We start from the raw sequence: 52,640 nt of genomic DNA on the forward strand, positions 1-52,640 counted from the left end.
GTCGCTAAAACTTGAGTAACTGATTAAGAAGGGCTGTCTTCTCAAATATAAATGAAAAGACAGCCTTTTCGAATACGGTCGATTATTTACTGCTTACGTTTGATAGTTTACGCTGCTTATTTAGTGATAAATGACATCACTGGAAGAGTCGAAAAGGTTGATCAAGCTAAAAATAAATGGAATATTGGTTTAGATCTTTACTGTAGCGTTAATAGTAAACGACTAAAGCTTTAATGAGATATTTTTAATTCTAAATGACTTTACAAATGCATAGAATACTGTATAATTATTAGTGTTGTTACAGTATGGCCCGTTGGTCAAGTGGTTAAGACACCGCCCTTTCACGGCGGTAACATGAGTTCAAATCTCGTACGGGTCATGTATTAATGCCGTCTTAGCTCAGTTGGTAGAGCATCGGTATCGTAAACCGAGGGTCACAGGTTCGACTCCTGCAGACGGCATAAACAAAATAGTTCTTATTTGCAAAAGCCTACAATAGCGCGTTTATTGTGGGTTTTTGTTTGTCTAAAAATAGCTACATCACCCCAGTATGCAGTTAGAATATGTACCATCATCAAACAGCTAATTTTTATTGGAATTATCTGTTTTTGTATAGCTTTTACATTCTGCAAGACACCAGGGTCAACAGCGTTGCGTTGTTTGGCTGATTTCCGGAAAATCGAAACCGCTTTAGTAGCTATTCTAGAAAAACGCGTTATACTTTGAATCAAATTAGTTAGCAGCGTGTTTAGTTATTGATTAAAGGAGGCGTTTGAAATGTTTGATTGGGAAACAATGGAGCAAACAGAATATAGTCGTCGGGCACAAGTGAGTTTTGTGAAGCTGACAAAACGAAGTTATCTAACTACAAGTGGTACTGCACCGAAACGCGCTGAGGATCCAGCCTTTTTGGAAGGGGCTGAAGCAGTAGTCGAGCTGGCAAAATTAATCAGCGAGGGATCTGCGGCTGGTATTGTGATTTCAGGGTTTAAGGCTTATCGACCTTACCCAGTGCAAGCTGTTTGGCAAGGTGATGAATTTAAGATTTGGCTCAAACAGCCATTATTCATTAATAAAGCTATTTACGAACAAGCTTTGAAACAGATTGATTTGGCTCAGTCAGTTGATTTTGAGCAGTTAGCAGAAGACACAGAAATTCAAATCATTACTAATGGCACTGTGACTCAAGCTGTAATTGATGATTTACAACGGAGTGTCACTGGAGCGGGCTATCAATTGGCTACTCCGGATAGCCATCGTGAGCTTTATTTGGATGGCTTGCCACTGACGTCTGACAAACAAGTCTTAGTGAGATTAGCGCTAAATACTGCTGGAAAACAACCGCCACTTGCGACTATGAATTAACGTATTTGAAAAGAAAGGCGTGCTGACGACTATGAAAATATCAGTCGTGATCCCAACCTATAATCTAGGTTCATATGTAAAAGCGTTGCTGCAAAATTTGACCAAGCAAACGGTTGATTTTGAATTATGGTTGATCGATGATGGTTCAACGGATAAAACGGCAACGCAGCTTAGCCAATTTGTTAAAGGTATTTCTGATTTTCATGCAATTCAATTAGAACATCGTGGCGTTTCGGTGGCGCGAAATTATGGATTGAGCCATGCAACTGGCGCAGGCATTGTCTTTATTGATGGTGATGACTTGATTGCACCTACTTTTATTGAAAGTTTAAGTCAAGGTATGGATCAAGGGGCTGTCATGGCCGCTGTTGGTTACGAGTGGTATCGGCGGCCAGCGACGCAAGCCACTTCTTTCATTGAATTGGATCAAGTGTCAATGTTTGATCAGGTTTCACAGCATGGTTCTGAAGTCGGTGGGTATGTTTGGAATAAAGCATTTCGTGCTACTGCGATAAAGACTGCAAATTTAACTTTTGACGAGTCCTTACATTTAGCGGAGGATTACCTGTTTACTGCATCCTTTGTGGCGCACACTCCCGGCAAGTACGTTTATTTACCACGTGTTTTGTATACCAAGCGCAATCGGCCGAATAGCACCTTGCACATGACTGATCGTAGTGATAGACGGAAAGAGGATCAGGTTTTTGACCACATCTACGACTTACGCCGCTTTATCGAATGATGACTATAAATTGCATGCTGAATCATTGGCAACAGCTGATATTTGGTAAGATAAAGTGGCTACCTTGAGAAAATGACGATGCCTACTTTTGTAATCACTGGCTACGCCAACACATTCGCAATGAGGACTTTCCGTTCATGGTGGACATTAGACTCTAAATGCTAAAGTTACTGTTCACTATGTCTGAAGACTTGTCCAAGGTTTCGTTTGGCGAGGGCTTAGCCTGCTTATATTCAGAGCTGACCGCTGGTACCTTGGCTGAAAAGTATCATATCAAAATCACAGACTTGGCAGATAGCAGCTATGATCAAAATAGGGTTAGTGTAATTAATAAAAATAATGATGAGCAGTCACTGCATGACAATGGTGTACCGGCGGCAGTGAACAAACGGTTCAAGTAAGCAATAATTACTTGAGCCGTTTGTTATTTTTATGTTAATTCGGTATAGTTGATCAATTCAGCTTTTAGGTGGTACTTTGTTAGTGACAATCAATTTTTTAGGTTGAAAAATTATTGTGCTAAATTGATCCAATGAAATTGCTAGTGTGGAGATGATCTTAACAAATGATATCACGCGGCCTGTATCTGAATAAATATAATTAGTTGGATTGAAATCATGGTGACAATTGCCAATAGAAGTGAAACAATTCCGGTCATTGTCCAAAAAGAAAACAGACGATCTGTAATCCGTTGTAATTCAGTTATACATGTATACTCTGCATTTTACCCCTTTTCTTTTGTATGGCTCTATACTACCATCTAGAAGTTATCACCGGCTTCATCAGTCGGGGAACACTCTTTTCTTGGCCTAAACAAAGGTCACGACAAAACGATGCTGTCAAAAGAAATTAGTTTGAAGGGTTTAGTCTCGCTGTTTTTGTATTTAGATAGATTTGGATTAAAATAGTCGATTTCCAAATTATCAGAACTCTTATTTTCGTTTAACACCAGCACTTTGTATAGTTAATTTATTCAAAAATATTTGAATAAAAAAACGAAAATGAGGATAAGTCATGATAACAAAGTTTGATAATGTAATTACAATTTGCGCGTCACCAGAAAGAATTAAATTCATTCTCAGCAATATCGATAATCTAAAACAATGGGATCTTGAAATAGCCGCAATCATAAAAAGATCAGAAAACACTGCGACCATAATCAGACGGGGCCCGGCACTTAATGATTCAGAGTCGGTAACTGTTGGAGAGACAGATCGTGGTGTGATTTATCATAGTGCTGACGGCACAATTGAATATAATATTGATTTTAGAATTCAAGGTGAGGCAGATACAAGCACTTTAAATCAAACTGTGACCATTACGAAGCTTCCAAACATTCTGCAGATCGATAAGCTGGTTGATCTTGCTCAAGTGGCATTTAAAGAAAATTTGCAACGCTTGAAGCGCCTTTGTGAAAGTAGCAAGTATAGTCAAGCTGATACGATGAACGGCAGGGTGTCTAAATGAAAAGAATCGTTCAGCAAAATTTCAACGGTGTTGACGGTCTCCAAATAGTGGAAGTGACTGCGAGTAAATTAACGCCGCTATCAGTGCTTGTGAAAAATAAATACATTCCCGTGCTGCCTTACGATTGGCTGACCGAGTATGGACTTTTGAAAGCCATCCGACCAGTTAAGTTACCAATGGTGATCGGTTATGGCTTCGGCGGAATAGTTGAACAGGTCGGCATGTTGCGCGATAAAAATTTAATTGGTAAAAAAGTAATCGGAATGCAGCCAACTGGATCAGCACAAGAAGTGATTAATTCGCAGCTACCGCCGTTACTTTTTACGGTACCAGATAATGTCGCGCTAAGTGATGCGGTAACCTTGATTGGGGGTGCGGATGCTGCACTACATGCAATCAATTCAGTTAATGTTGGCCCTACCGATACGGTCTTAGTGACTGGCGCATCAGGTGGTGTCGGTGTTTATCTGATTCAGTTGTTGAAGCTAGCTGGTGCTAAAGTGATTGCCCTAGCCAGTTCTGGCAACAGCGATTTTATAAAAGCGGTTGGGGCTGATGTGGTGCTCGACTATACGGATGCGCTGGATATGCAATTAAGGCACATTAATGCACCAAATAAGATCATCGATACGGTTGGTCGTATCGATTTGTTACAAATAATTGCAACTAACTATGATGAATTAGCCATTTTTTCGTTGTCGTTAACTAATTTTGATCCACCTAAAAAACAGCAAACTTTCCAATTTAGCAATGGTTCTATCGGTATTAGTGGCTACAAGCGACTATTGAAATTAATGGCTGATCAGCAAATCGTTGCCTATATTCAGCATAAATATAAATTTACTGACGTAAAAAAAGCCCATTTAGCCTCTAAAAATGGGCATGCACAAGGTAGAATTTTGCTGACGTTTTAAGTCACCAGTGTTGCTGTGCTTTATAATTTGTAGGTTTCTATTTTAAAAATATCGGCGATTGTTTGACTCTTATTTAGGGCTGATTCGGCTGCTACTGGCTCATTGAGTGCTGCGTGTGTCTTTGCCAAAAGTAAAAATAAATCAGCCAGCATGTAGTACGATGCGTGCGCAGTCGTCCAATCGATGCCCTTGGTGATGATTGTGACTGCTGCAGCATATTGTTTCGCTTCTAATAGCCGCAAGCCGAATTGGTAATACAAAATATTAGAATTTTCATCGTATTTAGTCATTTGGTCGTTTTCAACATGGGCAAGGGCAAAATTGAAGTCAGAAAATCCGTTAGTCAGGTCAGTTTTATGTTGAGAAAATTTGGTTTCTAAGTAAGCGATGCCCGCTAAGATCAGGATTTCATTTGGGGTCATGATCTTTTTTTGTGGGGTGAAAGTATAATTATAGGCTAAGCGCAGATAACGTAAACTGTTTTGGGTGTCGTTTAGCTGCTGCTCCGTGGCGACACCATAATAATAGTAAGTTTGTAGATCTTCATTTTTAAAAAGCTGATCAACTAGGTTATCTGTGTTTAGGTAGCTTAGCATGCCAGCATAATCGTGCTGATTACAAAGCTTTTTTATTGTGACGTTAAATTGATCTAATCCCGCTATTTCTGGATAGTTACTCAGCATTGTATGATCCATAGAGAGATTAAGTTTGGTGCAAATTCTTGATAGGAGGACGGCGTTAGGAATATAAATGCCTTTTTCAATACTACTGATCATCGATTGTGAACAAATATCTTCAGCTAATTGCTGTTGGGAAAGATGCTTTAATTTCCGTTCGCGCGCAAGCTTTTTACCTAGCGTTACGGCAATCACATTATCTGGTTCATCTACCAAGCTCACCACACTCCTATATTGAGAATCTTTCCAAGAATTATTATAAATTTACCATTTGTGGTAAAAAAATGAAAGTAGGTTGGACTGATGCCGCTATTAATAATCGCAATCGGGTTAGCGCTAGTTTTTAACACTTCTATTTACGGGATGACCACAGCTATTTTCGGCGTATTTCTTAGTTTGTGGGTAATCAGAAAGGTAAAATTGAGCGTTGGTTTGGGGTAATGAAGCAGCATGGCTGGTGGACATTGATTATGATCAATTCAAGTCACTGGGCGAGTTGCGTGAGTTCTTCGCAAACTACGTGCGTGATAAGAATAATCAGCCCCACAGCAGCTTACCAAACAAAATCAGTCTGATCGACCGCTTGAATAGTGAGCCGGATATGATCCAGCAAGTCTATCAGAAACGATTAGATATTGCCTTTCTTCATCGTGAAGAACGTTGTGTTGCCAATGATGGGACAATCAAACTACATGGTCGGCAGTTTGAAACTGGCCAGACGACAATTGGTGAACGGGTTACATTCAGGTATCAACTAGATTTATCGGCAATCTATACCGAATGGAACGAACAACTGATGCCAATCCAAAGATAAATTATAAAAAAATAGTTGATCAAGTTGCAGAATCAAAACAGCTTGTGCTTTTGACTTACACAATTGACCAGCTATAGGAAGGAATACTCTCATTCATGATATAATCCAACTAGGTAGGTGAAACAAATGAATAACACAGCTTTAGCAAGGTTCATTACGTCTTTAGGTAGTTTGAATGATTATGGTAGTACCTTAGCACAAACCAAGGAAGCTTTAGACAAAAATTCCACTAAACCCTTGAATCAATCAAAAGATGATATTGCAATCTTTAAAGACGCTTTAAAGGGGATTAAAGCAATCAAAAAGATTGGCTTTAATACAGACGGGATTATTGCCATCAATAAGGAATTTGATTCGCCCTCAGGTGAACAACCAAATTGGCCGGGCCACTTACGCAATGCAAATTACAATGAAGATGATAATATTGCAGTAACTGTTGATAAAAATGCTAGAATTCATCATATTCCACCGCAAGTTATAACGCGAAGTGATATTGATCAGATTATTAACACCTATAATAAATCAGATAAGCACGAAAAAGATGCTTGGCGAGTCTTTGCTGATCTCTCTAAATTGCAGCCATTTCAGGACGGCAACAAAAGGACCGCATTAATTGCCGCAAATGCGGCATATGGTACCTTTCAAAAAGAAAACTACTTGGTTTTACCATTCAATGATTTGGACCACGCTGAATTTATGATCAACTTGATGCGCTATTATGTCGCTAAGACGCCAGAAGAGCAGCATAAAACGTTTTCGCGTATGATGGAATTGTTACCATCTAAACGTGAAGTCTTGCTGCATAAGCCAATTGAAATGCAAGAAAACCAGGCACAAACTAAAAAGTTCAATGTTAAACCGCAGTTTAGAGATTTTAATTCACGAGAACGATGAAAAAGTACTGCTACGTAGCCGAGAAGACATAGCTGAATGGTAGTATAGAACTTGAGACAACTTGGACAAAACTAGCAGCATCACTACCTTGGAGTGGTCGAGACAAATTTAAAATTTGGTATAATACAGCTTACGTGACACAAACAGATGGCTGGTGGACGGCAAAGAGGTTCACCATATCAGGCCAAGAGTTTACGGTGGAACCGACGATAATAATAATTTAATGCCAATTCCCGTTGCTAATCATCGGTTAATAACGACTTGGTTTATCAATTATTAGTAAACTGGAGGCGTGTCACTCATGACACAAGATAAGAGAATAGATAAACTGGTTCAAGAATTAACAAACTTTGAAAATAAAAAGTTTGTTTATTATCGTTGGTCAGGAACACAGTTCACACCAACGCATTTTAGACTTTCTATTGGTATAACAGAGTTACAACAGTCACAATTGCGTGCTATGGCACTACCAAGTGACTATATTGATTTGTTGATGTTAACTAATGGTATAAAATTGTTTGAGGACATAAATAGTAAATCTATATTTGCTGGTAGTCTGTTATCTTTCGATGAAGTGCTAACTAATAATGGGTTTTTTGAAAAGCACCGTGACTTTGTTAAAGAAGGTAATATACCGGTATTTCAGATTCAAGATATTGGTTTAGTACTCATTAATACCAATAAATCTAAAGACGACACGATTGTATTTGTGCTACCAGATGATTCGGAAAAAGAAATGTCTATGTATAGTTTTTTAAACGAGTTTCTTTTATATGCGGGGAATATACCATCTGTTTCGTGGATGGATTAAATAATTTAGAAGCGTAAAGCTAATCAAAAAAGCCTTTAGCTGTGTGAGCAGCTAAAGGCTTTTTGGCTTTTTGAGAAGAAACTCCTAGTCGGGTGGCAAGGAGTTTCTTGTATGGAATTCATCACTGGAAATTAAAGCAACCTAACAATTAAATGATAGCGATTTCCGATAAGCTTTATGGCTGGATTAAAATATATTGGCAAGCATAAAATGATTTTGAATATTGGCTTGCTATCTATTCTTCCATTGATCGTCACACAATTGTTTAATGTTTCAAGCCCTGATTATGTTTCGAGTGTACTTAAGGCTAATAGTGTTGTGTACGGTTTAGCAGATATGGGGTATGGGATTGGCGGCCTTATAGCTGGATTGATCACTGGCACCTTGATTATTAAATTTCACGACCGCTCAATTATTATTTCGCAATTTATCATTAAAAAGGCTGATTAGTTGCAGACTGACAAAGGTGGTTGGGCCAAGCTTGGCGCCACTACTTACATCCTTGTCCATAATCTGAAAATCTTTACTTAGAAATGTTAAATGGAGTAGAGTTATAATAGTAATCTAAAATCGATTATTTATTGATCAAGTTCTAAACTAAATGGTTTCAAAACACGCGCTAAATAAATCATCAAAAAAGAAAGAATGTGGATTAGATTTTTAGAACAATTAGTTTCTTCCTTTTTCTCATGGCGTTTATCATTTTTTTGATTGCCGCAACGCGTTTTGCTAAGGCGAATAAGGTGCGGAATAACAGTACCGCGACGCCGCGTGATCGATTCGTTATTCAATCTAGTCGCCAGTCCTATTTAGCTGATCAATCAGCTGAATATTATTCTTTAACGCGACGGTCAACGACGCTGACATTAATTTTAACTTGGGCGTTAACATTTTTGATATATTTTTTCTGGGTAAATAATAAAGTAGCCGCAATCGCTACCGGTTTAATTTTTTCAGTGGTGGGGTTACTAGTGACTGCAACTTTTTACCAACGGGCTAGGTTAACGGAAGGCTTGTGGCAACAAGCAACTGAAGAGGAGCGGACTTTATTCAAGATCAAGCTGCTTTCTATTCAACAAAGAAAACAGCAGCGCTATGTCTTTTATGCTGCAACCATCATGCTCGTTTTAGCAATTATTTATTTTGCGACGTTTTTTGGCTGAGTGAAAATTGTAAATCAATAGTCGCAGTGCCCTCGGTTCTCGTCAATATAGCGAGAACGGGGGCTTTTTTAGTACTATCATTTTGAAGCATACTAAATGGGTAGCGCTTACTGGTGGTGTTCGGTATAATCGAGGATAAGGTGACACTGTTAGTGGGGTCAAATCAGTAGTGGGAGGATGTTATGTTAGCAATTCAACACTTATCAAAGCATTTTGGGACACTGCAAGCGTTAGATGATGTCAATTTTACCATTCAGCCAGGTGAAATTATGGGGTTGATCGGCCAAAATGGTGCTGGAAAATCGACGACGTTTCATAGTATTTTAGGTTTCTTAAAGTATAGCGGTCAAATTAGTTGGCACGATCAACCAATTACCGAGTCGGTTTTTGACGAAATTGGCTATTTGCCAGAAGAGCGTAGTTTAATGCCTAAGTTGACCGTTGAGCAGCAGATCGTTTATTTGGCGCGCTTGAAAAATAAGTCAGCTAAGGAAATTAAACCGCAGATTTATGATTGGCTGGCCAAGTTTGCGGTCAAAGGCAAACGTACTGATAAAATAAAGGATTTATCTAAGGGTAATCAGCAAAAAATTCAATTGATCTGTACACTGATCCACCGACCTAAATTACTAATTTTAGATGAGCCCTTTAGTGGGTTAGATCCAGTCAATGTGGATTTACTGGAGCAAGCAATTTTTGCTGCTAAAAAAGCAGGGGCGGCGATTATTTTTTCTAGTCATGATATGGGCAACGTTGAAGCGTTGTGTGATCATTTGATTATGCTTAAAGCTGGCCACGTGGTGTTGCGGGGCCGTTTAGACGATGTGCGTAATCAATTTGGTAAAACGCACTTATTTGTGACCACAGCTTGGCCGCAAGCTCAACTAGAACAATTACCACAGGTGGTTAAAGTGACCCAGTTGGCGACGCAACGCTATTTGTTACAGTTAGCCGATCAAGCAGCGGGACCAGAAATATTCCGGCAATTGACGCAGGGCCAATATATTGAAGAATTTAGCCAGCAAGCGCCTACGCTAGACGATATTTTCCGGATGAAAGTTGGTGAAGCCAATGCGTAAATTATGGATTATTACTATGGAAACTTATCTTCGCCAAATCAAGTCATGGAGTTTTTTGATTTTGGTACTGGCGCCATTTGCCATGTTGGGGCTAACGGTTGGTGCTGGCTACATAAGCGGGACCTCTGGGCAAAATAGTCAGCGTATTGCAGTGATTGCGGACCAGCCTAGTTTGCGCAAGCAATTCGTTCAACAAAATAAAAGCGATGTGAAAGCTGACGTTCATTCTGTTAGTGCTGCTAAAAAGGCGGTTAAGGCGAACCAAATCGCTGGTTATTTAGTCCTGAAAAGTGACGCGCAGCAAGTGACAGCAACCTATCGTGGTGGCCAATCAATGGCTAGTGGGCTTAAAGCACAGGTTGAGACACTTTTAGCGCAACAACAGCAACAATTGAACTTGGCTAACGCTAAATTGAGTACGACCCAAGCGGCAGCGTTGCAGCGACAACCGCAGTTTAAGCAAATTGTTCATCAAAAAACGGGTAGTGCCAAATTAGCGCGTTTGATTTCATTTTGGTTGCTGGTTTTACTGATTTACATGATTTTAGTAACTTATTCTTCGATTACGGCAACCGAAATTGCCTCGGAAAAAGGGACCAAAATCATGGAAATCATTTTTTCCAGCACGACTGCCAGTAAATATTTCTTAGGCAAAATTCTTGGCGTTTTGCTAGTGATTTTAACTCAATTAGTGGTTTACGTGGTTGGCGGTTGGGCCAGTTACTTAGTTGCACAACAAACGGCCGTTAGTAAAGCTTTTATCGCTAATAATCAGGACCTGATCAGTCAAGTGTTGGGTAATTTATTTAGTGTAAACTTGCTCTACTTGTTACTGGGTGTGGTTTTATACACGATTTTGGCGGCCTTTAGTGGTGCCTTAGTAGCTAAGGCCGAGGATGCTTCTAAAGCAGCCCAACCTGCGACTTACTTAAGCATGATTGCCTTTTTTGCTACTTTTCCATTTCAAAATAACGCGGATGCCTTGATGGTGAAAATTCTATCCTACGTCCCATTTTTCTCATCTTATTTTATGCCGCTGCGGATCATTGATCAAAGCGTCAGTACGGGGGCAATTATAGCTTCACTGGTGATTTTATTAGGGAGTATTTTATTATTGATTCGTTATATTGGTGGTATTTATGAGGGCCTGATGCTCCAAACTGATGACACCAGCTTCTGGAAACGATTCAAGCGTGGTATCAGTTATCGCTAGGCCACTTTAGCGGTGCATACGGCACCGCTATTTTTGTAAGCAAATTTAGTGCAATTAATGCGACGTTCACTGATAATCGGGGTAAGTGAAGGTGGTGGGGATGATGGAAAAGCAGCAGGTGTTGCTAAATGATATCTACAACTTGATCCTTAATCCAGCAACACGTGATTGGGAGCGCCAGCAGTTAGTGGCACTGAAAAAAGCGGTTGAGGCTGGTACGGCTTTTAAGGCGGAATTGGCGCGACTTGAAGCGAGTTTACGACCGTTGGCGGTGCGCGATAATTTAACGCCAGACGTGACTGATTTTTACCATAAAATCACTGGTGAACCTGAATTGGCGGAGCCGTTTGATCTTACGCGGCACTATGCGGCTGATCAGCCGTATGAAGAACGCGCAATTTTTGCGGGTGGCTGTTTTTGGTGTATGGTTGAGCCGTTTGACGCGCGGCCGGGCATCAGCGCCGTTATTTCTGGTTATACCGGCGGCCACACCGACAAGCCGACTTATGAGCAGGTGATTGGCCAGCATACCGGCCACGTTGAGGCGGTGGAGATCATTTTTGATACTAGAGTGGTTCACTATGCTGATCTGATTGAGTTATTTTGGCAGATCACTGATCCTACCGATGATCAGGGGCAAATGAACGACCGTGGTACGCATTATCGACCAGTGATTTTTGTTCGTAATGCGCAGCAGCGTGCTATTGCCACCGCATCGAAGCAAGAATTAGCCGCGTCGGGTAAATACAGTCGGCCAATCGTCACGGTAATTGAGTCCGCACAGAAATTCTGGCCGGCAGAAAATTTTCATCAGGAATTCTATAAAAAAAATCGCCAACGCTATAAACGTCTAGAACAAACTCGCCGCCAGTTTTTGGCGGTTCAACATTTGCGGAGCAAGCTTCGGCGTTACTTACAGCGGTTCAAACAGAAGTGAATAAATTTTTCAGTCGCTTTGGTTGCTAAATGTAATTATTAGTATTACAGTTAAAACTGTAGCATAACGAAAGGAAGGATATCATGAGTAATGTATTGATTCTAGGGGCAGCTGGTAAAATCGCACGTTTGGCGGAAGCACAATTATTAACGGAAACTGATGCGCAGTTAACCTTATTTTTGCGGCGTCCTGAACGTTTAGGTAATGTTGATGGCAGTCGTGAAAAAGTGATTGATGGCGATACGACGAAGCAGGAACAATTAGTCGCTGCTATGCACGGTCAGGATATTGTGTATGCTAATTTAGCTGGTGCTAACATTGAAGAGCAAGCAACCAAGGTAGTTGCGGCAATGCAACAAACTGGCGTTAAGCGGCTAATCTGGATTTCTACATTAGGTATTTATGATGAAGTTCCTGGTGAGTTTGGTAAATGGAATCACCGCATGCTTGATGGTGGCTATTTGCAGACTTATGCAGCGGCGGCCAAAGTGATCGAAGCGGCTGATATTGATTATACGATTATTCGGCCAGCTTGGTTGTCTAATAAGGATGAGATTGAATATGAGACCACACAAAAGGGTGAACCATTTAAGGGGACTGAAGTTTCACGCAAAACGATTGCGGCTTTTGTAACGAAGTTAGTTCAAGATCCTAGCCAAGAAGTTCGCCATTCAGTTGGTGTTAATAAACCTAATACTGATGGTGACAAACCTGAATGGTATTAAAATTGAGTGAATTAGGTTAAGAATCTGCAGTTTAGGCTGCGGATTCTTTTTTTATGCAAAAATATTCGTTTAAAACTGTACTTATGAGAAGAAAAGCGGTTACTGATTGACGTTATTCACTGTTTTGCATTATAATAGCTACTATGTATCGATTCTATACAAAAGGATGTGAAACGGACGCTTAATTATAAGCAGTTTTAATGCAACGAGATACATATATCAAATTTTAGTTGGGTGACTTGAGTTCAAGTATGTATTGATAGTTAAAAATGTATGAGATAAGTAAATGGTGAAAGGAAGTTTGAATTGAATAACAAAGAGGAAAAAACCTTCTTGGGCCAACCGCGTGGGTTAATGACGCTGTTCTTTACCGAGTTCTGGGAACGATTCAGTTACTACGGCATGCGGGCACTATTGGTCTTCTACTTAATTGATACTGTTAAACGTGGTGGCTTAGGTTTTGATGAAGCTACTGGGGCCTCAATCATGTCGATTTATGGGTCGCTGGTTTATATGTCTAGTGTTATCGGTGGTTTCATCGCCGACCGTCTGCTAGGTAGTCGCCGCACTGTTTTCTGGGGTGGTGTGCTGATCATGATTGGACATATTGTCCTATCGTTACCATTTGGTCAAGGTGCATTATACGGCTCAATTGCGTTGATTGTTTTAGGGACTGGCTTACTCAAGCCGAACGTTTCGGAAATGGTCGGAACGTTGTATACCGAAGACGATGTACGCCGTGATTCTGGCTTCACGATCTTCGTTATGGGGATCAACGCGGGCTCACTTTTGGCGCCGTACGTTGTTGGTTCAATTGGCCAACAAGTTAACTACCATCTCGGTTTCTCCTTAGCTGCGATCGGGATGTTCTTCGGCCTGATTCAATACTGGCGTGGTGGTAAAAACCTCAACGAATCTAGTAATCGTCCCGGTGATCCTGTTTCGGATGACGAAAAAGCTGGCTTAATTCGTAAAATTATTGGGATCTTTGTTGTTGCTATCGTGATTTTTGGCTTAATGGCCTTCGCGGGTGCCTTCAATGTAACCAATGTTATCTTAGTATTCAGTATCGTCGGCATCTTGCTACCAATCGGCTACTTTGTCATGATGCTTTCTAGCCGCAAAACGACTAAGGTTGAACGCTCACGGGTTTGGGCCTATGTACCATTATTCATTGCCAGCGTTTTATTCTGGTCAATTGAAGAACAAGGCTCTGTTGTTTTAGCTTTATTTGCTAAAAATCAAACTATTTTAAATCTTGGCTTTATCAATTTATTGCCATCATGGTTCCAATCATTAAATCCATTGTTCATCATTCTTTACGGACCAATCTTTGCGTGGTTCTGGGTTAAGTTAGGTAAGCATCAACCATCAACACCAGCCAAGTTTGCTTATGGCTTGCTGTTTGCTGGGGCTTCCTTCTTAGTGATGATCATTCCTGTAACCTTATTTGGTCAGGCACGAGTTAGCGCTTTATGGCTAGTCCTTAGCTGGGCAATCGTAGAAATTGGTGAAATGTTGATCTCACCAGTTGGGTTGTCCGCAACGACTAAGCTTGCACCAAAGGCGTTCCAGTCGCAAATGATGAGTATGTGGTTCTTAGGCGATGCAGCCGCACAAGCAATTAACGCACAGATCGTACGCTTGTATACACCAGCTAACCAGGTCACTTACTTTGCCGTTATTGGGATCGTTACGGTTGTCTTTGGTATCCTACTTGGCTTCATGGTACCGAAGATCAAGACCTTAATGGAAGGTATTAACTAGCACGTGGTTTAGATTTTTAAACACATTCTGGCTAATTACATTGCAAAATAGACGTTAAATAGCTTACACTAAAAATGTATTAGGCTTAGCCTGATGCATTTTTATTTTGGTTAAAAGGCGGTGGTGGGAACATGCGCAAAGTGGCAATGACCAGCGATAATCATTTTGATATCAATCATGTGGATCTAGTGGCGGTGTTAGAACAACAAGTCGCCTATTTATTGGCGCATCATTACACGGATTATTTAATTGCCGGTGATTTATTTAATGATTTCAAGCAAAGTGTGGCCTTTGTCGAAAAATTAACGCAACAGTTACAGCCGCAGTGTCGGGTTTTCTTTATTGCTGGTAATCACGATATGATTCGCGGCACGGATTATGTTGAGTTACAAAGCGCGGTCATGCCGCAATACGCCCACCAAAAATTGATTGATTTCCCCGGCACGGACTATGTGCTTGTTGGCAATAACGGCTGGTACGATTACCAATTTGCACAAATCCCTGGTAAAACGGCAGCTGAGTATAGTCGTTGGAAAAAAGCATTTTGGATCGATGGTGTGATTCAGCAACCGGTTAGCGATTTTGAGCGGATGAACCTGGTATTGACAGACACAGCGGCAAAATTACAGCAGGCAACGCAACAACACAAAAAAGTGCTGTACATGACTCATTTTGTACCGCAAGCAGCTTATATTGTGCACCGCTCGCGGGAGATGCTAGAAACGGCCAATGCTTATATGGGCGCGCCGCGGTTAGGCGATTTACTGACCCAATATCAGGTGCCGTACGCTTTATTTGGGCACACCCATTTCAAATACCCACCGCATCAAATAGCTGGGACGACTTATTTTTGTCGGCCAGTGGGTTATGGTACAAAACGACGGCAAGAATGGCGTTTTGGTACAGACTTTATAAGTGAATGGCAGGCGTGTTTGCAGACGCTGGAGTTAGAGTAGCAAGCAGACGCACTAGCTTATGCAAGCGTGTCTAAAAAGTGTCAGAATATTTAGTCTGACCATATTTTGGGGATACTCTGAAAAAAGGCTTGCATTTAGGCTTGATTTTAGATAAAATATTTAATGTTGAAAACATATGGAGGAGTAGCGAAGTGGCTAAACGCGGCGGACTGTAAATCCGCTCCTTCGGGTTCGGTGGTTCGAATCCACTCTCCTCCATTTTATTGGGATATAGCCAAGCGGTAAGGCAACAGACTTTGACTCTGTCATGCGCTGGTTCGAATCCAGCTATCCCAGTTAGTTGGACAATGGGATACTTAGAAGCATCAGCAAATTAGCTGGTGCTTCTTTTTTTAACTATTGACAGCACTATAAAAGTTCGCTAGGCTCAAATTAACTAGGCTGCTAACTGATGAATTTGGCAGTAATTCCAATGACGACCTTATAGCAGCGTTGCAAATGGGGATGAGCTTTTATGGCTAAGCGACCAGTCATGATGACGGATTTATTTAAATTAAAAGCTTTAGCTCAGCCAATCAGTGATGGGCGGCGGGTATTTTTCTTGGAAACGCAAATGAATCAAGTACATAATGATTATCAAACGGCCATCAAAAGTATCGACTTAGATAGCCGCCATTTAACGACTTGGGTAGCGGCCATGCCAGGAACAACTGATTTAGTGCTGTCGCCACAACGAGAGCATTTAGGTTATTTGGCGGTGGTTAACGATAAAACGCAGGTCTTCTGCATGGCGTTAGATAGTGGGGTGACTGAACAGGTTACTCACGCTGCGGCAGGGGTCAGCGCCTTTTTTTGGTCAGCGGATGGTAGCTCGGTTTATTTTCAGACGACAGATCAAAGTGAGACAGCAACATTACCGCAACCAACAGTAGTCACGAAAATGCAGTATAAGTTAAATGGTGTCGGCGTTCTGGCACCAACGCAACATTATTTATATCGTCAGTTAATTGGGGCCACCGCGACCCACTTGATTTGGCGGCAGGTTGCAGATTTTGAAGTGACGGCGCATTCAGCGGACGGTCGCTACGCCACATTTACCAGCAAACGATTGCCTGATGATGAACATGATTTTAGCGCGGGGGCTTATTTACTGGATTTAGCTAGTGGTCAGAGCACATTGATCAACACTGATTTAGCAGCAGGTTCGTTTTACGCGCAGGATTTTAGTGCCGATAGTCAGCGGTTGTTACTGTGGGGCCAGGATAATCACGTACCCAGTGTGGCGCAATTTCATCTATATGGCTATGATTTGGTACGAGAAGAGCTACGTGATCTGACGGCTGATCATGATTTGGAAGTCGGCGATATGTTAGTCGATGATGTGCAACAGCGTCTAAGCGGACAGGTGGTGCAATTTGTCACGGTTAACGACTTTGTGTTCTGCGCTAATCAACGTGGTGCGGTTGAATTGTATCACGGCGATTGGCAAAAAAGGGTTCAGCCACTGATCAGCGGTCAGCGGCACATCACTGATTTTGCGGTCGCAACTGCGGAACGGGGAATTGTCTTTACTGAATCGACGCTGACAACAGTCAGTCGCTTGCTTTATTATGATTTAGTGACTGGGGCGGAAAAATTATTGTACGATCCTAATCAGACTTATCAGCAACGGCATGAATTTAGCGTGGCACAGCAGTTTATCTTTAGTGGTGATCAGGATTGGCCGATTGAAGGCTGGTATTTGCCGCCAATAACTACTGAAAAAAATTATCCGGCCATTTTATACGTTCATGGTGGACCACAAGTTGATTATGGCTATACTTTTTTCCATGAAATGCAGGTGCATGCCGCCCATGGCTACGGCGTGATTTTGCTCAATCCGCGTGGTAGTAACAGTTATGGACAAACGTTTGAGCAGGCGGTAATTCAGCATTATGGCGCTAGCGACTTTATTGACTTGATGCGCGGGGTCGATCACGTGCTACAATTAGATCAACACATAGATCCGCAACAATTGTACGTCACCGGTGGCAGTTACGGTGGGTTCATGACTAACTGGATCGTTACCCAGACTCATCGTTTCAAGGCTGCTGTGACGCAACGCTCGATCAGTAACTGGCTCAGTTTTTTTGGCACCAGTGATATTGGTTATTATTTCACGCCATGGGAACTGAGTGGTGAAATTTGCGGTGATTTGACCCACGCTAAGCGCTTATGGCAATTTTCGCCATTAGCGCATGTGCAAAATGTGACCACACCGACCCTAGTTCTTCATGGGGAAGCAGATTTGCGTTGTCCAATTAGCCAAGGTGAGGAGTTCTACGTGGCACTGAAAAATCATGGTGTGGCGACTGAGCTAGTTCGCTTTCCTCAAGCTAACCATGAACTCTCACGAAGTGGGTTACCCAATTTACGTATCGCGCGCTTGCAACAAATTCAGCGCTGGTTCGATCAATATTAATAGAAGGTAGGCAATATAATGAAAATTGGTTTTATTGGCGCTGGGCATATGGCTCAAGCCATCATGCTCGGTTTATGCCAGCAAAAGTATGTTCCTGCAGCAAGTATTTTAGTACATAGTGCGCACAAAAACAGCTACCAGCCATTCGCAACTGCGCACGGGTTAACCGCAGTTGCCAGTAATGCGGCTTTAGTCAATCAAGCCGATCTTGTGATTCTGGCTGTTCCCGCGGCGCAAACCTTGGCGATAGTCGCTGAATTACAGCCAGAATTTACTGATCAGCCGCCAATTCTAGTTTCCGTTGCTGGCGGTGTTTCACTGGCAGAGCTACAGGAAAACTCAGATAGTACCAACCTAAGTATTGTTCGAGCGATGCCAAACGTAAACGTGGCGATTGGACAAGGGATGACGGCTTTGGTCACTAGTGAAGCCACACCGGCTGCTGATTTTGAACAAGTTGCCCATTTGTTTGAAGCGCTAGGTCAGATCACGCCACTAGCCGAAAAAGATTTCGCCACGTTTAGCGCCTTGGCCGGTAGCTCACCTGCTTATGCGTATTTATTTATCGATGCCTTGTCCCGTGCTGGGGTGAAGTATGGCTTAAATAAGGATGTGGCCACTAAAATCGCTGCGCAAACTGTTTTAGGTAGCGCGGCCAACGTGGCACAAAGCAGTACCAATCCTTGGGGCTTGATCGATCAAGTCTCGTCACCTGGTGGGACAACGGTGGCTGGTTTGTTGGCAATGGAGGAAGCTGGCTTAATGACGGCAGTGGTCAAAGGCATCGATGCAACGATTGCTAAAGAAAATACGGAATAACGTATACCAATGCTTGAACTTTTGGTCTATACCGATTATAATAGAGCTATTCGATTAAAGCTGGCGAGTTGCATTTATTGCGCGTTCAGATTTAAGCAATGGAATTTTTACTGCGGTAAAAGTTACCTTAATTAGGAAAAGGTGGAATAAATCAATGAGTACAAAAGTGTTGAAGCACGCCACAATCTATACTGGTGACGATATCATCGATGATGGTTTTGTTCGTTTTGACGATAAAATTTTAGCAGTTGGGTCAATGGCAGATTTCAAAAATCAGCCTGGCGATGAAGTTATTATGGCAACTGGTAAGACGATCATCCCTGGTTTTATCGATGTGCACAGTCATGGTGGCTATGGTTTTGATGCCATGGACGGCAACGCTGATGAAATCGACACAATGGTCAAAAAGATGACTAAAAATGAAGGTATTACCACTTATTTCGCCACAACAATGACGCAATCTAACGCAAACATTGAAAAAGCAATGCGTGGGGTTAAGGAAGCGGCTGACCGCAACCCAGTCATCAAAGGCGTCCATTTGGAAGGGCCTTTCATTTCCGCTAAATTTAAGGGTGCCCAACCAGAACAGTACATCAAAGATCCTGATCCTAAATTGCTCGACCATTGGAACGAATTAGCTGGTGGTTTGGTTAAATTAATCACCTACGCACCAGAAGATGATCATGCAAAAGAATTCGAAGACTACTGTTTAGCGCATAATATTGTGCCAGCCGTTGGTCATAGTAACGCAACCCGGGAACAATTGTTGACTAGTAAGGCTAGCCACGCAACCCATTTGTACAATGCACAACGCGAATTCAAGCATCGTGAACCTGGTGTTACCGGCCACGTTATGTTGGAAGATAATATGTACGCTGAATTGATCATGGATGGCTTCCATATCGTACCTGATATGTTGGAATTAGCCTTTGATCAAAAAGGCCCAGAACGGATCGAATTGGTAACTGATTCTATGCGTTCAAAAGGGATGCCAGAAGGCGAAAGTGAACTTGGCGGCCAGAAAGTCTTCGTTAAAGACAAGCAAGCTCGCTTAGCTGACGGTACCTTAGCTGGTTCTGTTTTGGAATTCCCCGATGCATTTAAGAACGCAATGAAATTCACTCAAGCTGACTTGTATGATGCTGTTTTGATGAGCTCAGTTAACCAAGCTAACGAATTTGGTTTAGAGAGCAAAGGTGGCATCGCTGTTGGTAAAGACGCCGACATGAACCTTATCGACAACAACGCTAACTTGTTAGAAACTTACAGTTACGGACAACACTTTGTCCGCAATGCTGACTAATAGTGTGTCTTTTCGAAAATTGATTTAGAGCAACTATGATTTAATTTCAAAAATTCAACGCCAGAGTTCACAATTTTGTTGAACTCTGTTTTTATAAGTAAATGGTTGCGTTTTAGCGCAAAACTAAGCTATATTAGACTTAATTAGAATAACCTTTATGGAAGGAGGTATTTCATGGAATCACCAGTTTATATTCAAATTCATAATTCAATCAAACGCGATATCGAGGCTGGAAAATGGAACATTGGCGACCGCATTCCCTCTGAACGCGAGCTTTCCGTTACTTTTGGCGTCAGCCGGATGACGTTACGCCAAGCCATTCAGACCCTGGTTGATGAAGGTATTTTGGAGCGGCGTGTTGGTGCCGGTACTTATGTTGCTAACCAAAAAGTTCAAGAAAAGATGTCGGGCGTAACTAGCTTCACCGATATTATGTTAGCGCAAGGCAAGACACCTTCCAGCAAAACAGTCTCCTACCATGTTGCCAGCCCGTCATTATCGGAAAAAGAAAAGCTACAGCTGACTGACGATGCACAAATTCTGCGGATGGAACGAATTCGTTACGCCGATGACGTGCCGATTAGCTTTGAAGTAGCGACAGTGCCAGAAGAATTAGTCCGTAAGTTTAGTAAGTCAGAGATCACTAGTTCACTGTATCGCACATTGGAGTCTAAGGCAGGGTTAACACTTGGTGGCGCGCAGCAGACCGTGACCGCGCAAACTGCTTCTGAACGAACGGCAGAATTATTGGATATCAAGCGTGGTGACCCAATTTTGCGATTACGCCAGTTGTCGTTTCTTAAAAGTGGGGCACCATTCGAATATGTCCGCACGCAATATGTGGGCAGCCGTTTTGAATTTTATTTGGAACGTTAAAGTGACCGTTTGCTGGTATAGTGCCGGTGAACGGTTTTTTTGTATGGTATTGTTGTCGATAATTGGTGTATACTACGCACAAAAGTAGTTGTGGGGGAAATTATATGTTAACTAGACACTGGACACGGCGTGACTGGCTAATTAGTGGGCTTATTTTACTAGCAATTTTTCTTTACTTAACACACTTTGGGTTTGAGCCAGGGACGGATGATACCTTCTTCAAAGCACAAGCGGCACAGTTTTCTATTGGGGATTACTTACAGTGGCGCTACCAGCACTGGACAGGGCGAATGGTTCCAGAGCTTGTTCTCTATTATATTTTTCATATACCTTTGCCGATTTTTCACTTAATAAATTTGGGCTTTATTATTTTACTAGCCTATGCATTACTGCGAATCACTCGGCAAAAAATAACTTGGGCAACACTGTGTCTAGTGCCGCTGCTAGTGGGCTATGTCAATTATGCGGTGCTGCATGATGGGTTCTTATGGTTAACGGGTGCAGTCAATTATTTATGGCCAGCAGCGTTGGGTGCCTATGCATTAATTCCTTTTGCAGACAGTTATTTTGGCAATGATAAAATTCAGCATGGTTGGGTCTACTTACTGGCTGGTACAGCATTTTCTTTGATCAATGAGCAGTTTTTAGTTTGTGCATTTGGTATTAGCTTAGTTTATTGGTTAGGTATATTGCATCAACGACAACGAATTCAATGGCTTCCCGTGGTTAATTCACTTCTTTTTTTGGCGGGATTATTATTTATGTATTTAGCACCAGGCAATCGCTTACGAACTGCGGCAGAAGTTAAACACTGGTTTCCTACTTTTTATGATTTAACTATTGGGGGACATTTACGGGTTGGTGTTAGCTGGTTATTTACAGCACTTAACCAAAACTTTTTTTGGCTATTATTGCTATTGGCAGTACTTGCACTGATTCTATTAAGTCTACACCGGCTACGGTTTATCTTTTACACAGGTTATCTCTTATTTTTGGCTGGTTATTTAGTACGACCAGAAATCGTTAATAATTTTAATCTAGTCAACACGACAGCTTGGACTGCCTCACTTGGTCAATTTGTGCTTTGTATTATTCCATACTTATTTTGGGGCGGCTTTCTAATCGTGCTACTAACTAACATTATACTTGTTGCATACCGCCCTGTTTTTCTTCTACTGTGTTGTGTGGCAGCGCTTTTGACTAGTATGATCATGTGGTTTTCACCAACAATTTATGGCTCAGGCAATCGTGTCTTTACAGCGACAGCAGTTTTACTTGTTGTTGTAGCGTTAGCGTTATTGAAACAAGTATTGGCCAAATATCCGCGTCAACAGATCAGAGTTTATCAGTTATTGATGCTATTACCACTGGTGAATTATTTAAGTCACTTATTCTAAAAATGAAAAATTAGTTAAAGTTAACGGGTATAACTATTAATGTCACTTAATTCCACATATAATTATTTTAATTAGAGTTTTGAAAGGTAGAAAGTAAATGAATACACAAGTTACCGCAGTAATCGTGACCTATAATCGTCTGTCTTTATTGAAAGAAAGTATTGCTGCGGTGCTCGCGCAAACTTATTCTGTAACCGAGTTATTGGTGATCAACAATCACAGCACTGATGGAACAACTGAATATTTAGCGACGATATCTGATCCGCGGGTACAGATTATAAATGCATCAAAAAATTTAGGTGGTTCTGGCGGTTTTACACTCGGATTGCAGCATGGATTTAACGATACAACCAGTGATTTGGTTTGGTTAATGGATGATGATACTATTCCGGATACGACCTCATTAGCCGAATTAGTGGCGGCAGCTGATTCACTAAATGGGCAATTTGGTTTTCTAAGCTCCAATATCCGATTAATGGACGGCACACCTAATAATGTGCCTGAAACAGTTAAAAGTTGGTCGGCTAAATCGGCTAATGGTCTAATTCAGTTGGCCTCTGGTTCATTTGTTTCTTTGTTGGTACCGCGTGCTGCTATAGCTGCAGTCGGCTTATCGATTCCTGAGTTCTTTATCTGGTTTGATGATATTGAGTTTACTCGGCGTTTAGCCCGCTTTGCACCAGCATACATGGTGTTGTCTGCTAATGTTCTCCACAAAACTAAGGGCGGTCGTGAGCCAGATATTCTAACGGACAATGCTAGCCGTCTGCCGCTTTATTATTATTATTTTCGAAATAAGTATTATTTAGAACGCGTTACTGATGGCCGCAAAGGGACGTTTAAGGAATCTTACCGTAATTTTGTTAAATTATTACAAGTTTTGTTCAGTAAGCAACCACAACGTTGGCGCAAAATCAGTATCATTATTCGTGGTTGGTCGGCTGGAAAACATTTTCAGCCTAAAATTCGACAAATAAAGTCAAAATGAGGTGAATTGGGTGCAATTAACTGCAGTTATCGTTTTTTATCAAACTGAACTACAGACGGCGGCAACGTTACAATCGCTGGCACGCAGTAGTGGACCGGCAACCCAGAAATTATTAGCACAAACTCATTTTGTACTCTATGATAATTCCCCACAACCGCATATAACTAAAGGATTAGACTGGTTGCCAGATTTTGAATATTATCACGATTCGCGTAATTTAGGTATCGCAACGGCTTATAATTTTGGTTTAAAAGAAGCGCGGAAAAATAAAAGTCAGTTTTTGTGGCTATTGGATCAAGATACATCCTTGACCGCAGATTTTATCAGTAAATTATGGCAACGGGTAATTCAATCATCAACAGAGCAAGCAATTGTGCCACAGATTAAGGCTGCTGGGGTTTTGATGTCGCCACGTGATATTCGGTCACCGTTTAAGGTTGTGCCAGTTGCAGCCGGTCAGCAACGGCATGTTTTAGCCATTAATTCTGCGGCGCTGATCCAAGTTGATTTTTTAAATCAACTTGGTGGCTTTAGTCTAGACTTTCAACTCGATTTTTTAGATAATTGGTTATTTTATCAGCTTGAACAACAGCAAGGTAGTGTTCAGGTGTTGCCCAGTGTTTTGCAACATGAATTATCGGTCATGAATACACAACAAATTAAAATGCCGCGCTATCGAAGTATTATTACCGCAGAGTGGCGGTACTATCATAATTATCAAAAAATTAGTGAATGGCATTATCGCGGCCATCTAGTTTTACGCTTTGCTAGTCAGTTATTGTTAAAACGGGATTTGACTAAAGCTAGCTATTTGTTACGCTTTATTCTAGGCTATAAACCCAAATCAAGTAGTTGATTTCTAGCAATCTATTTTGTGGTAAACTATTGAAGGTTAGTTTGCACGAATTTTTTGCACATAAATTAATTTTGAGCTTATTGAGGAGGAACTTTCAATGAAAGGTATCATCTTAGCTGGCGGCTCGGGAACCCGCTTGTACCCAGTTACGCGGGCCATTTCGAAGCAGTTGATTCCCGTATACGACAAACCGATGATCTATTATCCGCTATCCAGCTTAATGTTGGCTGGCATTCAGGATATTTGTATTATTTCGACGCCTAAAGACACGCCACGTTTTGAGGAATTATTCGCTGACGGGCACGAGTTAGGTCTGAATATTTCGTATAAGGTGCAGGAGCATCCAAATGGCTTGGCTGAGGCGTTCCTATTGGCTGAAGATTTTATTGCCGGCGATTCGGTTTGCTTGATTTTAGGCGACAATATTTTCTACGGTGGTGGGCTGTCCAAAATGCTCCAAGAAGCAGCGACCAAAGAAGTTGGTGCCACGGTGTTCGGCTATCACGTGAATGATCCTGAACGCTTTGGGGTAGTTGATTTCGATGAAAATCAACATGCCATTTCTATTGTTGAGAAGCCGGAACATCCAACCAGCAACTATGCAGTCACTGGGTTATATTTCTACGACAACCAAGTGGTGGACATTGCTAAAAATATCAAGCCATCACCACGAGGCGAGCTTGAAATCACCGACGTGAATCAGGAATATTTGCGCCGTGGCCAGTTAGATGTCCAATTAATGGGCCGTGGCTTTGCTTGGTTGGACACTGGCACCCACGCTTCCTTACAGCAGGCATCTAGCTTTATTGAAACTATTCAAACGCGGCAGAACCTAGAGGTTGCTTGTTTGGAAGAAATCGCCTACCGGATGGGCTATATTGGTAAGGATAAATTACTCGAGTTGGCACAGCCGTTGAAGAAAACCGAATACGGCCAGTATATGATTCGGTTAGCCACTGATCAATTGGATTATTTAGGCTAGAGCGTGTTTGAAAAAGCTGCTTTTTCAAGCACGTTTAAGCAAAGATAGGGAGATAACAATGAACGTATTAAAAACAAACTTACAAGATGTCCGCATCGTCGAAACCGATGTTTTCGGCGATCATCGCGGCTTTTTCACAGAAACTTACACCAAGAATAAATTTATTGAAGCTGGCATTGACAATGACTTCAATCAAGATAATCAATCATTATCGGTTGAACCGGGTGTGTTGCGGGGGATGCATTATCAATTAGCCCCTTATGCGCAAACTAAGTTACTTCGCGCGATTACTGGCGTGATCTATGATGTATTGGTGGATGTCCGTAAAGGTTCACCCACATACGGCCAGTGGGAAGGCTACATTCTCAGCGAATATAACCATCGCCAATTGCTCGTACCAAAAGGTTTCGCTCACGGTTTCGTCACGTTGACGCCCAACGTGAATGTGGCGTACAAAGTTGACGGCTACTATGAACCCAAAGCTGATCGCGGTATCGCTTATGATGATCCTGATATTGGCATTGTTTGGCCAATGCCATTGGATCATTTGGTCTTGTCCGAAAAGGATCAACACCATCCACAGTTGAAAGACGCAGAACTGAACTTTACTTGGGAGGCCAAATAAATGAACTTGTTAGTTACTGGTGGTGCTGGTTTTATCGGCGCTAACTTTGTCCATTATATGTTGGACGCGCATCCGGAAGATACCATCGTCAACTTGGATTTACTGACCTATGCGGGGAATAGCCATAATTTAGACGATTTAAAGGACGAACCACGGCATCATTTTGTCCACGGTAATATTACTAATCGTGAATTGGTGACCCATTTAGTTCATGAATTTAACATTGATGGCATCATTAATTTCGCCGCTGAATCCCATGTGGATCGTTCAATCTTGCATCCCGAAGTCTTCATCGAAACTAATGTCCAAGGGACGCTGGCCTTATTAGACGTGGCTAAAAAAGAAAACGTCACTAAATATTTGCAAGTTTCAACCGATGAAGTTTACGGTACGTTAGGCGCTGAAGGCTATTTTGAAGAAACATCGCCATTGCAGCCCAATTCGCCATACTCCGCCAGTAAAGCTTCCGCGGACATGATTGTTCGGGCTTACTACGAAACTTACGGGTTGAACGTGAACATCACCCGTTGCTCTAACAACTATGGTCCTTACCAATTCCCAGAAAAATTGATTCCGTTAATGGTTTCAAACGGGATGGAAGGCAAAGACTTGCCGATTTATGGTGATGGCAAAAATATCCGCGACTGGTTATACGTCACGGATCATTGCCGCGCCATCGACCTAGTTTTCCGTGAAGGTAAAAAAGGTGAAGTCTACAACGTTGGCGGTCATAATGAACGGACGAATAACCAAATCGTCCACCGTATCGTTGCCGCTTTGGACTTGCCTGATTCACGGATCAAGTATGTGGCGGATCGGTTAGGTCATGATCGCCGTTACGCTATCGATCCCAAGAAAATCGAAACGGAACTTGGGTGGGCACCTGAGTACACCTTTGATACAGGAATCGTGAAGACGATTAAATGGTTTGAAGATAATGAAGCTTGGTGGCAACCATTGAAGGCGCGCGCTGGGTTGAAGTAAATAAAATGTGAAGTAGTACAAGCGTATTGAAGCAATAGGCACGTTTGCCCTGCTTTTTCGTACATATAATTGAATAAAATAAGGAGAGCTTACTATGCGAATTTTAATTACTGGCGCCAATGGCCAACTAGGTACGGAATTACGCCATTTATTGGACGCTCGGGATACCAGTTATCGGGCAACTGATAGTAAAGAATTAGACATTACGGATGCAGCAGCAGTTGATGCTTATTTTACTGATTTTAAGCCCCAGGTTGTCTATCATTGTGCTGCTTACACTGCCGTTGATGCCGCTGAAGAAATGCCAGGTAAGGCAATCAACCAAACCGTTAACGTGGATGGGACGGCAAATATTGCGGCAGCAGCTAATAAAGTTGGCGCAATCGTTGTTTATATCAGCACGGATTACGTTTTTGATGGTGACAAAGATACTGAATACGCGGTTGACGCACAACCAGCGCCACGCAATGAATATGGCCGCGCTAAATATGAAGGTGAGCAAGCGGTACAACGGTTGGCTGACAAATATTATATTATCCGCACCTCATGGGTTTATGGTGAATATGGTAAAAACTTTGTCTACACAATGTTAAATTTGGCCAAAACGCATGACCATTTGACGGTGGTTAACGACCAATTTGGCCGTCCATCATGGACACGGACATTAGCTGAATTCATGACCTTTGTTTTGGATCATCATATTGATTACGGGATTTACCACTTGTCTAACGATAATAGTTGTAACTGGTATGAATTTGCCCAGGCGATCCTTAAAGGCAAAGACGTCACTATTAGTCCAGTAACTTCCGCTGAGTATCCGCAGAAGGCTTGGCGGCCGCGGCATTCGATCTTGGATTTAAGCAAAACTAAAGCGACTGGCTTTAAGCTAGCAACTTGGCAAGAGGCGTTAGCGGCATTCATGCAAGAAATCAATGCCTAATAGCGGCAATAATACTGCGAAAAAGGTGAACCTATGTTAGAAAACAAGAAAATTAATTGGCGTGAGATCAGTGATGTGCTAAAACGGCGGCTATTGATTGAGATTTTAGTGGCCGTGATCATCTTAGTTGGCGGCTTTTTTGCCTTGCATCTAGGACGTAAGGCACCGAACACACCAGCTAAGTACAATGCAACTAGTCAAGTTTTATTGACGTTACCGGAAAATAAGCAACAAGTTGTGCTGGATCAGACGGTCAATTTCCAGTATGTCAATACGTTTGCCGATGCGATCGGCACGGATCTGGTGGCGCGGCCAGTCCAGAAAAAGTTAGCGACACAAGGTGTTAAAATCTCATTGCGTAAGTTAGAGCGTCAGGTGAATGCACATACAAACAACAATAGTTCACTGGTGGAAATCAATGTTACTGATGCTAAAAAGAAGCGCGCTAAGCAGATTGCTACCGTCTATGCCAATATCGCCAGTAAACAGGTGAAAAGTATTATGGGCTTAGGCGCAGGAAAAGTAACGGCTAAGCCACGGGTTGCGCAAGAAACGATGGCTTTGCAACGGTTACCAGTAAAACGAATCGTCGTTTTAATTGCAGCTGCGGTCGTTTTAGGCTTAGCTAGCGGTTGTGGCGTTGAAATTTTTGATCGGCGGATTCGTAGTCGTTATTTTGTAGAATCGACTTTGGCCGCCACGCCATTTATTTTGAGCCAGCAACCCAGTGCCGTACAATTAGCGGCTGTGCGCAACGCCGTAGATATTGCTGTACCTAATGCGCAAATTTTAGTGGCCCAACTACCGGTGAGCAGTCCTGAAATGCAGACAGCCGTGCAAGCTTTGGCAGCTCATTATGCCGCTGATGGCGAACGCGTACTATTGCTGGATCTAGCGACTGATGCGGCGCTGCTAAAGCAATTAGCAGTCGCTGATTTACCGTTAGACTACCAACAAGGCGCAGTCACAACCTTGCCTAAGGCAGCGCAAAACACTGCCGCTTTGTTGACGTTAGCCGAATTTGAACAGTGCATGGCACGCTTCAAGACTGACTTTCAGCGAATTATTATACTGGCTAATTCAGCGCAGATTGCCGGCAATCAACAGTTGGCACTACATGTGGCTGATGCACGGTTGTTATTCTTGCAACAAGGTGTGACCACAAAAAAGGCTGCTTTTGCGTTACAGCAGGAGTCGCAAGCATTGGTGCCTTTTAATGCCGTTTTATATTTTGGCAATTGAGGTGTGTAGATGAAGCAGCCAAGTGTCAGTTTAAACCGTTTATTTTATTTGCTTAAAGGTGTCTTACTAAGTGGCTTGATTTTCGGCGTTATTGGTTTTATTTTTAGTATCGTTGTCCCACCAAAGGCAACGACAATCTATCATAGTCGAGCGTTGATCAGTTTAACGCAGGTACGGAGCCAAAAAATTGGCCAAACGCAGTATCTGCGCTATTCAAATGGTAGCGAATTAAGTCAAGTTTTTATCAATAATTTCAAGTCGCCAACAACTAACAAAGCCGTCAGCCGTGCCTTGAAAAAAGCTGACTTGGCGGCGACGTTTACACGGCCAAACGATATTGCGGCGATAACGCTAAAAAATTCAGGTTTGATTGAAATTAAAGTGACTACTGGTAAACCGCGTGCTGCCGTAAAAGCTGCTAATATTGCTGCTAAAGTAGCCGTGCAACAATTTGAAAAGCAATATCAACTACACAATAGCCGGGTATTAGCACGAGCGACTAGCGCAGACCGCCAGATAACGACGATCTCAAGGAGTGAATTGATGATAAAATTTATATTTGCGGGCATTTTGCTTGGTTTCCTCTGGATTTTTGTGCGCGAGCTATGGCAGCGCCACGTAACGTCAAGGTAAGGTTGGGATAGCGTGTATTTATTAGCAGCGACAACGCTCACTTACATTTTAAATTTAGCCGCAAGTCTGCGCCATTTTAAAAAGCGCTGGCTTGAGTGGCTATTTGTGTTATGCTTAATCATCTTGATGGGCGCCAACACAAATAATGCTGATTTTTTCACGTATCAATGGCTTTACAATGCCCATATTGCATATGGTGAGCCAGGATATCGGGTTTTGACTTGGCTCGGGCCTCATTTTGGCTTAGATTATCAGCATTTCCGGCTTGTATTAGCCGCTGTTTTCTTGATCATCTTGTATCGCGGTGTCAAAAAGCTGACCCAGCACTCGGCGGCATTTATGGCCTTTTATTTTTGCTACCCGTTTTTCTTGGATTTAATTCAATTACGTAATTTCATGATGATGGCGCTACTAGTCTACGCTAGTCATTTTCTGTTAGAAAAAACGTACCGTAATTTAGCTTTATTCACCTTTTTTGTTTTATTAGGTGCCAGCTTTCAGGTTTTAGGCGTATTGTATTTATTGGTGATTCCGTTGTACTATTTCGATTCACGGAATTTATGGAAAATTGGACTGTTAAGTGTCGTTTTTCTGTTTTCAGTTGTCGTGATGGTGCCGGCGTTTAGCCAATTACTGTTAAGTTTATTGGATCAGCTGCACCTCAGTCATTTATCGCTTTATTTTGTACAAAAGGTACGGCTTGGTTATTTGCCGTTTTGGTTATTTAGTATTTTTGATCTAGTGTTTACCTATTATAGCTATCAGTATTTGACCGAGCGCCAGCTTCTAACGCCACGGCAACGACAGATCATTTGGTTGGCATTTACCTTTACGGTGGTTGGTGTCTTGACCATGCCACTGTATACCTATGAATTTTCTTTTGCACGGGCATTGCGTGATGTCATTCCATTTATGATCGTGGCTTTTTTAACTGCTTTGGATGCATTACCGTGCAAATATTATTTACGTTGGTTATATATTGGCATCTTCATGGCGTATGTGGCCGCGGTGGTTTATTTTGAAATTGTCCCGTTGCTGCACGACACCGTGATTCCAGCCTTTAGTAACAATTGGCTGTTAGGTGGCTAAAGTAGGTTCAATTATGCTAAAATACTTGTTGTTTGCGTGAAACGACGCAATTTCCAGGATGTAGCGCTAGGCGATTACGGCCACTTATGCAAGTGGCCCCGCTTATACATAGTGGCTTATTAGCTTTTTAGGCTAATGAAAATCCTTGATCACGGAGTAGAAAGGAATTTAACATGAAAGATTATGATTATTTAGTTGTTGGTGCTGGCTTATTTGGTGCCGTTTTTGCCTATGAAGCAGCCAAGCGCGGCAAGCGGGTCAAAATCATTGAAAAAGACGACCACATTTCTGGGCATATCTATACGGAAGAAAAAGCTGGTATCCAAGTTCATAAATTTGGTGCACATATTTTCCATACAAGTATCAAGAAAACTTGGGATTTCGTTCAACAATTTGCCGAATTTAATCGTTACACTAATGAACCAGTAGCCAATTATAAGGGTGAACTGTATAATTTACCATTTAACATGAACACGTTTAACAAAATGTGGGGCGTGGTCACACCAGCTGAGGCCAAAGCTAAAATCGAAGAACAACGTAAAGTTCTTGGGGACAAGCGGCCAGAAAACTTGGAAGAACAGGCTATTTCATTAATTGGTACTGATGTTTATGAAAAGCTGATTAAAGGGTATACTGAAAAGCAGTGGGGCCGCAAAGCAACTGAATTACCAGCATTTATTATTCGGCGCTTACCAGTCCGCTACATTTACGATAACAACTACTTTAATGACACGTATCAAGGAATTCCAATTGGCGGTTATACGCAGATCGTTGAGAAAATGCTGGCTGATCCGTTGATCGACGTTGAATTAAATCAAGATTTCTTTGCTAATAAAGATCAATATTTAGCTGATTACCCTCATGTTGTCTTTACTGGGATGATCGATCAATTCTTCAATTACCAATTAGGCGAGTTAGAATATCGGGGCTTGCGTTTTGAAGAAGAAGAACTTGATGTGGATAACTATCAAGGTAACGCGGTTATCAACTATACCGATGCTGAAACACCATATACGCGAATCATTGAGCATAAGCATTTTGAATTCGGTAAAGGTGATAAAAATAAAACCATCATTACACGCGAGTATCCAGAAAATTGGCAGCGCGGGGACGAACCTTATTACCCAGTTAACGATAAACGCAACAATAGCTTGTTCAAGCAATATCGTGAACTAGCCGCAAGCCAACCAAACGTGATTTTTGGTGGTCGTTTAGGACAATACAAATATTACAATATGGATCAAGTCATCGAGGCAGCACAAAAAGTTGTCACGCGAGAATTCGGCGCTGACGCAGAATAATTAGCTGCGCTTTGAAAATAAAGGGCTAAAAGGCGTGATTGCTTTTGGCCCTTTATTTTTTGAAATTGACGAGATAGAAACAGGTGAAAGCATGGCACGAGTAACGGTTAGTATCGTGACTTATAATAGTGAACACATCTTTGAAGCGGTGGCGCATTTTCAAACGGAGGTTCTACCGTATTATCCGGTGACTTTACGTATTTTTGACAATCACTCGACACCAGCATACGTGCAAAAATTACGTAGCTTGGCCAGCAAACAAATTCATATTACCGCGGCACAGGATAATCGTGGTTTTGGATATGGGCATAATGTTAATTTAGCGCAAAGTCATGATGACTACTTTATTTGTTGTAATCCGGATATTTTGATCACGCAAGCCAGTTTTGCAACCATGTACAATTTTATTGCCGCACATCCTAAAGTAAGCATGATTGCGCCCAAAATCACTAACCCAGATGGTCAAGTACAACATCTGATTCGTTACAAATTGGATGTGTTTGATTATATGTTGCGTTTTACTCGGGGCAAATTTATTAAGCGCCTATTTGCTAAACGAATCGCGCGTTACGAATGCCGTGATCTTAGTGAAGAGCGACAGCAGATCAAATTTGGCTCTGGTGCTTTCATGTTCTTGCGTGCTAGTATGATGCGCCAGATCGGTGGTTTTGATGAGCGGTTCTTTATGTATTTTGAAGACAACGATCTGTGCATGCGCATCAATCAAGCTGGCGGCCAGATTTTCTACTTGCCGGATGCACCAGTGATCCATTATTACGCGCGGGCTTCGCATAAAAGTACTCGCGGGTTTAAACAATTTCTGCGCTCAATGGTGCACTATTTCAACAAATGGGGTTGGCGCTTTTTCTAAAACTCATTCATATCAAAGGGGATCTGCTCATGCTTTCAGTCTGTATGGCCACCTATAATGGCGCCAAAACAGTGGCGCGTCAACTGAATTCAATCTTGCCGCAACTAGATGCACAGGATGAAGTGATCATTGTTGATGATCACTCGACCGACGACACCGTGGCGGTGATCAAGCAAACGGTGGCAGCTAGTCCAGTGCATGTACGGCTGTCAGTTAGTCAGCACAATCATGGCCCTATTAAAAGTTTTGCGCGAGCGTTGCAGCAAGCACGTGGCGAGTTAGTCTTTTTATCCGACCAAGACGATATTTGGTTTGCTGACAAGGTGGCGCAAGTGGTAGCCGCCTTTCAACGGCAACACGCTGATTTGATCGTTCACGATGGTGTCGTGGTTGATGGTACGGACACACAAATTGCGGCGTCATGGAATCAGTATAACCACAATCAGCTACCACAAACACTGGTCAGCAACTTATTAAAAAATGGCTATACCGGCGCGATGATGGCCGTGAGCCAGCGCTTATTGCAGCAGGCACTCCCTTTTCCAGAAAAAATTGCCATGCACGATCAGTGGCTATTTTTAGTGGCCCATCGCCACCATCTAAAAACGGTGGTGCTCCGGCAGCCGTTGATGAGTTATGTCCGCCATGGTGATAACGCCACTGGGATGCAGCGGCGCAGTTTCGAAGCAATGGTGCAGGGGCGCTGGCAGATGTGGCGGGCCTACCAACAATTATCAGGGAAATAGTCGCAACCCAACCTTAAAAATGCTAAACTATCTGTAAAACTAAAAGTGGAGACTGATGATGACTAAACTATATCCGGATGACAGTTACACACTGCATACCGATTTATACCAAATCAATATGATGTTAACCTATTGGCAAGAAGGAATTCACAACCGACAGGCGGTTTTTGAATGTTACTTTCGGGAGATGCCATTTGGCAATGGTTACGCGATTTTCGCCGGTTTGGAACATGTCGTTCGTTTTATCCAGCAACTTTCCTTCACGGATTCTGATATTGATTACTTGCGTGAAGCTGAGGACTATCCAGAAGAATTCTTAACTTATTTGAAAAATTTTAAGTTCACCGGTACGATTCGTTCAGCGGTGGAAGGTGATTTAGTTTTCAATAATGAACCGATTTTACAAGTTGAAGGTCCGTTGGCGGATTGTCAATTAGTTGAAACGGCGTTATTAAATATGGTCAACTATCAAACGCTAATTGCCACCAAGGCAGCACGGATTCGTTCCGTTGTCGGTACTGATGGTGTCATGGAATTTGGTACGCGGCGAGCACAAGAAATGGACGCAGCTTTGTGGGGTACCCGAGCTGCTTATATTGGTGGTTTTGATGCCACCAGTAATGTTCGCGCCGGTAAAATTTTTGGGATTCCCGTTAGCGGCACCCATGCGCATTCGCTCATTCAGGCTTATCGTAGTGATTATCGCGGCTTTAAGGCCTACGCCGAAACACACAAGAATTGCGTATTTCTCGTTGATACTTACGATACGCTAAAAAGCGGTGTGCCAAATGCGATTCGTGTGGCTAATGAAATGGGCGACAAAATCAATTTTCAAGGTGTGCGCATCGATTCTGGCGATATGGCCTATATTTCTAAGCGCGTGCGGCAACAATTGGATGAGGCCGGTTATCCGGAAGCCAAGATTTACGCGTCTAACGATTTAGACGAAAAAACGATTCAAAACTTAAAAATGCAGCACGCTAAGATTGATGTTTGGGGCGTGGGCACGCATTTGATTACGGCATATGATCAGCCAGCTTTAGGTGCAGTCTACAAGTTGGTGGCCATTGAAGATGAAAATGGTAAAATGCAAGATACCGTCAAGCTATCTAGTAACGCCATTAAGGTTTCCACACCAGGAAAGAAGCAAGTTTGGCGCATTACTAAGAAGGCTGATGGCAAATCCGAAGGCGATTATATTACGTTTTGGGATGAAGATCCGTTGGCGGAACAATCGCTGTACATGTTCCATCCTAATTACACGTATATCAATAAGACGATTGAGAATTTCAATGCGCGGCCTTTGTTGCGGACAATTTATCATGATGGTCAGCTCGTTTATGAACTACCTGAATTGTCAGAAATTCGCCGCTATTCATCGGCAATGTTGGAGTCACTATGGGATGAATACAAACGTGATTTGAATCCGCAAGACTATCCGGTTGATTTGTCGCAAAAATTGTATGACCATAAAATGAAAATCGTGCAGCAAGTGCGCGATTCAGTGAACGGTAAGAAAGCTTAGTAATACTCAGGGATACCACGCAAACATTGTGCTTGCGTGGTATTTTTTGTAGCTCAACCTGACATACGATGTTAGGTTGAGCGGCGGCAACGATAAGCAGGGCGTGGTATAATGAAAATTAATCTGATTAAAGGAGCTGAGCCAATGCGCCCATTGCAAAAAGAGATTATTGCGGCAATGAAAACTAAACCCGTGATCGATCCGCAAGAAGAAATTCGTAAAAGTGTTGATTTTTTAAAAGCTTATCTAAAAAAATATCCGTTTGTTAAAACTTTGGTTCTTGGTATCTCTGGCGGTCAAGATTCTACATTAGCTGGGCGTTTAGGCCAAATGGCGGCTGCAGAAATGCGCACGGAAACCGGCGATAATGCATACCATTTTATTGCCGTTCGCTTACCTTATGGTGAACAAGCCGATGAAAGTGATGCAATGGCGGCAATTGAGTTTATCCAAGCTGATGAAACCATGCGCGTTAATATTAAGCCGGCCGTTGATGCCACGTTAGCAGCGTTAGAAGCGAATCAATTATCGATCAATGATTTTAACAAAGGTAATATTAAAGCGCGGCAGCGAATGATTGCGCAGTACGGTATTGCTGGTGCCCGCCAAGGTGTTGTTTTAGGCACTGATCATTCAGCGGAATCAATTACTGGTTTCTACACCAAGTTCGGTGATGGTGGTGCTGATTTAGTGCCACTTTATCGATTAGACAAACGCCAAGGCAAGCAAATGCTCAAAGTGCTTGGTGCGCCGGAACACCTTTATTTAAAGGTACCAACTGCGGATCTAGAAGAAAATCGACCCGCACTGCCGGATGAAGTCGCGTTAGGCGTTCATTATGACGATATTGATGACTATCTTGAGGGGAAAAATATTGACCCTGCCGCAGCGGCTAAAATTGAAGGCTGGTATTTAAAAACAGCGCATAAACGTCATTTACCAATTACTATTTTTGATAAATTTTGGTGCTGATTGGTTTTTTACTTGTAAAATAGATAACCAATCAGTTATACTAAGCTTAAATCATAGGGGAGTAACTTGCGAAGTGGCTCAATACTTCGTGATAACGTCGTCAACAAGGAAGTCCGTCGACTTTTCTGGTGTTATCTTAAAGAGTGAGACTTATGTGTGTTTCTGCAACATACATGGGCCTCACTTTTTGTATGCTGCGAATCTATCCATGAGGGGGAATTATTTTTGGCCCAAGAGAAGAAGTTCTACAGCACAAGCACTACTGAAGTGCAAAGCACACTCCACACCACTGAATCAGGATTGACCAAGGCCGAAGCACAAAAACGGCTGGATGAAGGTGGCGCCAATAGTTTAGTTGCTAAACGGCGTAAGACCATCATTGAACGGTTTATCGATCAATTTAAAGATTTTATGATTGCTGTATTATTAGTGGCAGCAATCGTGGCGGCATTTAGTGGTGAGACAGCCGACGCGGTGATCATCTTATTGGTGGTTGTTTTAAACGCGGTATTCGGTGTATTCCAAGAAGTTCAGGCTGAAGCTGCCATCGACGCGCTGAAAGAAATGTCGGCACCCATGGCGCATATCCGCCGTGATGGTGAACTGATCACGATCAAAAGCGAAGATGTGGTGCCCGGCGATATTGTTTTGCTGGAAGCCGGCGACGTGGTGCCAGCGGATCTCCGGCTGATTGCCGCACAAACGTTGCGCGTGGAAGAAGCAGCTTTAACCGGTGAATCAGTGCCAGTTGAAAAGCAAACTGAGTCGTTGACGGCGGTGGCTGATAAAAAAATTAGCCTCGGCGACCAAACGAATATGGCGTTTATGAATAGTAATATCACTAACGGCCGTGGTACCGGTGTTGTTGTGGCGACAGGGATGCAAACCGAAGTTGGTCGTATCGCTGGAATGTTGAATCAAACTGATGAAACTAAAACACCGTTACAAGAAAACTTAAATTCATTAGGTAAGACGTTAACTTGGTTGATTCTGTTCTTGTCTGTATTGATTTTTGTGCTAGGCATGCTGAATCAACGGGAATCGTTATTAAATATGTTGTTGACCGCCATTTCCTTAGCAGTCGCAGCAATTCCAGAAGGACTACCAGCAATCGTAACCGTTACGTTGGCGCTTGGTACTAAACGGATGGCCAAACGTAATGCTATTGTCCGTAAGTTGCCGGCAGTCGAAACGTTAGGTAGCACTGATATCATTGCCTCTGATAAAACAGGGACACTAACGCAAAATAAAATGACCGTTGAACGGCTATTTACCAATAATCAATTGGAAGTGGCTGGCGAAACTAAAATCACACTGGACAATATGGCAGTGCAAGCGATGATTTTGGCCAATGATACTAAGATGGACAAAGAAGGTAACCTATTAGGTGATCCTACTGAAACGGCGCTGGTTCAATTTGGCTTGGCACATGATTTAGATGTCGCTAGTTTGCTCAACGAATTACCGCGGGTCAATGAAGTACCGTTTGATTCAGAACGTAAATTAATGACCACGATCCATGAGTTAGCGGATGGCCGTTACTTGATCGCTACTAAGGGTGCGCCAGATCAGCTACTGAAGCGGACAACACAGTACCGTTTGAATGACGAAGTTAAGACAATGGACGATACTGAACGTGACTTGATTTTGTCCACTAACACTCAATTAGCTCGTCAAGCCTTGCGTGTTTTAGGGATGGCGTATAAAATTGTCTCCGAAGTCCCAGAAAAAGTGGACACGGAGACGGTCGAACAAGATTTAATTTTTGCTGGCTTAGTCGGCATGATCGATCCAGAACGGCCAGAAGTGGCTGGTGCCGTGCGCGAAGCTAAGCAAGCCGGTATCCGGCCAATGATGATCACCGGTGACCACCGCGATACTGCCGAAGCAATTGCTAAGCGCTTAGGTATTATTGGTGATAATGATGAAAAAGCAATCATCAGCGGTAATGAACTTGATGATATGAGTGACGAAGAATTTGCCAAAAAAGTCGGCAACTATTCTGTTTATGCCCGTGTAGCGCCAGAACATAAGGTGCGGATCGTCAAAGCATGGCAGAAACGAGGTAAGGTTGTTGCGATGACTGGTGATGGTGTCAATGACGCGCCGGCCCTAAAAGCTGCCGATATCGGCATTGGCATGGGAATCACCGGTACTGAAGTTTCTAAGAACGCTTCAGATATGGTCTTGGCGGACGATAATTTCTCCACGATTGTCGTTGCCGTTGAAGAAGGGCGGAAAGTTTTCGCCAATATTCAAAAAGCAATTCAGTACCTGCTATCAGCTAACTTAGGTGAAGTTTTGACCTTGTTCATGATGACAATTCTTGGTTGGCAAATTTTGGCACCTGTACAAATTCTTTGGATCAATTTAGTCACGGATACGTTCCCTGCGATTGCGTTAGGGATTGAACCGACAGAACGCGATATTATGAAACATAAACCGCGTGGACGTAAGTCGAATTTCTTGTCCGGCGGTTTAAGTAAGTCAATTATTTATCAAGGCTTATTGGAAGGACTGATCACGCTGACGGTTTATTGGATTGGAATTACATTCCCAGTCCATGCCAGTGGTAGTTTAGCCCATGCTGATGCTTTGACAATGGCCTTTGCAACGTTAGGCTTGATTCAATTATTCCATGCCTTCAACGTTAAATCGATTTACGGTACGATTTTCCACCGTGGCGTTTTCGCCAACCACGCCTTTAACTGGGCAATCTTAGCCTCAACTATTTTAATGGCGGCGACGATTCTAATACCAGGATTTAACCAATTATTCCACGTAACACCGCTTGACTGGCATCAATGGTTGACTGTGCTGGGTGGTTCATTCTCAATCGTGATCATTGTTGAAATTGTCAAATTTGTACAACGACGCATGGGTATGAATAAATAATACAGATAGGTCGGATAACATGGTAAAAGTGCAACAAGTTATGGCGCATTATGCGCAAGTGGTCGATCAACTGATTCAAACAACTGAACGCTTGACTGGTGATCTAAACGGCGATTATGAGCTGCTTAAATCAGCAATCAGTACCGATACAGTTGACGATATTAGTAACGATCAGTGGACTAGTATCAAAGCCAATTTTAAGCGTGGTGTGGCTGAGTATGAAGCTAATTTAGCAACGGTCAAGGCAGTACGACCACCTGCTAAGGCGTTAGGTATTCATCATTTATTGCTAAGCGCATATACAGATTACGTTGCTGGCTGCGCACAAATGGCAGCCAGTGTGGACGATAAGGCGCATACAATTGATGTCGCAGCGTTTAAGGCGGCGGAGAAGCAACAAGATGATAGTTCATTAGCGTTGAATAAACAAATTGCGCGAATCGCACAGATCCTGCGATAAGCGCTAAACTAGAGGCTGTGACGTAAGTAAAATTATGTTGCAGTCTTATTTTTATTTCCGGAGTAGGTTAAACAGGTACCAGTTGGTTCGATAATAATTAAGTGAGGGTAAAAATGAGTAATCGTGTGTATTCAGTTAAGCTACCGGAAGCAATCGCGGATCAGCTTAAGTTGACGGATGAGCAGGAATTAAAAGTTACTGTGGCCAATTCAGGCATCTTACTACAGGCTGAACCAAAGTCGCAAAATGAACAGAGAATCTATGTGTGGGCTGCCGTGTTTGCCGCTATAAGTAGTTTGGTATTTGTCGGTGTTTTGCTCAACTTAAAACGCTATACGATTGCGTTAGTGGGCACGGAATCAATTGCAACTGCAGTAATTATATTAGGGGTTGTTACTGGTATCAGCCTATTTACAATTTACTTTGTCAAAAATCGGCACAGTTCAGCGACGTCTTCAGCGGCCCGTATTTATTGGCGTAACTTACCGATCATTGTGCTTTCCTTTGCCTTGATTTTGAGCTTAGTTTTGTTAGGTGCTTTCTGGCTGATTGGTTTATTGTTTGAGGGGGCTAGTTTTGATTTGGGCACCGCTACAGCCATCCTTTTCGCGTTTAATTTTGTCGTTAATTATTTTATGGTCTGGTCAGCCTTGTCGCTAGACGCCACACGCTTAATGTGGCTATTCACTGCGGTAATCATTAGTGGTGTGGCGATCTCAATGGCCACTAACGGTCAGCAGCACTGGTGGCAGCGTAATCTTAGTTTTTTAGGCACTAGCCATGCTATCAGCAGCTGGCAATTTAATTTAACCTTGATTGGTGCCGCCTTGATCATGGTGGCGCTGACTGATTATTTGTTTGTATCGCTGCAATCGATTTACCAACATTCACGCCGCTTGTTGGTGCTGCGGGTTATATTGACGGCCTTTGCACTAGATCTTGGTGCAATTGGGCTGTTCCCTAACAACCCACGGTTTCATGTGTTGCATACCCGATTGGCTGGTTATTTAGTCTATTTCATTATTTTGTTAATTATTGGCGTCCGTTGGTTATTGCCGCATATTACCAAGGAATTCACTTATTTTTCGTATGCGCTAGGGTTGATTCTCCTTGGTTTAGAAATTGCCTTTCAGGGGATTGGTTATCTATCGACGACGGCCTTTGAAATGATTGCTTTTGTTCTGGCATTTAGCTGGATCGTGATGCTACTGGGACGATTACAGGAATTAGCCCAAGGTGGCAAGCAAGTTTTCTTTACGCACGTTAAAATTGGGTGAGCAAAAAGGCACCATTTTAGCGGTAAAATGCTTTTTCTGTGGCCTAAATGTGAATTTGATTAAAATTTGTTGTTGACAGCTCTAACTAAGTTAAGCTATACTCGAACTAAGTTAAATCGAGAAAAGAGGAATCGCAGTGCAACAACGTCGTTTACAATTAAACAATGCCTGGTGGCAAAGCCAACTGTAGACGGACCGTTATCTAATGTAGATACGATCTGTCAGAGGATCGTATCTATGTTGGCCTTGCTTTTCTTCGTGCCCGCATAGATCAAACTATGCGGGTTTTTGTTTATTTTTAAGCAATCACCCTAAAATTGGTGGTTGCTTTTTTTCTTGAAAAAAAGTGCGCCATAAGCCGTCCTTATGGAACATGTGCTAGCAAAATTGTTTTAAAAAATTATTCGCAGTTATAGATTATGGGGAGGTTCTACATATGAAACGTATGTTAACGTTTATTGGGGTGTTGCTGGTCTTTCTCGGCTTTGCCTTTTTCCAAGAAGGTGGCGTGAAATCAGATAAGCCGCAAGTAGTAAAAAAACCAACGATTGGGATTTTACAAACAATGTCGCATCCAGCATTGGATGATATCCGGCGCGGGACTATCGATCAGTTGCGTAAGCGTGGCTTTACTGATGGTAAAACTGCGACGATCGATTTCAAAAACGCAGAAGGTGATCAAAGTAATTTGAAGTCGATCGCTGAACGGTTCCAAAATGAAGGGACAGATTTGAATATCGGTATCGCAACACCAGCCGCACAGGCTATTGCCAATACTGATAAGACGACGCCATTGATTCTCGGTGCCATCTCTAATCCAAAATCGGCGGGCTTGGTCAACAATAATGCGCACCCCGGCCATAACATCACAGGGGTGTCTAATCGCACACCAACGGCAGATCAATTGAAATTGATCCGCAAGATCATGCCTGACGTTAAAGTATTGGGCGTCATGTATACCTCGAGTGATCCGTCTGCGCAGGCCGAAGTTAAAGTGGTCCGTAAAATTGCACCTAAGTATGGCTTCACAATCAAAGAATTCACCGTTTCTAATTCCAACGATGTTGATCAGGTAGCACAAACAATGGCGCGCCAAGTTAAAGCGGTTTACGTTCCAACGGATAACACAATTGCGACGGCCATGCAGACACTGGTCAAAAATACCAACGCTGCGAAGATTCCTGTTTTCCCACCAGCGGGGACAATGGTTAAGGATGGCGGCCTAGCAACTTACGGTATCAATCAGTATCAGTTAGGTGTTGCGACCGGTAATATGGCAGCGGATGTGCTAGAGGGTAAATCAACCCCAGCAACCACGCCAGTTAAAATTGTTGCTAAAGGTGATCTTATTTTAAATCAAAAAGAAGCAGACTTACTTGGCATTAAGATTCCAGCTAAGTTGCAACAAGAAGCACAACAGAAAGGGGAGGTTTACAAATGAGTCTTATTACATCAGCGATTGGTCAAGGTTTAATGTGGGGGATTCTCGGTGTCGGCTTGTTTTTAACTTTCCGCGTGTTGAATTTTCCTGATATGACAGTTGAAGGAACGTTTCCCTTTGGCGCTGCCGTCGCGGTTACCGCGATTACGCACGGTATGTCGCCACTGCTAGCTACGTTACTGGCATTTGTTGCTGGGATGTTGGCTGGGTTAGCGACTGGCTTGTTATACACGAAAGGCAAAATCCCCATTTTGTTAGCCGGTATCTTAGTCATGACCGCCTTGTACTCAATTAATTTACGCGTTATGGGCAAAGCCAATGTCTCCTTGTTAAATGAAAATACATTATTTAAAGCTAAATTTTTAACTCGTTTGCCACAGTATTTTGATGGTGTCGTTGTCGGTTTCTTATTTGTCGCCGTGACCTTGATCATCTTGACTTATTTCTTGCAAACAGAGCTAGGCCAAGCCTTTATCGCAACCGGTGATAATGTGACTATGGCGCGTTCACTAGGCATTAAAACTGACGGAATGACGATCATGGGTTTGATGGTATCCAACGGTTTCATCGGTATCTCCGGTGCGTTAATGGCGCAAAGCAATGGCTACGCTGATGTTAGTATGGGGATCGGTGTCATCGTTATTGGATTGGCGTCGATCATTATCGGCGAAGTGGCCTTTGGCGAACTGACCTTGAATCAACGGTTGGTTGCCGTAATTCTTGGTAGTATCTTGTATCGCTTCGTCTTGCTGATTGTCTTGCAATTAGGCTTCAACACCGACGATTTAAAACTAATTTCAGCTATCGTGTTAGCGTTGGCCTTAATGTTGCCAACGTTCCAGAAACGGTTCCATACGCAAAAAATAATTCGGAATGGGGTGGCGCGGCATGAGTGAGCCAATTTTACAATTAAAGGATATCGTCGTCACCGTTGATACTGGTAACGAGGAACGACAAATTCTCAAGCAACTGAATTTAACCATTAATAGTGGTGATTTCGTGACGGTGTTAGGAACGAATGGTGCCGGTAAAACGACATTATTCAACACGATTGCCGGCAACTTACAACCAGCTGGTGGTCAGGTGATTTTACGTGGGCGCAACATTAGCCGGGATAACGAAGAAAAACGCGCGCAGCATCTGAGTCGTGTGTTTCAGGATCCCAAAATGGGGACAGCACCACGGATGACAGTTGCGGAGAACTTATTGCTGGCGCAACAGCGCGGGCAGCGGCGGACACTTAAATTGCGGCAATTGCGGCAAAATCGAGAACATTTTCACGATATGGCCGCTGAAATCGGTAATGGACTGGAAGAGCATCTAGATACGCCAACCGGTAACTTATCTGGTGGTCAACGGCAGGCGCTGAGCTTACTGATGGCAACCATGACAACACCAGATATTTTATTGTTGGACGAACACACCGCTGCGCTGGATCCCAAAACCAGTGAACAGCTGATGCACTACACCCAGCGACGGATTACCCAAAGTAATCAAACTTGTCTGATGATCACCCACCATTTAGAGGATGCTTTAGCATATGGTAATCGGTTGATCGTTATCGATGACGGGCGCATCGAGGCTGACTTTAACGCAGCGGAGAAGCAGAAATTAAGCCGTGAGCAATTATATGAGTTCTTTGATGAAACTTTAAGTTAGATGTAAGCGGGAGTTAGTCGCAATTGTGGCTAACTCTTTTTCTCTACGCTGGTATTTCTACTTTCGCCTACGTATAATAGAAGTTAAAGCAAATTATAGAATGAGGTCGTCATGGATAACGAAATTTTACAACGTACGATTGACCGGTTACCGGAATATCAAGCACGCCAAATTAAAAGCACACTACAATTATTAACTGATAGCAACACCGTTCCCTTTGTGGCTCGTTACCGTAAGGAAGTCACTGGTAACTTAGATGAAGTCCAGATTCGCGCCATTGAGACAACTTACAATTACCAAATGAGCTTAGTTGAGCGGCAAAACGAAGTACTGAAAAGTATTCAAGAGCAAGAAAAGTTAACACCGCAGTTAAAGCAGCAGATTCAAAAAGCCACCAAGCTACAGCAAGTTGAGGATCTATATTTACCTTATAAGCAAAAGCGGCGGACCAAAGCAACTATTGCCCGTGAAAACGGCTTAGCTCCGCTGGCGGCATGGTTGTTGACCTTCCCGCAGACGGATGTTGTTGCCAAAGCGCAGCAGTTCATTGAGCCAGCTAAAAAATTAGCTACCACGGAAGACGTTTTGGCTGGTGCGCATGAAATTCTGGCTGAGGAGTTCAGTGATAACGCGACTTTCCGTGAATGGGTACGCCAATTCACGACTAAGCACGCCAAGTTCACCGCGCAAGCTAAGGACAAGTCCTTAGATGAAAAGCAAGTTTATTCAATTTATTATGATTTTGCTGAACCATTAGCCAAAATGGTGTCACATCGTGTTTTGGCAGTTAATCGTGGTGAAAAAGCGGGTATCTTAAAGGCTGGTTTGGCCATTGAAACGCGGCCAATTTTATGGCATTTGGAACAAGCCATCATTCACGGACAAAACGGCCCAGCAGTTGCTTATGTGCAGGCGGCCATCGCTGATGCGTATAAGCGGTTTATTGGGCCAGCCATTGAACGGGAAATTCGGGCTAATTTAACCGACCAAGCTGCTGATCAAGCGATTGCGGTTTTTGGCGCTAATTTACGTAATTTGTTGCTGCAAGCACCCTTAAAAGGCCGTGTCGTTATGGGCTTCGACCCTGCGTACCGCACAGGTTGTAAGTTGGCCGTCGTTGATGCTACCGGTAAATTCCTCGATAAGCTGGTGATCTATCCCCATAAACCAGCACCGATGGCTAAACGTGAAGCTGCGGCGGGAACATTTAAAAAGTTTATTGAAAAAAATAAGGTTGATATGATTGCCATCGGGAACGGGACAGCTAGTCGTGAATCAGAACAATTTGTTGCTGATGTACTGAAGACTTTAGACCGTAAAGCCTATTATGTGATCGTTAATGAAGCTGGCGCTAGTGTGTATTCAGCTAGTGACGTGGCGCGGGAAGAGTTCCCTGACTTTAACGTTGAAGAACGCAGTGCTGTCAGCATCGCGCGCCGGTTACAAGATCCGTTGGCTGAATTGATCAAGATTGATCCTAAAGCCGTCGGTGTCGGCCAGTACCAACATGACGTGCCGCAAAAGAAGTTAAGCGCTCAATTAGACATTGTGATTGAAGATGTGGTTAACAGCGTCGGGGTTAATTTGAACACGGCCAGTCCAGAATTATTGGAACATATCTCTGGTTTGAGTAAAACAACGGCACACAATATTGTGACTTACCGCAATGAACAAGGTAACTTCACCAAGCGCCAAGAATTGAAAAAAGTACCGCGCTTGGGGCCAAAAGCTTTTGAACAAGCAGTTGGTTTTCTACGCATTATTGACGGCAAAAACGTTTTGGATAACACTGACATTCATCCAGAAAGTTATGCGGTAGCCAAGCAGGTATTGGCTAAATTTGAGTTAACTTTGGCAACCGTTGGCACCAGTAAGGCCCAGAAAATCACTGCAACACCAGAATTGGCAACTGAATTAGAGGTTGGCTTAGTGACGTTGCAGGATATTGTTAGTGGCTTGCGCAAGCCAGGCCGTGATTTGCGGGATGATTTTGCTCAGCCATTATTGCGGACTGATGTCCTATCGATTGCTGACTTGAAGCCGGGGATGGCGCTGGAAGGGACTGTCCGTAACGTGATCGATTTTGGCGCGTTTGTTGATATTGGCGTTAAGCACGATGGCTTGGTCCATATCTCTCAATTAGCTGATCGCTTTGTCAAGAATCCAAGTGAGGTGGTCGCGGTAGGTGATATTGTCCATGTTTGGGTATTGTCAGTTGAGCAACAACGTGAACGGGTACAATTGACCATGATTCCACCGCGGAAAAATGACTGATCAAGAACTAACGCACTATGTCCAACAAGTTTCGCAGAAATACTTTCAGCGGCCGTTTCGGCATCAAGCCAATTTTAATCGGCGCTTAAAAACAACTGGTGGCCGCTATCATTTAACCGATCATCATATTGACATTAACCTGCGTTTCGCGGAAGATAGTGATAAGTCAATTTTACTTGGTATTGTGAAGCATGAACTGTGTCATTATCACTTGCACTTAGCCGGCGGGGGATATCGGCATCGTGATCGTGATTTTAAACAGTGGTTGGTTGCAGTCGGTGGTAGTCGGTACGCGCCGGCACCCATCCGTGTGGCGCCAGAGATTCAATATCAATGCCAGCAATGTGGCCAAAAATATTTACGGCGGCGGCATTTAAACACGCAGCGTTATGTGTGCAGCAAGTGTGGCGGCCACTTACAATTAGTCCAACAAGGGAGGATACAAAAATGCGACAAATAGGTATTGGTTTACTTGGTTTAGGCACCGTTGGTAGTGGTGTCGTGCGTTTGTTACAAGATAATAAGGATAAGATTTCCGCAATTACCGGCCGTGAATTGGTCATCAAACGAGTTGTGGTCCATAATCCAGCTAAAAAGCGGGACGTTGACTTAGGCGATATTCCAGTGACGGCAGATATTGCTGATATGGTCCAAGATCCAACTGTCCAAATCGTCGTTGAAGTCATGGGTACCATCGATCCAGCTGAAGGTTATATCGAACAATTATTGCGTGCTGGTAAGCATGTGGTGACGGCTAACAAGGATTTGATTGCGCAAAAAGGGGCGCGCTTAGTTGATATTGCCCAAGAAAAGCAACGTGATCTCATGTATGAAGCCAGTGTTGCCGGTGGTATTCCCATTTTACGGACCATCGTCAACAGTTTTTCTGCCGATCAAATTCTAGAAGTCGGCGGGATCGTTAACGGCACGACTAACTATATTTTGACGCAAATGAATCAGAAAAAAGTCAGTTATGCGGCGGCATTAAAGGCAGCACAAGAGCTTGGCTTTGCGGAAAGCGATCCAACCAATGACGTCAAAGGAATCGATGCAGCCTATAAAATGATTATTCTGACGCAATTCGCTTTTGGCATGAATTTGACTTTGGATGATATTGCGGTAGAAGGTATCAACAACATTCGGCTCGAAGACATTCAGCAAGCGCAAAGTCTAGGCTATACGATTAAACTGATTGGGACGGCAAAACAAATCGACGGTAAAATTAATGTTGTCGTTGGCCCTGCGCTCGTCCCTGCGGCCAACCCACTAGCAGCGGTGCAAAATGAAAATAATGCTGTTGTCGTCAAGGGTGCTGCTGTCGGCGAAACGATGTTCTACGGCCCAGGTGCTGGGGAATTGCCTACTGCTAATAGTGTTTTAAGTGATATCATTTCCGTGACCAAGGATATTGGTATCGGCATCACCGGCAACACATTCAATAATTACCGCCAGGGTGCTGCCTTAGCGCCAGCGACTGCAGTTAAGTCGGCGTACTATTTTGCCTTGAAAATGCGCGATATTCCAGGTCAAATGTTAACCTTAACCAAAATTATGGCGGAGACACAGGCAAGTTTTAAGCAGTTGATCCAGACGTCCAGTGATGGTGATTTTGCGCATGTTGTGATGATCACACACGAGATCGATTTGGAACAATTGGCTAAAATTACTGCAGCAGTTGCTAAGTTGGATAACATTAGTTTATTATCAACTTATAGAGTTCTGTAGCGCTCGCATTTAACATAATAGATAACTAGCTACGGCAATTTTATTTGTATTTGGCGGAAGGTCGCAAGTTGATCTTTTTTAGCTAGTTATTAATGATTACTAGGGGGAAACATAGTTATGACAACAATTCGGGTACCGGCAACTAGTGCCAATCTCGGCCCCGGTTTTGATTCGATTGGTATCGCGCTGGAGCTGTATTTAACGTTAACAATTGCGGAACCGCGCGCTACATGGTTTATTGAGCATGAAATGGGTGTTGACGTGCCTAGTGATGAGCACAATCTGATCATCAAAACGGCACTGGCGTTGATTCCTGATTTAACACCACATCATTTGATCATGAAATCAGCAATTCCGTTGGCACGTGGCTTAGGCAGCAGCTCGTCAGCAATTATTGCCGGCATTGAGCTGGCGAATCAATTAGGCAAACTTGATTTGACCCAATACGATGAATTGCAGATTGCCGTTAGATTGGAAGGTCATCCTGATAATGTTGCACCAGCCATTTACGGCGGTTTTGTGACGGCCACATATGATGAAGTTGAGGCTGATGCAATCAGTGCGCCGTTCCCTGCTGCACGGGCACTGACCTATATTCCCGACACTGAATTATTGACCAGTGCTAGTCGGGCAATTTTACCGGAAAAAATTCCATTACGGGCAGCCGTCACCACCAGCTCTTCGGCTAATGTTTTAGTGGCCGCCGTGTTGCGTGGTGACCTAGAAACAGCTGGCCGCATGATGGAACGTGATCAATTTCATGAAGTTTATCGTGAAAAGTTAGTGCCGCATTTAGAACAGATTCGCGAAAAAGCGCGCGCAGTCGGCGCGTGCGGTACCTATTTAAGCGGTGCTGGTCCCACTGTGATCAGTATGGTACCGGTAGACGAAGCTGATGAGATCCTCGGTGAGTTACAACAACTACCGTTAACTGGGCAGTGGTTAAACTTGGCGATTGCACCAGCTGGCTTGTTGATTGAAGCTTAGAATTAGTATTTTAAGATTAGAAATCAATGAAAACCATTGCGCCTGCGCCATTTATTTGCTAAAATATAACAGTTGGTAAATTGCGGCTGTGGCGGAATGGCAGACGCGCTAGATTAAGGATCTAGTGGAAAATTTTTTCCATGCTGGTTCAAGTCCAGTCAGCCGCATCAACTGTGAGCGCACGTCGACATTAGTCAGGGTGCGCTTTTTTGTGCCCTCAAAGCGGCGTTGTTAGGCGTATAATGAAGTTATCTTAATTTTGAAAGTAGGTCCGCATTATGATAAAAGAGTCGACTATTGCGCAGCAACTTGATCACCGAACGATTCGTGCCTTCACTAAGCAGCCAGTCGCACCGGAAATTATTGAACAGTTAGTTTCTGTGGCGCGGCATACGGCGACCTCTAACTTTCAACAAGCATTTAGTGTCATTAGCGTTACTGACCAGGCTAAAAAACAACAGATTGCGGCCATCTCTAAACAACCATATGTGGCGGCTAATGGTCATTTATTTATTTTTGTTGCTGATCAACACCGTAACCAGCAGATTGGTGCAGAAATGGGTAAAACGGAAAATCAGCTCGGCGGGGCTGATCGCTTTTTGCAGGCATGGTCGGATACTACCCTGGCGGTACAGAACACTGAAGTCGCTGCAGAAAGCCTCGGCCTCGGGACAGTGATTCTCGGCAGTATTTTAAATGACGCGCAAAAATTGATTGATCTCTTACAATTACCACAGCTGACTTTTCCTGTTCTCGGCTTAGCAATCGGCTGGCCAGATCAAGCGCCACAGTTGAAACCACGGCTGCCAGAAAAATTTGTCCATTTTGAAAACAGCTATCAATTACCAACGCCAGTGGAACCACAGTTAACGGACTATGACGCGGTCGTTCATCAATATTATGATCTGCGCGACGCCAATCGTCGAGTTGATACATTCACCAATCAAGTTCAGCAACGATTAGCTATGGTGCCGGAAAAGCGCGGTGAGTTATTGGCAGTGCTGCGGTGGCAAGGATTTTTGTTAGAATAATACGAAGAGGTTATGACGTATGAAAAAAGTAAGCATCAGTTTACGCGTAATTTCGTTAATAAGTTTGTTAACTGGGCTTATTGGTTTTATTCTGGCACCACCAATTATCGCGACCCACTTTACAAGCACAAATCGTGCCGATGCTACTGGTGCGGCGTGGCAGGTTTTCTTGTTGCCGGCGATACAAATCATTATTGATGAGGGGCTAATTTTCAAGGCAAAGAGACAGCGCCGCCGTACTGATGATCTTGCCTTTGATTTTGTGCTACCGCAAGAACGTACCTATATCGCTATAGCAATTGTATTACTGCTTGTTTTTGCGTTTTCTATTTATCAGATGATTTCTTATCGCTAAATTAAGCCAATTAAATGATTGATCCACTTCGCTAAAAGGAGTGGATTTTTTTTGTGCTCAATATCTGCCGATTCTACATAAATAATAGCTAATGGTCATTAATAATGTTAGCGCTGATTTAATTACAGGTACGCAAATGTCAGCAATTTTTCTATGGATTGTTAAATAATCCTGCTAAGGACATATTTTCAGAACGCAACTTTAATGCTAGTTTATTAAAATATTTTTAATAAACTTATCTCAATTATTTAATCAAATTAATAATGATAACAATCAGAATAGCAGATTTTAATAGCGGGGTTAGTGCCGGCTGACATTTGTTAACAGAAAAGTCACAATATCAACAAAGAAAATATATAATATGTAATTTTGAATTTATAAATGCCCAATCTGTATACCAATAAGCCTTTAAACGCTCATTAAAACATAATGTTAAGCCTGCATGTTTTTTTGATGCCGGTATTATAAGGCTTTCTTACTTATTTCCAAAATAAAATCAATTATTCATAATAAGAAAAGAAAAAACGATATTTTTAATATAAAGAAACATTTAGAATTAAAAACAAGATAATCAAGAAACGATAATTAAAGTTTTAAAAATCGATATGATGGTTAAGGCGTAAGTATTTTAAAAAAGAAGACTAAGGAGATTTAATATGAAACGTGTGGGTAAAAATAATTTAGTACAGCAAATGGAACGGAAAGATTTACATTATCGAATGCGTAAAAGCGGTAAAAAATGGATTTTCAATATGCTTTTTGGGTTGGCAATTGGTGGTGCAACAATTGGGTTCATGGATACTACTCAAGTTACTGCAGCAACAACTGATGCTACAACGGTAACTGCGACAGCAGACTCGGGTGGTACTGATAGTACGGCCGGATCGGCGAGTAGTACGGCTGCAACCAGTGCTACTTCAGCTCAGTCAACTGAAGCTGGTGCTAGTGCGGCAGCTACAACTGATTTAGATCAAGATAATGATGGCTTGAATGCTAGTGAAGAAGCTGCGGCTGGCACCGACGTTACCAAGGCCGACACGGACGGTGATGGTTTAAATGATAAAGAAGAAGTGACTGCTGGGACTGATGGTACCAAGGCCGATACCGATGGCGATGGTTTGAATGATAAAGAAGAACTTACTAATGGGACTGATGCCACCAAAGCCGATACGGACAGTGATGGCCTGAATGATAAACAAGAAGCAACTAACGGCACCGACGCAAAAAAGGCGGACACTGATGGCGATGGCACGAATGACGCTACCGATACTAATCCGTTAAGCGCAGACGGTGTAGCTAACTCTGCTGCAGGTTCAGCAACGGTCAGTGCAGCAACTAGTACGGCTAGCGCAGCCGCAGCACCAGCGGCACAGAAAGTGGCTAGTAGTGCAGCAGCCAAGGCTGGTACTAAGGTACAGCAAAATATAACTGTCCATTATTATGTCATAGACCCCTCGACTGCGGCAGGTTGGCGTATGATAGGTGAAATTAGCGGTTATGTTATATCTGGTGAAGAAGGCACTAACGCTGCTGGAAAAGTCACATTAGAAGACATCAATGGCTATAAATTTACTGCATTTACTTCTGGTCCTAAGGGAGACTCTCACAATGCAACTCCGAATGTCCAAATTTCACTTAACGATGTTGTTTTTCAATCGACTGTTAGTAGTCTTTGGGTGTTGTACGATGAAGAGGGTGCAGCACCATCAATTCCAGACGATCCCGATAGTGACGGCTTAAGCAACTCAGAAGAAAATGATATTGGCACTGATCCTATGAATCCGGATACCGATAGCGATGGTAAAAACGATAGCGATGATACGGACCCATTAACGCCTGATGTACCAGATAATCCTGATCCAGATTCTGATGGTTTGACTTCAGAAGAAGAAAGTGAAGCGGGTACTGATCCAGATAACTCGGATACTGATAGTGATGGTGTCAACGATTCTGATGATATTGATCCAACTAATCCTGCTGTATCTGATGATAAGGACGATACAGATTCCGATGGCTTAGATAGTGAAGGCGAATCTGAAGCCGGCACTAACCCAGATAACTCGGACACTGATGGTGATGGTGTTAACGATTCCGATGATATTGACCCAACCAATCCTGCTGTATCTGATGATAAAGACGATACAGATTCCGATGGACTAGATAGTGAAGGCGAATCTGAAGCGGGCACCGACCCCGACAACTCTGATACAGACAGCGACGGCGTCAATGATTCCGATGATATTGACCCAACTAACCCTAGTGTATCAGATGGAAAAGACGATACAGATTCCGATGGACTAGATAGTGAAGGCGAATCTGAAGCGGGCACTGACCCAGATAACTCGGACACTGACAGTGATGGCGTCAATGATTCTGATGATATTGATCCAACCAATCCTGCTGTATCTGATGATAAGGACGATACAGATTCCGATGGCTTA

The 52,640-nt window shown here is 42.8% G+C and carries 50 protein-coding genes and 5 tRNA genes; 54 read left to right on the forward strand and 1 reads right to left on the reverse strand.

Going from position 1 to position 52,640, the window contains the following annotated elements; translation table 11 throughout:
- Window positions 1-307: 307 nt before the first annotated feature.
- The 7 genes from EKM80_RS07785 to EKM80_RS07815 all read left to right on the forward strand — a co-directional run bounded on the left by EKM80_RS07785 (window position 308) and on the right by EKM80_RS07815 (window position 4,488).
- Window positions 308-379: transfer RNA gene (locus tag EKM80_RS07785), tRNA-Glu, on the forward strand.
- Between the two features lie 9 nt (window positions 380-388).
- Window positions 389-461, forward strand: a tRNA-Thr gene (locus EKM80_RS07790).
- Window positions 462-777: 316 nt separating this feature from the next.
- A complete protein-coding gene (locus tag EKM80_RS07795) occupies window positions 778-1,365 on the forward strand; it encodes a hypothetical protein (RefSeq protein WP_125552560.1) in 588 nt (195 codons plus the stop codon).
- 22 nt (window positions 1,366-1,387) lie between these two features.
- On the forward strand, window positions 1,388-2,107 hold the full coding sequence (locus EKM80_RS07800) for a glycosyltransferase family 2 protein (protein WP_164509527.1): 720 nt from the start codon (window positions 1,388-1,390) through the stop codon (window positions 2,105-2,107).
- Between the two features lie 158 nt (window positions 2,108-2,265).
- The gene (locus EKM80_RS07805) at window positions 2,266-2,508 is read left to right on the forward strand and encodes a hypothetical protein (RefSeq protein WP_125552562.1); all 243 of its coding nucleotides are present in this window, start codon (window positions 2,266-2,268) and stop codon (window positions 2,506-2,508) included.
- Between the two features lie 613 nt (window positions 2,509-3,121).
- The gene (locus EKM80_RS07810; protein ID WP_125552563.1) at window positions 3,122-3,574 is read left to right on the forward strand and encodes a hypothetical protein; all 453 of its coding nucleotides are present in this window, start codon (window positions 3,122-3,124) and stop codon (window positions 3,572-3,574) included.
- Window positions 3,571-4,488, forward strand: a complete 918-nt coding sequence (locus EKM80_RS07815) for a quinone oxidoreductase family protein (RefSeq protein ID WP_125552564.1) — start codon at window positions 3,571-3,573, stop codon at window positions 4,486-4,488. The genes EKM80_RS07810 and EKM80_RS07815 overlap by 4 nt, the downstream gene beginning before the upstream one ends.
- 20 nt (window positions 4,489-4,508) lie before the next feature.
- On the opposite strand, the gene EKM80_RS07820 is transcribed toward EKM80_RS07815, so the two are convergent.
- Entirely contained in the window at window positions 4,509-5,381 is an 873-nt protein-coding gene (locus EKM80_RS07820) for a helix-turn-helix domain-containing protein (RefSeq protein WP_164509523.1), read from the reverse strand.
- Window positions 5,382-5,622: 241 nt separating this feature from the next.
- Here EKM80_RS07820 and EKM80_RS07825 point away from each other — a divergent pair, with 241 nt between their 5' ends.
- The 47 genes from EKM80_RS07825 to EKM80_RS08055 all read left to right on the forward strand — a co-directional run.
- Window positions 5,623-5,979: a hypothetical protein gene (locus EKM80_RS07825; protein WP_125552566.1), complete on the forward strand. Its 357-nt coding sequence runs from the start codon at window positions 5,623-5,625 to the stop codon at window positions 5,977-5,979.
- 126 nt (window positions 5,980-6,105) lie between these two features.
- Window positions 6,106-6,873 carry a Fic family protein gene (locus EKM80_RS07830; RefSeq protein WP_125552567.1) on the forward strand — a complete coding sequence of 256 codons (768 nt, stop codon included), beginning with the start codon at window positions 6,106-6,108 and terminating at the stop codon, window positions 6,871-6,873.
- 154 nt (window positions 6,874-7,027) lie between these two features.
- Window positions 7,028-7,153 (forward strand): HNH endonuclease, encoded by a 126-nt coding sequence (locus EKM80_RS07835; protein ID WP_225418840.1) that lies wholly within the window; start codon window positions 7,028-7,030, stop codon window positions 7,151-7,153.
- Between the two features lie 21 nt (window positions 7,154-7,174).
- Window positions 7,175-7,684, forward strand: coding sequence for an SMI1/KNR4 family protein (locus tag EKM80_RS07840; RefSeq protein ID WP_125552568.1), 510 nt, complete (start codon window positions 7,175-7,177; stop codon window positions 7,682-7,684).
- Between the two features lie 177 nt (window positions 7,685-7,861).
- Window positions 7,862-8,134: an MFS transporter gene (locus EKM80_RS07845; protein ID WP_164509524.1), complete on the forward strand. Its 273-nt coding sequence runs from the start codon at window positions 7,862-7,864 to the stop codon at window positions 8,132-8,134.
- Between the two features lie 257 nt (window positions 8,135-8,391).
- The gene (locus EKM80_RS07850; protein WP_164509525.1) at window positions 8,392-8,847 is read left to right on the forward strand and encodes a hypothetical protein; all 456 of its coding nucleotides are present in this window, start codon (window positions 8,392-8,394) and stop codon (window positions 8,845-8,847) included.
- 182 nt (window positions 8,848-9,029) lie between these two features.
- Complete coding sequence (locus tag EKM80_RS07855) at window positions 9,030-9,926, forward strand: ABC transporter ATP-binding protein (protein WP_125552570.1); 897 nt, start codon at window positions 9,030-9,032, stop codon at window positions 9,924-9,926.
- A complete protein-coding gene (locus EKM80_RS07860) occupies window positions 9,919-11,139 on the forward strand; it encodes an ABC transporter permease (RefSeq protein ID WP_125552571.1) in 1,221 nt (406 codons plus the stop codon). Before EKM80_RS07855 ends, EKM80_RS07860 begins: the two co-directional genes overlap by 8 nt.
- Window positions 11,140-11,239: 100 nt before the next feature.
- Window positions 11,240-12,076: a peptide-methionine (S)-S-oxide reductase MsrA gene (gene msrA / locus EKM80_RS07865; protein ID WP_125552572.1), complete on the forward strand. Its 837-nt coding sequence runs from the start codon at window positions 11,240-11,242 to the stop codon at window positions 12,074-12,076.
- 83 nt (window positions 12,077-12,159) lie between these two features.
- On the forward strand, window positions 12,160-12,801 hold the full coding sequence (locus tag EKM80_RS07870) for an NAD(P)H-binding protein (protein ID WP_125552573.1): 642 nt from the start codon (window positions 12,160-12,162) through the stop codon (window positions 12,799-12,801).
- A 306-nt stretch (window positions 12,802-13,107) separates the two neighbouring features.
- A complete protein-coding gene (locus tag EKM80_RS07875) occupies window positions 13,108-14,568 on the forward strand; it encodes a peptide MFS transporter (protein WP_125552574.1) in 1,461 nt (486 codons plus the stop codon).
- Window positions 14,569-14,699: 131 nt separating this feature from the next.
- Window positions 14,700-15,524 carry a metallophosphoesterase gene (locus EKM80_RS07880; RefSeq protein WP_125552575.1) on the forward strand — a complete coding sequence of 275 codons (825 nt, stop codon included), beginning with the start codon at window positions 14,700-14,702 and terminating at the stop codon, window positions 15,522-15,524.
- 138 nt (window positions 15,525-15,662) lie between these two features.
- Window positions 15,663-15,743 (forward strand) — tRNA-Tyr (locus EKM80_RS07885).
- A 6-nt stretch (window positions 15,744-15,749) separates the two neighbouring features.
- A tRNA-Gln gene (locus tag EKM80_RS07890) sits at window positions 15,750-15,821 on the forward strand.
- 178 nt (window positions 15,822-15,999) lie between these two features.
- Entirely contained in the window at window positions 16,000-17,946 is a 1,947-nt protein-coding gene (locus EKM80_RS07895; RefSeq protein WP_225418841.1) for a S9 family peptidase, read from the forward strand.
- 18 nt (window positions 17,947-17,964) lie between these two features.
- Window positions 17,965-18,765 (forward strand): pyrroline-5-carboxylate reductase, encoded by an 801-nt coding sequence (gene proC, locus EKM80_RS07900; RefSeq protein WP_125552576.1) that lies wholly within the window; start codon window positions 17,965-17,967, stop codon window positions 18,763-18,765.
- 154 nt (window positions 18,766-18,919) lie between these two features.
- A complete protein-coding gene (gene nagA, locus EKM80_RS07905; RefSeq protein WP_125552577.1) occupies window positions 18,920-20,068 on the forward strand; it encodes an N-acetylglucosamine-6-phosphate deacetylase in 1,149 nt (382 codons plus the stop codon).
- A gap of 174 nt (window positions 20,069-20,242) precedes the next feature.
- Window positions 20,243-20,944: a GntR family transcriptional regulator gene (locus tag EKM80_RS07910; protein WP_125552578.1), complete on the forward strand. Its 702-nt coding sequence runs from the start codon at window positions 20,243-20,245 to the stop codon at window positions 20,942-20,944.
- Between the two features lie 104 nt (window positions 20,945-21,048).
- The gene (locus EKM80_RS07915) at window positions 21,049-22,341 is read left to right on the forward strand and encodes a DUF6056 family protein (protein WP_125552579.1); all 1,293 of its coding nucleotides are present in this window, start codon (window positions 21,049-21,051) and stop codon (window positions 22,339-22,341) included.
- A gap of 97 nt (window positions 22,342-22,438) precedes the next feature.
- Window positions 22,439-23,329: a glycosyltransferase family 2 protein gene (locus EKM80_RS07920; protein WP_125552580.1), complete on the forward strand. Its 891-nt coding sequence runs from the start codon at window positions 22,439-22,441 to the stop codon at window positions 23,327-23,329.
- A gap of 10 nt (window positions 23,330-23,339) precedes the next feature.
- Window positions 23,340-24,185: a glycosyltransferase gene (locus tag EKM80_RS07925; protein ID WP_125552581.1), complete on the forward strand. Its 846-nt coding sequence runs from the start codon at window positions 23,340-23,342 to the stop codon at window positions 24,183-24,185.
- Window positions 24,186-24,282: 97 nt separating this feature from the next.
- Entirely contained in the window at window positions 24,283-25,167 is an 885-nt protein-coding gene (gene rfbA, locus EKM80_RS07930) for a glucose-1-phosphate thymidylyltransferase RfbA (protein ID WP_125552582.1), read from the forward strand.
- A gap of 58 nt (window positions 25,168-25,225) precedes the next feature.
- Window positions 25,226-25,792 (forward strand): dTDP-4-dehydrorhamnose 3,5-epimerase, encoded by a 567-nt coding sequence (gene rfbC, locus EKM80_RS07935; protein ID WP_164509526.1) that lies wholly within the window; start codon window positions 25,226-25,228, stop codon window positions 25,790-25,792.
- Window positions 25,793-26,776 (forward strand): dTDP-glucose 4,6-dehydratase, encoded by a 984-nt coding sequence (gene rfbB, locus EKM80_RS07940; protein WP_125552583.1) that lies wholly within the window; start codon window positions 25,793-25,795, stop codon window positions 26,774-26,776. It abuts the gene before it with no gap.
- Between the two features lie 94 nt (window positions 26,777-26,870).
- Window positions 26,871-27,716 carry a dTDP-4-dehydrorhamnose reductase gene (gene rfbD, locus EKM80_RS07945; protein ID WP_125552584.1) on the forward strand — a complete coding sequence of 282 codons (846 nt, stop codon included), beginning with the start codon at window positions 26,871-26,873 and terminating at the stop codon, window positions 27,714-27,716.
- Window positions 27,717-27,749: 33 nt separating this feature from the next.
- Window positions 27,750-28,958 carry a YveK family protein gene (locus EKM80_RS07950; protein ID WP_125552585.1) on the forward strand — a complete coding sequence of 403 codons (1,209 nt, stop codon included), beginning with the start codon at window positions 27,750-27,752 and terminating at the stop codon, window positions 28,956-28,958.
- A 9-nt stretch (window positions 28,959-28,967) separates the two neighbouring features.
- On the forward strand, window positions 28,968-29,591 hold the full coding sequence (locus EKM80_RS07955; protein WP_125552586.1) for a YveK family protein: 624 nt from the start codon (window positions 28,968-28,970) through the stop codon (window positions 29,589-29,591).
- A 12-nt stretch (window positions 29,592-29,603) separates the two neighbouring features.
- Window positions 29,604-30,680 carry an EpsG family protein gene (locus tag EKM80_RS07960; protein ID WP_125552587.1) on the forward strand — a complete coding sequence of 359 codons (1,077 nt, stop codon included), beginning with the start codon at window positions 29,604-29,606 and terminating at the stop codon, window positions 30,678-30,680.
- Between the two features lie 173 nt (window positions 30,681-30,853).
- On the forward strand, window positions 30,854-31,981 hold the full coding sequence (gene glf, locus EKM80_RS07965; RefSeq protein ID WP_125552588.1) for a UDP-galactopyranose mutase: 1,128 nt from the start codon (window positions 30,854-30,856) through the stop codon (window positions 31,979-31,981).
- A 91-nt stretch (window positions 31,982-32,072) separates the two neighbouring features.
- Entirely contained in the window at window positions 32,073-32,852 is a 780-nt protein-coding gene (locus EKM80_RS07970) for a glycosyltransferase family 2 protein (protein WP_125552589.1), read from the forward strand.
- A 29-nt stretch (window positions 32,853-32,881) separates the two neighbouring features.
- Window positions 32,882-33,598, forward strand: coding sequence for a glycosyltransferase (locus tag EKM80_RS07975; RefSeq protein ID WP_125552590.1), 717 nt, complete (start codon window positions 32,882-32,884; stop codon window positions 33,596-33,598).
- A gap of 58 nt (window positions 33,599-33,656) precedes the next feature.
- Entirely contained in the window at window positions 33,657-35,123 is a 1,467-nt protein-coding gene (locus tag EKM80_RS07980; RefSeq protein WP_125552607.1) for a nicotinate phosphoribosyltransferase, read from the forward strand.
- A 144-nt stretch (window positions 35,124-35,267) separates the two neighbouring features.
- Complete coding sequence (nadE, locus tag EKM80_RS07985; protein ID WP_125552591.1) at window positions 35,268-36,095, forward strand: ammonia-dependent NAD(+) synthetase; 828 nt, start codon at window positions 35,268-35,270, stop codon at window positions 36,093-36,095.
- A 225-nt stretch (window positions 36,096-36,320) separates the two neighbouring features.
- Window positions 36,321-38,990 carry a cation-translocating P-type ATPase gene (locus EKM80_RS07990; protein WP_125552592.1) on the forward strand — a complete coding sequence of 890 codons (2,670 nt, stop codon included), beginning with the start codon at window positions 36,321-36,323 and terminating at the stop codon, window positions 38,988-38,990.
- Window positions 38,991-39,009: 19 nt separating this feature from the next.
- Window positions 39,010-39,450, forward strand: coding sequence for a hypothetical protein (locus EKM80_RS07995; protein ID WP_125552593.1), 441 nt, complete (start codon window positions 39,010-39,012; stop codon window positions 39,448-39,450).
- Between the two features lie 113 nt (window positions 39,451-39,563).
- Complete coding sequence (locus EKM80_RS08000; protein WP_125552594.1) at window positions 39,564-40,727, forward strand: DUF998 domain-containing protein; 1,164 nt, start codon at window positions 39,564-39,566, stop codon at window positions 40,725-40,727.
- Window positions 40,728-41,163: 436 nt separating this feature from the next.
- Window positions 41,164-42,168, forward strand: a complete 1,005-nt coding sequence (trpX, locus tag EKM80_RS08005) for a tryptophan ABC transporter substrate-binding protein (RefSeq protein WP_125552595.1) — start codon at window positions 41,164-41,166, stop codon at window positions 42,166-42,168.
- Window positions 42,165-43,064, forward strand: coding sequence for an ABC transporter permease (locus EKM80_RS08010; RefSeq protein ID WP_125552596.1), 900 nt, complete (start codon window positions 42,165-42,167; stop codon window positions 43,062-43,064). Before trpX ends, EKM80_RS08010 begins: the two co-directional genes overlap by 4 nt.
- Window positions 43,057-43,827, forward strand: coding sequence for an ABC transporter ATP-binding protein (locus EKM80_RS08015; RefSeq protein WP_125552597.1), 771 nt, complete (start codon window positions 43,057-43,059; stop codon window positions 43,825-43,827). The genes EKM80_RS08010 and EKM80_RS08015 overlap by 8 nt, the downstream gene beginning before the upstream one ends.
- Window positions 43,828-43,938: 111 nt before the next feature.
- A complete protein-coding gene (locus EKM80_RS08020) occupies window positions 43,939-46,101 on the forward strand; it encodes a Tex family protein (protein ID WP_125552598.1) in 2,163 nt (720 codons plus the stop codon).
- Complete coding sequence (locus tag EKM80_RS08025; protein WP_125552599.1) at window positions 46,094-46,561, forward strand: SprT family protein; 468 nt, start codon at window positions 46,094-46,096, stop codon at window positions 46,559-46,561. The genes EKM80_RS08020 and EKM80_RS08025 overlap by 8 nt, the downstream gene beginning before the upstream one ends.
- A complete protein-coding gene (locus EKM80_RS08030; protein WP_125552600.1) occupies window positions 46,549-47,826 on the forward strand; it encodes a homoserine dehydrogenase in 1,278 nt (425 codons plus the stop codon). The genes EKM80_RS08025 and EKM80_RS08030 overlap by 13 nt, the downstream gene beginning before the upstream one ends.
- Before the next feature lie 117 nt (window positions 47,827-47,943).
- On the forward strand, window positions 47,944-48,813 hold the full coding sequence (thrB, locus tag EKM80_RS08035) for a homoserine kinase (RefSeq protein WP_125552601.1): 870 nt from the start codon (window positions 47,944-47,946) through the stop codon (window positions 48,811-48,813).
- 82 nt (window positions 48,814-48,895) lie between these two features.
- Window positions 48,896-48,980, forward strand: a tRNA-Leu gene (locus EKM80_RS08040).
- 111 nt (window positions 48,981-49,091) lie between these two features.
- Window positions 49,092-49,844, forward strand: coding sequence for an NADPH-dependent oxidoreductase (locus EKM80_RS08045; RefSeq protein WP_125552602.1), 753 nt, complete (start codon window positions 49,092-49,094; stop codon window positions 49,842-49,844).
- Window positions 49,845-49,863: 19 nt separating this feature from the next.
- Window positions 49,864-50,199, forward strand: a complete 336-nt coding sequence (locus EKM80_RS08050; RefSeq protein WP_125552603.1) for a DUF1648 domain-containing protein — start codon at window positions 49,864-49,866, stop codon at window positions 50,197-50,199.
- A 656-nt stretch (window positions 50,200-50,855) separates the two neighbouring features.
- A partial coding sequence (locus EKM80_RS08055) for a KxYKxGKxW signal peptide domain-containing protein (RefSeq protein WP_191985943.1) occupies window positions 50,856-52,640 on the forward strand: 1,785 nt, incomplete at its 3' end.

The sequence above is a fragment of the Loigolactobacillus jiayinensis genome (genome assembly GCF_003946445.1).
Classification (GTDB): Bacteria; Bacillota; Bacilli; order Lactobacillales; family Lactobacillaceae; genus Loigolactobacillus; species Loigolactobacillus jiayinensis.

Coding starts and splice junctions, on each gene's coding strand:
- msrA (WP_125552572.1), top strand. CDS start 11,240: ATGATGGAAAAGCAGCAGGTGTTGCTAAATGATATCTACAACTTGATC.
- EKM80_RS07950 (WP_125552585.1), top strand. CDS start 27,750: ATGTTAGAAAACAAGAAAATTAATTGGCGTGAGATCAGTGATGTGCTA.
- EKM80_RS08025 (WP_125552599.1), top strand. CDS start 46,094: ATGACTGATCAAGAACTAACGCACTATGTCCAACAAGTTTCGCAGAAA.
- EKM80_RS07980 (WP_125552607.1), top strand. CDS start 33,657: ATGACTAAACTATATCCGGATGACAGTTACACACTGCATACCGATTTA.
- EKM80_RS08050 (WP_125552603.1), top strand. CDS start 49,864: ATGAAAAAAGTAAGCATCAGTTTACGCGTAATTTCGTTAATAAGTTTG.
- EKM80_RS07955 (WP_125552586.1), top strand. CDS start 28,968: ATGAAGCAGCCAAGTGTCAGTTTAAACCGTTTATTTTATTTGCTTAAA.
- rfbA (WP_125552582.1), top strand. CDS start 24,283: ATGAAAGGTATCATCTTAGCTGGCGGCTCGGGAACCCGCTTGTACCCA.
- EKM80_RS08000 (WP_125552594.1), top strand. CDS start 39,564: ATGAGTAATCGTGTGTATTCAGTTAAGCTACCGGAAGCAATCGCGGAT.
- EKM80_RS07830 (WP_125552567.1), top strand. CDS start 6,106: ATGAATAACACAGCTTTAGCAAGGTTCATTACGTCTTTAGGTAGTTTG.
- nadE (WP_125552591.1), top strand. CDS start 35,268: ATGCGCCCATTGCAAAAAGAGATTATTGCGGCAATGAAAACTAAACCC.
- EKM80_RS07810 (WP_125552563.1), top strand. CDS start 3,122: ATGATAACAAAGTTTGATAATGTAATTACAATTTGCGCGTCACCAGAA.
- glf (WP_125552588.1), top strand. CDS start 30,854: ATGAAAGATTATGATTATTTAGTTGTTGGTGCTGGCTTATTTGGTGCC.
- nagA (WP_125552577.1), top strand. CDS start 18,920: ATGAGTACAAAAGTGTTGAAGCACGCCACAATCTATACTGGTGACGAT.
- EKM80_RS08020 (WP_125552598.1), top strand. CDS start 43,939: ATGGATAACGAAATTTTACAACGTACGATTGACCGGTTACCGGAATAT.
- EKM80_RS07970 (WP_125552589.1), top strand. CDS start 32,073: ATGGCACGAGTAACGGTTAGTATCGTGACTTATAATAGTGAACACATC.
- EKM80_RS07845 (WP_164509524.1), top strand. CDS start 7,862: ATGGCTGGATTAAAATATATTGGCAAGCATAAAATGATTTTGAATATT.
- EKM80_RS07840 (WP_125552568.1), top strand. CDS start 7,175: ATGACACAAGATAAGAGAATAGATAAACTGGTTCAAGAATTAACAAAC.
- rfbB (WP_125552583.1), top strand. CDS start 25,793: ATGAACTTGTTAGTTACTGGTGGTGCTGGTTTTATCGGCGCTAACTTT.
- trpX (WP_125552595.1), top strand. CDS start 41,164: ATGAAACGTATGTTAACGTTTATTGGGGTGTTGCTGGTCTTTCTCGGC.
- EKM80_RS07975 (WP_125552590.1), top strand. CDS start 32,882: ATGCTTTCAGTCTGTATGGCCACCTATAATGGCGCCAAAACAGTGGCG.
- EKM80_RS08030 (WP_125552600.1), top strand. CDS start 46,549: ATGCGACAAATAGGTATTGGTTTACTTGGTTTAGGCACCGTTGGTAGT.
- EKM80_RS08045 (WP_125552602.1), top strand. CDS start 49,092: ATGATAAAAGAGTCGACTATTGCGCAGCAACTTGATCACCGAACGATT.
- EKM80_RS07920 (WP_125552580.1), top strand. CDS start 22,439: ATGAATACACAAGTTACCGCAGTAATCGTGACCTATAATCGTCTGTCT.
- EKM80_RS07915 (WP_125552579.1), top strand. CDS start 21,049: ATGTTAACTAGACACTGGACACGGCGTGACTGGCTAATTAGTGGGCTT.
- thrB (WP_125552601.1), top strand. CDS start 47,944: ATGACAACAATTCGGGTACCGGCAACTAGTGCCAATCTCGGCCCCGGT.
- proC (WP_125552576.1), top strand. CDS start 17,965: ATGAAAATTGGTTTTATTGGCGCTGGGCATATGGCTCAAGCCATCATG.
- EKM80_RS08010 (WP_125552596.1), top strand. CDS start 42,165: ATGAGTCTTATTACATCAGCGATTGGTCAAGGTTTAATGTGGGGGATT.
- rfbD (WP_125552584.1), top strand. CDS start 26,871: ATGCGAATTTTAATTACTGGCGCCAATGGCCAACTAGGTACGGAATTA.
- rfbC (WP_164509526.1), top strand. CDS start 25,226: ATGAACGTATTAAAAACAAACTTACAAGATGTCCGCATCGTCGAAACC.
- EKM80_RS07910 (WP_125552578.1), top strand. CDS start 20,243: ATGGAATCACCAGTTTATATTCAAATTCATAATTCAATCAAACGCGAT.
- EKM80_RS07895 (WP_225418841.1), top strand. CDS start 16,000: ATGGCTAAGCGACCAGTCATGATGACGGATTTATTTAAATTAAAAGCT.
- EKM80_RS07880 (WP_125552575.1), top strand. CDS start 14,700: ATGCGCAAAGTGGCAATGACCAGCGATAATCATTTTGATATCAATCAT.
- EKM80_RS07815 (WP_125552564.1), top strand. CDS start 3,571: ATGAAAAGAATCGTTCAGCAAAATTTCAACGGTGTTGACGGTCTCCAA.
- EKM80_RS07860 (WP_125552571.1), top strand. CDS start 9,919: ATGCGTAAATTATGGATTATTACTATGGAAACTTATCTTCGCCAAATC.
- EKM80_RS07795 (WP_125552560.1), top strand. CDS start 778: ATGTTTGATTGGGAAACAATGGAGCAAACAGAATATAGTCGTCGGGCA.
- EKM80_RS07855 (WP_125552570.1), top strand. CDS start 9,030: ATGTTAGCAATTCAACACTTATCAAAGCATTTTGGGACACTGCAAGCG.
- EKM80_RS07805 (WP_125552562.1), top strand. CDS start 2,266: ATGCTAAAGTTACTGTTCACTATGTCTGAAGACTTGTCCAAGGTTTCG.
- EKM80_RS07995 (WP_125552593.1), top strand. CDS start 39,010: ATGGTAAAAGTGCAACAAGTTATGGCGCATTATGCGCAAGTGGTCGAT.
- EKM80_RS08015 (WP_125552597.1), top strand. CDS start 43,057: ATGAGTGAGCCAATTTTACAATTAAAGGATATCGTCGTCACCGTTGAT.
- EKM80_RS07870 (WP_125552573.1), top strand. CDS start 12,160: ATGAGTAATGTATTGATTCTAGGGGCAGCTGGTAAAATCGCACGTTTG.